At 35.1% G+C, this 57,671-nt stretch carries 62 protein-coding genes (1 of these 62 only partly in view); 54 read left to right on the top strand and 8 right to left on the bottom strand.

The genetic code is table 11. From position 1 onward, the window contains the following. The 13 genes from EZV73_RS00860 to EZV73_RS00800 all read left to right on the top strand — a co-directional run. Positions 1–279 carry the 3' portion of an AraC family transcriptional regulator gene (locus tag EZV73_RS00860; protein ID WP_240837398.1) on the top strand. The gene continues 558 nt to the left of window position 1, outside the view, so the window shows 279 of its 837 coding nt (coding positions 559–837); its start codon lies off the left edge, out of view; its stop codon occupies positions 277–279. Positions 280–411: 132 nt separating this feature from the next. Further along, on the top strand, positions 412–648 hold the full coding sequence (locus EZV73_RS00855) for a hypothetical protein (RefSeq protein WP_240837396.1): 237 nt from the start codon (positions 412–414) through the stop codon (positions 646–648). After that, on the top strand, positions 629–1,129 hold the full coding sequence (locus EZV73_RS00850; RefSeq protein WP_240837395.1) for a hypothetical protein: 501 nt from the start codon (positions 629–631) through the stop codon (positions 1,127–1,129). The genes EZV73_RS00855 and EZV73_RS00850 overlap by 20 nt, the downstream gene beginning before the upstream one ends. A gap of 61 nt (positions 1,130–1,190) precedes the next feature. Then, positions 1,191–1,547, top strand: a complete 357-nt coding sequence (locus EZV73_RS00845; RefSeq protein WP_240837393.1) for a CidA/LrgA family protein — start codon at positions 1,191–1,193, stop codon at positions 1,545–1,547. Then, complete coding sequence (locus EZV73_RS00840; RefSeq protein ID WP_240837391.1) at positions 1,544–2,209, top strand: LrgB family protein; 666 nt, start codon at positions 1,544–1,546, stop codon at positions 2,207–2,209. Before EZV73_RS00845 ends, EZV73_RS00840 begins: the two co-directional genes overlap by 4 nt. Before the next feature lie 108 nt (positions 2,210–2,317). Continuing rightward, positions 2,318–2,503 carry a hypothetical protein gene (locus EZV73_RS00835; RefSeq protein ID WP_240837389.1) on the top strand — a complete coding sequence of 62 codons (186 nt, stop codon included), beginning with the start codon at positions 2,318–2,320 and terminating at the stop codon, positions 2,501–2,503. After that, complete coding sequence (locus EZV73_RS00830; protein WP_240837387.1) at positions 2,496–2,906, top strand: GNAT family N-acetyltransferase; 411 nt, start codon at positions 2,496–2,498, stop codon at positions 2,904–2,906. Before EZV73_RS00835 ends, EZV73_RS00830 begins: the two co-directional genes overlap by 8 nt. 9 nt (positions 2,907–2,915) lie before the next feature. Then, positions 2,916–3,359: a VanZ family protein gene (locus EZV73_RS00825; protein WP_240837386.1), complete on the top strand. Its 444-nt coding sequence runs from the start codon at positions 2,916–2,918 to the stop codon at positions 3,357–3,359. A 130-nt stretch (positions 3,360–3,489) separates the two neighbouring features. Further along, positions 3,490–4,374, top strand: coding sequence for a hypothetical protein (locus EZV73_RS00820; RefSeq protein WP_240837384.1), 885 nt, complete (start codon positions 3,490–3,492; stop codon positions 4,372–4,374). 277 nt (positions 4,375–4,651) lie between these two features. Further along, positions 4,652–6,475, top strand: coding sequence for a WG repeat-containing protein (locus EZV73_RS00815; RefSeq protein ID WP_240837382.1), 1,824 nt, complete (start codon positions 4,652–4,654; stop codon positions 6,473–6,475). A 93-nt stretch (positions 6,476–6,568) separates the two neighbouring features. Further along, entirely contained in the window at positions 6,569–6,925 is a 357-nt protein-coding gene (locus tag EZV73_RS00810) for a hypothetical protein (RefSeq protein ID WP_240837380.1), read from the top strand. Position 6,926: 1 nt separating this feature from the next. After that, entirely contained in the window at positions 6,927–7,475 is a 549-nt protein-coding gene (locus EZV73_RS00805; RefSeq protein ID WP_240837378.1) for a hypothetical protein, read from the top strand. A 66-nt stretch (positions 7,476–7,541) separates the two neighbouring features. Further along, positions 7,542–7,889 (top strand): DUF1667 domain-containing protein, encoded by a 348-nt coding sequence (locus EZV73_RS00800; protein WP_255812569.1) that lies wholly within the window; start codon positions 7,542–7,544, stop codon positions 7,887–7,889. Here the strand turns inward: EZV73_RS00800 and EZV73_RS00795 are convergent. Then, complete coding sequence (locus EZV73_RS00795; protein WP_240837376.1) at positions 7,884–8,417, bottom strand: GNAT family N-acetyltransferase; 534 nt, start codon at positions 8,415–8,417, stop codon at positions 7,884–7,886. The genes EZV73_RS00800 and EZV73_RS00795 overlap by 6 nt on opposite strands. Before the next feature lie 148 nt (positions 8,418–8,565). Here EZV73_RS00795 and EZV73_RS00790 point away from each other — a divergent pair, with 148 nt between their 5' ends. The 4 genes from EZV73_RS00790 (at position 8,566) to EZV73_RS00775 (ending at position 13,317) form a co-directional block, all read left to right on the top strand. Then, the gene (locus tag EZV73_RS00790; RefSeq protein ID WP_240837374.1) at positions 8,566–9,246 is read left to right on the top strand and encodes a methyltransferase domain-containing protein; all 681 of its coding nucleotides are present in this window, start codon (positions 8,566–8,568) and stop codon (positions 9,244–9,246) included. Between the two features lie 24 nt (positions 9,247–9,270). Then, complete coding sequence (locus EZV73_RS00785) at positions 9,271–11,901, top strand: hypothetical protein (protein WP_240837372.1); 2,631 nt, start codon at positions 9,271–9,273, stop codon at positions 11,899–11,901. 123 nt (positions 11,902–12,024) lie between these two features. Continuing rightward, positions 12,025–12,873, top strand: a complete 849-nt coding sequence (locus EZV73_RS00780) for a CPBP family intramembrane glutamic endopeptidase (protein WP_240837371.1) — start codon at positions 12,025–12,027, stop codon at positions 12,871–12,873. 42 nt (positions 12,874–12,915) lie between these two features. Next, complete coding sequence (locus tag EZV73_RS00775) at positions 12,916–13,317, top strand: VOC family protein (protein ID WP_240837369.1); 402 nt, start codon at positions 12,916–12,918, stop codon at positions 13,315–13,317. Between the two features lie 48 nt (positions 13,318–13,365). On the opposite strand, the gene EZV73_RS00770 is transcribed toward EZV73_RS00775, so the two are convergent. After that, a complete protein-coding gene (locus EZV73_RS00770) occupies positions 13,366–13,851 on the bottom strand; it encodes a helix-turn-helix domain-containing protein (RefSeq protein ID WP_240837367.1) in 486 nt (161 codons plus the stop codon). 303 nt (positions 13,852–14,154) lie between these two features. Here EZV73_RS00770 and EZV73_RS00765 point away from each other — a divergent pair, with 303 nt between their 5' ends. The 8 genes from EZV73_RS00765 (at position 14,155) to EZV73_RS00730 (ending at position 23,080) form a co-directional block, all read left to right on the top strand. Beyond that, entirely contained in the window at positions 14,155–15,492 is a 1,338-nt protein-coding gene (locus EZV73_RS00765; protein ID WP_240837365.1) for a serpin family protein, read from the top strand. Positions 15,493–15,640: 148 nt separating this feature from the next. Continuing rightward, positions 15,641–17,416: an indolepyruvate ferredoxin oxidoreductase subunit alpha gene (gene iorA / locus EZV73_RS00760; protein WP_240837363.1), complete on the top strand. Its 1,776-nt coding sequence runs from the start codon at positions 15,641–15,643 to the stop codon at positions 17,414–17,416. Further along, on the top strand, positions 17,416–17,994 hold the full coding sequence (locus EZV73_RS00755; protein WP_240837362.1) for an indolepyruvate oxidoreductase subunit beta: 579 nt from the start codon (positions 17,416–17,418) through the stop codon (positions 17,992–17,994). The genes iorA and EZV73_RS00755 overlap by 1 nt, the downstream gene beginning before the upstream one ends. Continuing rightward, positions 17,991–18,869: a phosphate acyltransferase gene (locus EZV73_RS00750; protein WP_240837360.1), complete on the top strand. Its 879-nt coding sequence runs from the start codon at positions 17,991–17,993 to the stop codon at positions 18,867–18,869. The genes EZV73_RS00755 and EZV73_RS00750 overlap by 4 nt, the downstream gene beginning before the upstream one ends. Further along, positions 18,862–19,932 (top strand): butyrate kinase, encoded by a 1,071-nt coding sequence (gene buk / locus EZV73_RS00745; protein WP_330636923.1) that lies wholly within the window; start codon positions 18,862–18,864, stop codon positions 19,930–19,932. The genes EZV73_RS00750 and buk overlap by 8 nt, the downstream gene beginning before the upstream one ends. Before the next feature lie 4 nt (positions 19,933–19,936). Beyond that, positions 19,937–21,154, top strand: coding sequence for an MFS transporter (locus EZV73_RS00740; RefSeq protein WP_240837358.1), 1,218 nt, complete (start codon positions 19,937–19,939; stop codon positions 21,152–21,154). Continuing rightward, entirely contained in the window at positions 21,154–22,242 is a 1,089-nt protein-coding gene (gene hisC / locus EZV73_RS00735; RefSeq protein WP_240837356.1) for a histidinol-phosphate transaminase, read from the top strand. Before EZV73_RS00740 ends, hisC begins: the two co-directional genes overlap by 1 nt. 22 nt (positions 22,243–22,264) lie before the next feature. Then, positions 22,265–23,080 carry a MerR family transcriptional regulator gene (locus EZV73_RS00730; protein ID WP_240837355.1) on the top strand — a complete coding sequence of 272 codons (816 nt, stop codon included), beginning with the start codon at positions 22,265–22,267 and terminating at the stop codon, positions 23,078–23,080. Between the two features lies 1 nt (position 23,081). On the opposite strand, the gene EZV73_RS00725 is transcribed toward EZV73_RS00730, so the two are convergent. Continuing rightward, positions 23,082–23,711: a transcriptional regulator gene (locus EZV73_RS00725; RefSeq protein WP_240837354.1), complete on the bottom strand. Its 630-nt coding sequence runs from the start codon at positions 23,709–23,711 to the stop codon at positions 23,082–23,084. 158 nt (positions 23,712–23,869) lie between these two features. On the opposite strand from EZV73_RS00725, the gene EZV73_RS00720 reads away from it, so the two are divergent. The 21 genes from EZV73_RS00720 to EZV73_RS00620 all read left to right on the top strand — a co-directional run bounded on the left by EZV73_RS00720 (position 23,870) and on the right by EZV73_RS00620 (position 43,931). Continuing rightward, the gene (locus EZV73_RS00720) at positions 23,870–25,303 is read left to right on the top strand and encodes an MFS transporter (RefSeq protein WP_240837353.1); all 1,434 of its coding nucleotides are present in this window, start codon (positions 23,870–23,872) and stop codon (positions 25,301–25,303) included. Then, the gene (locus tag EZV73_RS00715; protein ID WP_240837352.1) at positions 25,303–26,745 is read left to right on the top strand and encodes an amidohydrolase; all 1,443 of its coding nucleotides are present in this window, start codon (positions 25,303–25,305) and stop codon (positions 26,743–26,745) included. Before EZV73_RS00720 ends, EZV73_RS00715 begins: the two co-directional genes overlap by 1 nt. Positions 26,746–26,747: 2 nt before the next feature. Beyond that, positions 26,748–27,218 (top strand): RidA family protein, encoded by a 471-nt coding sequence (locus EZV73_RS00710; protein WP_240837351.1) that lies wholly within the window; start codon positions 26,748–26,750, stop codon positions 27,216–27,218. Continuing rightward, complete coding sequence (locus EZV73_RS00705; RefSeq protein WP_240837350.1) at positions 27,205–28,173, top strand: dipeptidase; 969 nt, start codon at positions 27,205–27,207, stop codon at positions 28,171–28,173. Before EZV73_RS00710 ends, EZV73_RS00705 begins: the two co-directional genes overlap by 14 nt. Further along, the gene (locus EZV73_RS00700) at positions 28,157–28,510 is read left to right on the top strand and encodes a nuclear transport factor 2 family protein (protein WP_240837349.1); all 354 of its coding nucleotides are present in this window, start codon (positions 28,157–28,159) and stop codon (positions 28,508–28,510) included. Before EZV73_RS00705 ends, EZV73_RS00700 begins: the two co-directional genes overlap by 17 nt. Then, on the top strand, positions 28,507–29,595 hold the full coding sequence (locus tag EZV73_RS00695; RefSeq protein WP_240837347.1) for an iron-containing alcohol dehydrogenase family protein: 1,089 nt from the start codon (positions 28,507–28,509) through the stop codon (positions 29,593–29,595). The genes EZV73_RS00700 and EZV73_RS00695 overlap by 4 nt, the downstream gene beginning before the upstream one ends. 83 nt (positions 29,596–29,678) lie before the next feature. After that, positions 29,679–30,119, top strand: a complete 441-nt coding sequence (locus tag EZV73_RS00690; RefSeq protein WP_240837345.1) for a UPF0158 family protein — start codon at positions 29,679–29,681, stop codon at positions 30,117–30,119. 142 nt (positions 30,120–30,261) lie between these two features. Next, positions 30,262–30,909, top strand: a complete 648-nt coding sequence (locus EZV73_RS00685; protein ID WP_240837343.1) for a cyclic nucleotide-binding domain-containing protein — start codon at positions 30,262–30,264, stop codon at positions 30,907–30,909. Continuing rightward, positions 30,906–31,985 carry an ABC transporter substrate-binding protein gene (locus EZV73_RS00680; protein WP_240837341.1) on the top strand — a complete coding sequence of 360 codons (1,080 nt, stop codon included), beginning with the start codon at positions 30,906–30,908 and terminating at the stop codon, positions 31,983–31,985. The genes EZV73_RS00685 and EZV73_RS00680 overlap by 4 nt, the downstream gene beginning before the upstream one ends. Beyond that, positions 31,972–32,727: an ABC transporter permease gene (locus tag EZV73_RS00675; protein ID WP_240837339.1), complete on the top strand. Its 756-nt coding sequence runs from the start codon at positions 31,972–31,974 to the stop codon at positions 32,725–32,727. Before EZV73_RS00680 ends, EZV73_RS00675 begins: the two co-directional genes overlap by 14 nt. Further along, positions 32,727–33,362: an ABC transporter ATP-binding protein gene (locus EZV73_RS00670; protein WP_240837338.1), complete on the top strand. Its 636-nt coding sequence runs from the start codon at positions 32,727–32,729 to the stop codon at positions 33,360–33,362. Before EZV73_RS00675 ends, EZV73_RS00670 begins: the two co-directional genes overlap by 1 nt. A gap of 73 nt (positions 33,363–33,435) precedes the next feature. Next, complete coding sequence (locus EZV73_RS00665; RefSeq protein ID WP_240837336.1) at positions 33,436–34,176, top strand: GNAT family N-acetyltransferase; 741 nt, start codon at positions 33,436–33,438, stop codon at positions 34,174–34,176. Positions 34,177–34,345: 169 nt separating this feature from the next. Continuing rightward, positions 34,346–35,956, top strand: a complete 1,611-nt coding sequence (locus EZV73_RS00660; RefSeq protein ID WP_240837334.1) for a methyl-accepting chemotaxis protein — start codon at positions 34,346–34,348, stop codon at positions 35,954–35,956. Between the two features lie 178 nt (positions 35,957–36,134). Then, positions 36,135–37,088, top strand: a complete 954-nt coding sequence (locus EZV73_RS00655) for a MoxR family ATPase (RefSeq protein ID WP_240837332.1) — start codon at positions 36,135–36,137, stop codon at positions 37,086–37,088. A 14-nt stretch (positions 37,089–37,102) separates the two neighbouring features. Continuing rightward, positions 37,103–37,924 carry a DUF58 domain-containing protein gene (locus tag EZV73_RS00650; protein WP_240837330.1) on the top strand — a complete coding sequence of 274 codons (822 nt, stop codon included), beginning with the start codon at positions 37,103–37,105 and terminating at the stop codon, positions 37,922–37,924. Then, positions 37,921–38,724, top strand: coding sequence for a hypothetical protein (locus EZV73_RS00645; RefSeq protein WP_240837328.1), 804 nt, complete (start codon positions 37,921–37,923; stop codon positions 38,722–38,724). The genes EZV73_RS00650 and EZV73_RS00645 overlap by 4 nt, the downstream gene beginning before the upstream one ends. Then, entirely contained in the window at positions 38,721–39,683 is a 963-nt protein-coding gene (locus tag EZV73_RS00640; protein ID WP_240837326.1) for a VWA domain-containing protein, read from the top strand. The genes EZV73_RS00645 and EZV73_RS00640 overlap by 4 nt, the downstream gene beginning before the upstream one ends. A gap of 10 nt (positions 39,684–39,693) precedes the next feature. After that, a complete protein-coding gene (locus tag EZV73_RS00635; protein WP_240837324.1) occupies positions 39,694–40,716 on the top strand; it encodes a VWA domain-containing protein in 1,023 nt (340 codons plus the stop codon). After that, complete coding sequence (locus tag EZV73_RS00630) at positions 40,709–41,584, top strand: hypothetical protein (RefSeq protein WP_240837322.1); 876 nt, start codon at positions 40,709–40,711, stop codon at positions 41,582–41,584. The genes EZV73_RS00635 and EZV73_RS00630 overlap by 8 nt, the downstream gene beginning before the upstream one ends. Then, positions 41,574–43,208, top strand: a complete 1,635-nt coding sequence (locus EZV73_RS00625) for a BatD family protein (protein WP_240837320.1) — start codon at positions 41,574–41,576, stop codon at positions 43,206–43,208. Before EZV73_RS00630 ends, EZV73_RS00625 begins: the two co-directional genes overlap by 11 nt. 210 nt (positions 43,209–43,418) lie before the next feature. Then, on the top strand, positions 43,419–43,931 hold the full coding sequence (locus tag EZV73_RS00620) for a GNAT family N-acetyltransferase (RefSeq protein WP_240837318.1): 513 nt from the start codon (positions 43,419–43,421) through the stop codon (positions 43,929–43,931). Between the two features lie 31 nt (positions 43,932–43,962). Here the strand turns inward: EZV73_RS00620 and EZV73_RS00615 are convergent, their stop codons facing one another. From EZV73_RS00615 to EZV73_RS00605, 3 genes are all read right to left on the bottom strand, one after another. Then, entirely contained in the window at positions 43,963–45,813 is a 1,851-nt protein-coding gene (locus EZV73_RS00615) for an ATP-binding protein (RefSeq protein ID WP_240837316.1), read from the bottom strand. Between the two features lie 7 nt (positions 45,814–45,820). Continuing rightward, a complete protein-coding gene (locus EZV73_RS00610) occupies positions 45,821–46,909 on the bottom strand; it encodes an ABC transporter substrate-binding protein (protein ID WP_240837315.1) in 1,089 nt (362 codons plus the stop codon). Positions 46,910–47,023: 114 nt separating this feature from the next. Continuing rightward, positions 47,024–47,278: a YkuS family protein gene (locus tag EZV73_RS00605; RefSeq protein ID WP_240837313.1), complete on the bottom strand. Its 255-nt coding sequence runs from the start codon at positions 47,276–47,278 to the stop codon at positions 47,024–47,026. 256 nt (positions 47,279–47,534) lie between these two features. Here EZV73_RS00605 and EZV73_RS00600 point away from each other — a divergent pair, with 256 nt between their 5' ends. The 7 genes from EZV73_RS00600 (at position 47,535) to EZV73_RS00570 (ending at position 54,765) form a co-directional block, all read left to right on the top strand. Next, a complete protein-coding gene (locus tag EZV73_RS00600) occupies positions 47,535–48,146 on the top strand; it encodes an HD domain-containing protein (protein ID WP_240837311.1) in 612 nt (203 codons plus the stop codon). An 8-nt stretch (positions 48,147–48,154) separates the two neighbouring features. Next, the gene (locus tag EZV73_RS00595) at positions 48,155–48,679 is read left to right on the top strand and encodes a hypothetical protein (protein WP_240837309.1); all 525 of its coding nucleotides are present in this window, start codon (positions 48,155–48,157) and stop codon (positions 48,677–48,679) included. After that, complete coding sequence (locus tag EZV73_RS00590) at positions 48,657–49,010, top strand: SH3 domain-containing protein (protein WP_240837308.1); 354 nt, start codon at positions 48,657–48,659, stop codon at positions 49,008–49,010. The genes EZV73_RS00595 and EZV73_RS00590 overlap by 23 nt, the downstream gene beginning before the upstream one ends. Positions 49,011–49,060: 50 nt before the next feature. Then, positions 49,061–49,879: a hypothetical protein gene (locus tag EZV73_RS00585; RefSeq protein WP_240837306.1), complete on the top strand. Its 819-nt coding sequence runs from the start codon at positions 49,061–49,063 to the stop codon at positions 49,877–49,879. Positions 49,880–50,021: 142 nt separating this feature from the next. Continuing rightward, positions 50,022–51,125, top strand: coding sequence for an HD-GYP domain-containing protein (locus EZV73_RS00580; protein ID WP_240837304.1), 1,104 nt, complete (start codon positions 50,022–50,024; stop codon positions 51,123–51,125). Beyond that, positions 51,112–53,901, top strand: a complete 2,790-nt coding sequence (locus EZV73_RS00575; protein WP_240837302.1) for a transporter substrate-binding domain-containing protein — start codon at positions 51,112–51,114, stop codon at positions 53,899–53,901. The genes EZV73_RS00580 and EZV73_RS00575 overlap by 14 nt, the downstream gene beginning before the upstream one ends. Before the next feature lie 96 nt (positions 53,902–53,997). Continuing rightward, positions 53,998–54,765, top strand: coding sequence for a methyltransferase domain-containing protein (locus tag EZV73_RS00570; RefSeq protein WP_240837300.1), 768 nt, complete (start codon positions 53,998–54,000; stop codon positions 54,763–54,765). Between the two features lie 10 nt (positions 54,766–54,775). Here EZV73_RS00570 and EZV73_RS00565 read toward each other — a convergent pair whose 3' ends face one another. Continuing rightward, positions 54,776–55,423, bottom strand: coding sequence for a YitT family protein (locus tag EZV73_RS00565; RefSeq protein WP_240837298.1), 648 nt, complete (start codon positions 55,421–55,423; stop codon positions 54,776–54,778). A gap of 108 nt (positions 55,424–55,531) precedes the next feature. Here EZV73_RS00565 and EZV73_RS00560 point away from each other — a divergent pair, with 108 nt between their 5' ends. Next, positions 55,532–57,115 carry a M20/M25/M40 family metallo-hydrolase gene (locus tag EZV73_RS00560; protein ID WP_240837296.1) on the top strand — a complete coding sequence of 528 codons (1,584 nt, stop codon included), beginning with the start codon at positions 55,532–55,534 and terminating at the stop codon, positions 57,113–57,115. A gap of 20 nt (positions 57,116–57,135) precedes the next feature. On the opposite strand, the gene EZV73_RS00555 is transcribed toward EZV73_RS00560, so the two are convergent. Beyond that, positions 57,136–57,546, bottom strand: coding sequence for a VOC family protein (locus EZV73_RS00555; RefSeq protein ID WP_240837294.1), 411 nt, complete (start codon positions 57,544–57,546; stop codon positions 57,136–57,138). Positions 57,547–57,671: the final 125 nt, after the last annotated feature.

Raw genomic sequence — 57,671 nt, 5'->3', positions numbered from 1 at the left:
GACTTGTCACTCAATTATGATTATCTTAGAAAAGATATTCAACAGAGATATGGACGGACTTACAATTATATGAAAGATTATGTACGTGTCAGCAAGTCGGTTAAGTACTTAACAGAAACCGATGTCTGTATCACCAAAATTTCAACATTGGTTGGCTTTTCGGATCATAAGTATATGGTTGACCGCTTTAAAAAATGGTTTGGCATGACGCCTTCAGAATTGAGAAAGACTTTTACAGAAAAAACACAAGCTCAGCTTAGCTGTCATAGCATCGTATAAAAACCTGCAATTTGCAGGTTTTTCACATTTAGAACACAGTTTGGACATAAAAAATTTGTACAATACCATTAAATCACACAATTAGTCGAAATTTTTCAGATAATAAAGATGTATGATTGAGAGGACAAGAAGATGAATAGTGATCTTTATAAGGAGTTGACAAGTAATATGAAACATTCAGCAAGTAGATTTATAGATTCTAAGTCATTGCAAAACATGATGAGCCAGCATGATATAGAGTATCTAGGTAGCCTTCTAGAAGAGGCTGGTCTTTATTATGATATGGGGATGAAAACCAAGGGTGATGCCATCTGGTGTGAAATTACAGATATGATTGAGGCAAGCAAACATGAAACTAGGTGTTTTTAGTCGTTTAATAGGTTATTTGGTAGGTGATAAGAGGTATATGCTTTCTAAGGTAAAAGGTATAAAAAGAAACTTTTCTAGTTTTGCAAAAACCATGCATTTGGATGAACTGGAGATGACAAAGTCAGAATACAAAGAAATTGAAGTTGTGTTTAATGAGATTAAGTCCTATGAGGTCAATGGAGAATACAGTAAGTGTAATCATCTATGGGATATGTTAATTGCCATGATTGACTTAAAGGTGACTGAAAAGAATTACAGACATTTCTATGAATCAATCTCAGAATATGCTTCAATTAATGAAAAGCAGCTTTCTGATATTAAGAGATTGTATTTCTTAACAGACTACTATGCACTTAATGGTCGAACTGTGGAAGCAAAGGCATCTTGGAAAATGCTGATGATGATATTAAAAAATGAGGTCAAGGATTTTGTTCCAAAGTCATTGAATGACTTTGATGGCGCCATACCCAAATTTTCGTAACTACCAACGGTAGTTTTTTTCTTTGTATTCATGTATAATCTTAGGATAGAAAGAAGGTATTATGATAAATGTAATAGTAACCCTAATCATGGTTGTCTCAATTTACCTTGTAGGAGGCATCATCAGCGATTTAATCAGTAGTTTTATAGTTATCCCTGGAAATCTAATAGGTATGGGCATCTTGTATATCCTTTTATCACTTAAAATTGTAACAGTAGACTATATAAAGACTGCAGGAGATTATCTTCTGAAACATATGAGTTTGTTCTTTATTCCATTTGGTGTATCTATTCTACTCTATTTTGAATTAATCAAGGATGAGATTATAGCCATATCTGTCATAACACTTGTTTCGACAGCTTTTTCAATGTGGTTGGCTGCTAAAGTAGTTGATAAGTTTGTTGGGAGGTCTAAATGATTGGTTTGATTTTAACGCTTGTATATTATGTAATAGCATTACAGCTAAAAAAGAGATTTAAGTCGCCTTTACTGAATCCTGTCTTGGTAGCTGTTGCTTTTTTAATCATGACCATTATATGGACACCACTTGATTATGACACTTATATAAAGGGTGGCAAGCTCATTGGAGATGCTTTAGGTCCTGTTGTGGTCCTTTTAGCCTTACCACTTTACAGACATAGAGATGCTATTAAGACATACTTTGCTCCCATTGTAATTGGGATACTTGTCAGCATATCATCCTCAGTTTTAGTCATCATAGGTCTTGGCACCTTGTTTGGCTTGGATCTTCAACTTATAAAAACATTGATTCCAAAGTCTATCACAACCCCAATGGCCATGGAAGTCAGCAGCATGTTAGGTGGTTTATCAGACATCACGGTTATTGTTGTAATTATTACGGGTATCTTAGGTGCAACGATTGCGCCAATTATTATGAAACTGGCTAAGACCAAGTCGGATATAGCCAAAGGCATCGCAATTGGTTCTGCCTCACATGGTATTGGTACTTCAAAGGCCATGGAAATGAGTGGCCAAGCAGGCGCTATGAGTGGTCTTGCCATGGGACTTACGGGTGTTATATTTGTGTTATTAACAAGTCTTTATGTCTTGTTTATATAAGTAGTTGTTTTACCGAAAGACAATTACCCATAGCTCGAACCTAGACTGATCATCTAGGTTCTTTGCTTTTTATAGCCTTAAAAGGTATAATTCTAAGAGGAGGTTGTTATGGAGAATTCATTAAGAAAATCTATTGGATTAATTGTTCTTTATATTTGTGCCATGATCATGTTGTTTATCTATGGACTCAATACAAATAACAGACTAATAATGTTCATCATACCAATGGTTATGACATATACATTAATTAGATTTTACAAGAATTATAAAGAGGTGATGAAAGACAATGAGTAATATTTCAATTCAAGTTTACAAAACATTCGAAGCAGACGTATCTAAAGGTTTAGTACCTTCGACTATATATGATATTTTTTTAGATGAGACCGTCATCGGCAAGTTATCACTTAGAATTGGTGACAATGAAAACATTTATTATGGTGGTCATCTTGGTTACACCATAGATGAGCCTTATAGGGGCAACAATTATGCTTATCAAGCTTGTATGGCCTTAAAAGAGATTGCTATAGAAAAAGGATTAACACATATAATTATCACTTGTAATCCTGACAATATGGCTTCTAAACGTGTATGTGAAAAGCTTGGTGCTCAACTTATTGAAGAAGTGGATGTGCCTGAGTATAATGATATGTACCAAAGAGGCGAAAAGAAAAAGATTAGATACAGATGGACACTTTAAGGGGTAGGTATGTCAAAAAACTCTAAACCATTATTTTGGTTACTCTTTGTCATTTATATTATTTTGCTACTGAAGGTGATTTTCTTTAGTATGTCCTTAGATGCTGTAAAGGCTGGTGTGACCAGTGCAAGTATCGATAGGGTTGCAAGCAATTTGAAGTCAGCCAATTTTATACCTTTAAGGCATATTAGCGGTTATATGGAGATGTATTTTAAGCCAGCCATGAAGATCATGGGCTTAAAGATTCTTTGGTTTGTACCTCTGGGTTATTTTATACCATCACTTACCAAACGCAAGCGTTTTAAACATGTACTCATTATTGGTTTATCTACAATACTATTTTTCGAAATCATGCAGTTGATTCTATCTTTAGGACAGTTTGATGTAGATGATATTATTTTAAATGGCATAGGCCTGGTATTAGGTTATATGTTTTATAAAGCCTTTAAATAAGACGGAAGTCTTATTTTTTTTCTTACTATTGTTAGAATCTTCACAAACAGTCTTTTAAAAAGATGGGTTTTAATGTAAAATAATCTTGAAATGATTAAATGAGCCTGAGAAACTCAAAAGGAGACATTAGATGTACAAAGACTTAAACGATGTATTTAAGGATCGTGAAATCGTCCGAGACTCTGTTGTGAAGTATCAAATGCTAAGAAATTCTGTAGGTAATGACCAAAAAGAATTACAAGCTTATGAAGCTTATATGAAGATGATACAGACTTTTCATAGGGGCCTTAGTGGGACAACTTATCAAGCCATTACAGAACTTGAAAGACCCAAAGAACCTGAGCAGAATAGAAAACATGAAAACCTTCATAGAAAGCAGATCAAAGACTTTAAACCGTCCTTATATGAAAGAGTATTTAAAAAAGATAGTGATAAGCTTAAACAGTTAAAAGACAATCTTTACTTTGCTAAGGAAAAAGATAAGAGAGACTATCATGATGCCTATCAATCTTATAATGAAAGAAGTAAGGATTATGAAGAGCTTTTAACTTGTCAGAGACTCATGGAAAAAAAAGATGAAACAGCTTTAAGATACTGGCTTGAGACTCATAGACCTTATGCTGAAATAGAAAAGATGGGCATAGACATTGATTATACAGTATCGGAAGATACTTTAGAACTTTCGGTCAGACATAAGGATAAGAAGCTGATTCCTATGTATGAAAAACTTATGGTAGACAATCAAGTTGTGACAAGAAAAATGTCAGACAAGGCTAAGCTGGAAGTATTTAAGAACATTATGGTCAGTGTATCTGTAAGGCTTGCAAGAGAATCCTTTGAATCAATACCAGTAAAAAAAGTCATAGTTAAGTCTTACTATAAAAAAATCGACCAAGCAGTGATGGCAGTAGCCTATAAGAAAGAGATATTTGAGCGATTGGAGTTCTCTCATGATGAGGCCAATAAAATAGTTGAACTTTTTAACTTTAGAAGTCACTTTGATTTAATAGAATAGTTTTATTAGAATAAGTAAAAGACCTGTGAGAACAGGTCTTTTGTCTTTAGTGAAATTATGGTTTGAGTTCCATATAGCTGTTCGGGATATTAGCAGTTGGTTGAACTGAAAATTCAGCTTATTTACACTAAAGCAGGATTTCTCCTATTTCCAATATACAACAAAAAAGGGGATTATCCAATAGCTTGACTATAGTATTATAAATCTCTTAAAAATAAATGAGTTTCTACAAAGTAAGGAGAACTTCGGGTATCATATAAGAGAAAGGTAGGTTATTATGCATAAAAAATTAATTATACTAGGTCTTGCCTTATGCTTGATGTCGTGTCAACAAAATGCTCAAGTAAAGACCAATAATACAATAGAAGCAGTTAACGAAGAAACAGTAGAAGAAGTCACTGAAAGTAATGATCTTGAAACAGAAACTGAGGTCATCTCTGTAGAAGCACACAGCTTACTGCCAATGTCAAAGATGGTTGATGACAAAGAAATGTGGGGCTATGTTTATGCTTCAGATTTAAACCGGGTTATTGTAGACTATCAGTTTGATGAAGCTTCTTATTTTGAAAATGATTACGCCGTGGTTTCCTTAGATGGCCTAGCGGGTGTTATTGATACTGAGGGACAAATGATTATTCCCTTTGAAGCATATAAGACACTTCACCAGGCAAATAAGGGCTTGTTGTATGGGATGACTCTTAATGACGAACCGGTTATATTAGATGAAAGTGGACAAGTTTTTTTACAACTTAAGCAAGGTGATTATATCTATAATCAAGGGAATGTTCTGAGTATTTACAAGGATGGAGAAGATTATTATTTTGATCCAATTACCAAACAGGCCATACTCTTAGAGGGTATTTACAACGATGTTCATGAAAAGGCATTCTATTCTGCTATAGATAAGCCTATAGAGATTACATATGATAGCATCAATGATGATTACTATTTATCGAGAGGTGGCAAACAGGTAACCGATCAAGCCTTTGATTATGTTTTACCAGTAGATGATTTTGTGGTTGTTGGTAATAAGGATGAAATCATTGAAAAACAAACCGGACAGCCTTATGCATTTGGCTTATTAGATGAAAAAGGCAATATCATTATTGATCCTCTTTATTATGACATCAAGCCTTTATCTGGGGACTATTTCGCAGTTGCTGAAGCCTATGATTTTTATGGCTTAGACTATAAAAGATACTCAGAAGATGTTTATAAGAAGGCTATCTTTGACAGGACAAAAGCTGTTACAGGTTTTGACTATTATATCATAGAGCATATCAAAGACTCTATATTCTATGTTTATGATGGTAACTCATATTACTTCCTTGATGTAGAAACTGGCGAGCAGATGATGGTCGAAGATGTGGAAGGACCATTTGATTTTAGGATGGTTGATGATCTGATTGTTGCAGAACATTCGAGCTATGATGGGTCAATGGTGCTTTATATAAAGGACTGGCAAGTTATTAAGAAGTCTACAAAAATCATTAAGTTAACAGAAGGTCGTGTTTTGACCAAATACAAGTCTGCGGGGATTAATCCTGTATTTTATCCAAAACTTGCCTATAAAGATGGTGATGTTGAAGACAAGATCAATGAAGACCTGGCTCAGAAGTTTGATACCAGCCTAGGCGAACTCGATGAATCAGGTGTTTACTCAACAATATCCAACCTAGGATTTAGAGCTGAAGAAGTAGATGGTAAACTCCAGATAGATCAAACATGGTATTGGTACGGTCTAGGTGCTGCCCATGGTAATTATGGTGAGGCAACTTATATTTATGATCTTTCAAGTGGTGAAAGTGTGAGTTTAAAAGATCTGTTTAAAGAAGAACTTGATTATCATAAGGTACTTGCTTTGGCTATGGCTGAAGTATCAGAAAATGACAATAGATTATATGTAGACTTATCGACTATGTCTGAAGAAGAGATCATCAATTACTTTAAAAGAGATGACTATAATTTTAGGTTCTATGATGGTGGCATTAGCATTTACTACAACCCTTATGATATAGGTCCATATGCTGCGGGTATCATAGACTTTAAAATAAACTACGAAGATATCAAGGACGCATTAAAGGATGATATGACACTATAATGTTTAATTCTAGCATTTTGTTATGTCATACATCAAAAGGTGCATAAACTGAGAAATTATGGTATAATCGTAACAATAGAGAAAGGAAGAGCTATGCGTAAAATGGATTATTTTATTGACATGTATGTTCAGACTTTTCCTGATCAGAAAAGAAAAATCGATGAGCATATTCAATTGAACGGTATGTTTCTTGGACACATTTTCTTTGATGAAGAGATATGTGGCCCCTTGTGTCAAAAGCTAAGAGATGCCCGAACAACTGAAGAAGTCAAGAAACTGGTAACAATCGTTGAAGCCATGTTACTTGAAGGTGATGATTACGTGCGGTCAATTGTCACCATGAATGTCCTAAAGATGCTTAAGCAAGATAGGGGCATTGTAGAAAAAGCGAAGGTTCATTTTTCAGACCAAATAATAGAGAAAATCGAAGCAGAAATGAAAGTAGGATAAAATGACATCTGAGTTGAGAAAAGTCTTGGTGCGCCTGGCAAAAGTTTTGAATAAAGAGAATATTACTTGGGCTTTAGGCGCATCTTCACTACTCAATTATCATGGATTGGTTGATACGGTAAATGATCTGGATTTACTGGTCATCCCAAGTGATATTGAAAGATTTGAAGAGATACTGTTAAGATTTGGAGAAAAAGAGTTTTCTCCACCAAGTGATGTTTATGGTACAGAGTATTTTGGTGAGTTTGTTATTGATGGTGTCAATGTTGATGTGATGAGTCGTATGAAAATCACCAACCACGATGTGACCTATGTTTATCCCTTTGATGAAACTTCTATCGTAGAAAAGTGGATGATAGATAATGAAGCCATACCTATGACATCATTAGAAGAATGGTATATTTTGTACAATATGATTCCGAATAGGGAAAAGAAGGTTAAGATCATAGAGGCTTATTTTAAGGACCATCCTGTTAAGTATCCTCATTTGTTAAAGCGAACAGAAAACTTACCACTATGGCTAATTGAGAAGCTTGAAGCTTTGTTGTAGTCTTTTGTGATATAATTAAGAAAGAGTATCCTATATGGTATACTCTTTTTTTGCTAGGAGGTAATTATGCGTAAAATGATTTGTATAGCTTGTCCTATCGGCTGTCATTTAGAAGTCAGTGATGATTTAATCGTTACTGGCAATCAATGTCCAAAAGGTGAGACTTATGCCATAAATGAACTTAAAAATCCTATGAGAATCGTGACATCTACAGTGGTCATAGAAGGGGCTATTCATAAGAGACTTCCTGTTAGAACGGCATCTGAAATACCCAAGAATCTCATTATGGATTGCATGAAGCAAATTAACCATGTTGTTGTAAAGGCCCCTGTAAAAATGGGGGATGTTATTATAAAAAATGTTTTGAATACAGGGGTTGATATCATTGCCTCCAGAAGCATGAAGAAGTTATGATGACTTCTTTTTTTTGTATAAACTCATAATCTGATTATTAGAATATGGGTCTGGTTCAGACTTGATGTAATCAAAGTTACAATCTTCTAGAAACTTAGTAGAAGGTATATTCACAGGGCTTGTGTATGCTTCAATAAGATCGAGTTCCATGACATCAAAGGCATAATCTATAACCCTTAGTAAGGCTTCTTTCATGTAGCCATGACGGCGGTAAGCTGGGAAAATCCCATAGCCGACTTCTGCCTTGTTTTCTTCGTGGTTTAAGTTCCAGATAGAAACGGTACCTATGATATCATCATCTAGACAAATGGCCCAGTTGATCCATTTTTCCTGATCAAGACCAGACTTCATCTTAATGATATAGTTCTTAGCCTCATCAATGGATTTGTATATGGGCATATCTACATAAGGAAAATTTTCTTTGTTGGATTGATAATCAAATAATGCACCTTCGTGTTTGAAAGAAAGCGATGTTAATGTTAATCGTTCTGTCTTTAAGACAGGAAATGGGTCAAATTTTATATTCATGTAAGTCACCTCCTTATATTTTTACCACAATTTTGTCTTTTCATTCAAGTTAACTTTAGATAAATGTTAATGCTTATTTAATGTCGACAGAGGACTTTTCGTTGTACAATTATTATGGAGAAATGAAATGCATTATTAGGAGGAATTATTGAATAAGTGTCAAGAATGGTACAACAAAATTGCTATAAGAAATAAGGGCTATAAAAGCCATGCAAACTACATAAAAGAAGGCATATCTGGTGAAGATATCTTTGAAGAAAGACTGATTGAGCTTTTACCCAATTACTCAAATGTGTTAGATATAGGTTGTGGGCATGGTGAGTTCACCTTAAGCATGTCTAAATACGCTCAGAAAATCACTGGTGGGGACAGTGCACTTGAACTGATAAAGATTGCCAAAGCTCTAAAAGAACAAAATCAAGTTGACAATGTAGACTTTATCTACTTTCACACACATGAAATAGATGAAAAACATCCAGTCTATGACCTAATATACAACAGAAGGGGACCAACTTCTATTTATGACCATAAAGAGCTTTTAGAAGAAGGTGGCAGACTCTTAGCGATTCATCCCTTATTTGCTATGGAAAAGGTCATAACAAGACTTAAAGAAGGTGGCTTTATGGACATTCAAGTAGATGTCTTTGATGAGTGCTTGCTGGTATTTGATTCAAAATCTGATTTTGCTGAACATCTATCATCTATGCATATGTCTTTAGATAACACCTTAGATGAACATCGAGAGGCCCTCGAAAAACTGATTCAAGAACATACACTTGACGGTAGATTGGTTCTCAAAGAAGAACGTTTTATTGTAAGTGCTTGTTAAAGTAGAGAGATTGAAGAGGAGTGTATGAAGAGACTTATTATTGTATTACTATGTTTAATTGTACTTATTGGATGCAGTGAGGAAAATGAAGTAAAAGATAAAGAAATCGATCAGTCAATTATTCAAGTTGAAGAGACCGATTATAAAGAAGCTTATTCTGGTATATGGACATCTGGTGATGAGAACATCAGTGTTTTATACCTATTTAATGATGGCAAGGTTTATTCAAATGACCCAGTTTTATTCGGTGATGAGAGTGCTTATCTAGGTCAAGGCATTAACGGCACGTGGACAGTCCATGATGGTTTTGCAAGTATGACAATGAATGGTAAGGATTTTCAGATATCACTTGAAGATGAATCCTTTGATATTGAAGATAAGTCATTTATCAAACTAAATAGTGATATAACGACTTCAACTCTTAATCTAGATGGTGAGTGGGCTAGGACAAAGGTTCATAAAGCTGATGGAGCTTTTATTAATATAGAAAGTAATGAGAGCTATCTGGTTTTTAATGCAGAACTTTATTCTGGTGGTCATACAGGTGGTTTATCAGGCATAGCACATTACATATCAGACAATGAAGCGTTTTATATACATCATAGGAAATCGGATAAACTAGAAACTGTAAGTTTTAATTTTTCAGATGATAATCTTGAAGTTACTTGTACGGGTGGCATCCAAAAGGAATTTGGTATGGGTGTCTACATGGAGGGCATGTATACTTTAGAAGAACCGGTATATACCAATGCAAGCATTATGCTTGAGACCTTTGAAACAAAGGATAGAATGGCTGTCATGAAAACACTTATTGGAGAAGAGAATCTCTCTTTCTTAGAGTTTGTGATGGCTTATGGTTTTGAAAGTGAAAATGAGTCGTTAACATATAGCGGTTTTGTAAGAGGCCTAGGTCAAGGCGTTAACTTCATCATGACTGAAGAAGACTACATCTACTACCTTTCATTTGGTCAAAAAGAAAATGAAATTTATTATACCAATGATCCCAATAGCAAGGGCTTAATGCATCCAGACTTAATGAAACAAGTTAAAGATCTTTCAAGAGTAGAATTTAATTACAATGATGGTTTTGAAGTCAAGCACATCAATGATTATGTTTATATTAAAGGGTCTTATATGCCACCAGCTTCTTGGTTGGGAGATACGCCTAGGTGGGAAAGAGGTATGAGTGAGTATGTAGAAGTTATTGTCAATGGTCAAATCAAGAATTTTAGAGTTGTGTCATTGGATTGTGATGACGATTTCAATTTGATTACAGGTGAAAGTCTCTATGAACTAGATGGTCTTAGTCATGAAAGATTTGTTATGGACACCTATCATCCAGAGGGGATTCCTGCAGAGGCAATCATGTTTGACGACATTTATGATCATACCTATACCTACGTCATCAGTGAGGGAACCTTAAGAGGCTATACATTCGATTTAAATGAAAGCCTGATTGCTCTAGATTACCATGATCACTATAGGCTGATAAGATCTTATGATGAGGAACTTTTAAAAGTACCTTATCTTAAATCATTTGCTAAGTCTCTAGAATCATTTGTACCAGAGGGGTGGTCACTTCTTGATCAAGTTCAGCTTGATTTTAACTCAGATGGTTTAAAGGATATAGTAGGCGTTATAGAAAAGACTTATATTGATGAAGAAATATCTGAATATCCAAGAATATTATTTGCACTTAAAGCCAGCCCACAAGGTTATATATTAGACTTTCAAGATATCAATCTTGTCAGACACGCTGGAGAAGGTGGTGTATTTGGTGATCCTTATATTCCTTTATCTTCAGACGGGAAGGACTTTGAAATCAACTCATTTGGTGGTAATGCCTGGAAGTGGTCTGAACGTTCTAAGTTTTCATTTATAGATGGTACTTGGTATCTTAAAGAAAAAGAAGATACATATGGTTATGGTCCGCATGTTACAGATTATACCTTTGAAAACTATGACAAGGGTTATAGTATCAGAAAGCATAATAATGAAGATTTTGAAAGTATTGAAAACTCTGATCCAGATCAAGTAGATGTAGCTTTTGAAATCAAGCTTAACGATATGCCCAGTCTTGAAGCATATAGTCAGTCATGGTGGTTAGCGCCGGATAGACTTGGTCAAATTCACTTTAGTGAGGTCTATACCCTAGAAGACATCAGCGACTTAAGTCGTTCTGAGATTCAGTCGGTTGTCAATGAAAGCAGCAACATCATTGAAATGACAAAGGACTTCTTGGTCTTCAAATCAAGAAACGCAGATGCTACAAAAGAACATTTTCTACTCTATGATAGAAGATTTAGAGATATTACTGTCTTTATGGAAGTGGATCTAATTGGTGATCAGTACAGTGTGATTGATGATATCAGGCTTGATGGAGATATCATGTATTACGTAAAAAATAACATTGAAAAAGATGGCGATAACACCTATATCAAAGAGGCTGGTATCTATCAGTATATGTTGGGTAAAGAGTCAGAAAAACTTGTTTCGTTTGAGAATAAAGAGATAGATGGAGACTATCCATATTTTTCTCTTTACATAGAACCAATTAATGGTGAAATGATATGTAGACTGTTTAATAACAATGTAGTTAAATACTACAAGATTATAAACTCAACTGCAGAATACCTCGGTGAAACAACTTATTAATCAAAGGTTTAAAATTGATAAAGCTAGATGTAATCAGAAATACTTATGTCATTTAGACCTAGTGATTTAGGATAATACAACAAAAATCAAAATCAAAATTAGTGAAGGAGTTCTAAAAATAGAATGAAAGTTTTAAAAATGCTAGGAAAAATGATTTTGGTATTGGCAATACCCTATGTGATGCAATTGTTATGTTTCTTTTTTGCAGGCATGGCCATCGCTATTGTTGCTGATCCAAGTGAGTTAGAAGTGACACAACTGACTGAAAGACTCTTGTCTTTTACGCCACTTATCCTCTTGTTGGCAAATATAATTGTTATAGCCTTGTTTTTCTTGGTGCATACAAGTAAAAGACGTCATAAGATGACTGTGGCATATAGGTTTAATCCTATTACAGTTCAAGAAGGCCTATTGGCAACGCTTATTGGTTTAAGTTCTTTTATGGTTTCGACAGGCTTTGCTGCTCTTACAAATATCCAAAGTTTAGATGTAGAGACAACGGAATCATTAAGTAATCTTATTATCAATGACAACTTTCTGATTACTTTTCTTGGGGTAGGGATTATTGCACCAATAGCAGAGGAAATTGTTTTTAGAGGCTCACTGTTTAAAAATCTTAGCGAGCATCTTAATATAAAATGGGTGATTGGTATCCAAGCTCTTGTATTTAGCTTATATCATATGAATATAGTACAAGCTTTTCCAACACTCTTGATAGGTATTGCACTGGGTTTGATGGTTTACTACACTAATAGTATTTGGCCAGCTATCATTATGCATATATTGAATAACTCTATGGCTGTTATACTAAGTAATGTTTTGCCATCGGATTTCTTGATACCATGGATAGGTTATCTGCTCATGATGCTTATTGGATTAGTTGCTTATGTGGTTTTATTGATGTATGCTAGAAAAAATAAAAGAGTATTCAGTGACTTGCCATCATTTGAGGTAGAAGAGATATTAGCATAGAGATGTAAAGACTTAATAAGGCGATTAATGAAGGAGAGTAAAATGAGAGAATTGCATCATTTATGTATACAGACAGATTCATATAAAGAATCTTTAGATTTCTATTGCAGAATATTTGACTTTGAAGTTGTAAAGGAAACGCAGAACTTCCATAAAAGAGCCTACAATACGTGGCTTAAATATGGTACTTTGATGATAGAACTTCAGACAGGTAAAGAAGGGGAAAGCCTTAGAGATTATTCAGGAATAAATAAAGGTTTGGTTCATTTTTCTTTTAGCGTGGATGATGTTGAAAAGGAATATGAAAGAATCAAAGCTTTAGGCTATGATAACTTTAAGCTAAAGAATGGCAAACATGTATATGTTGTTGAAGGCGGCAAGTTACTTAAGGTAATTTCTCCTGAAGGCACCATTATAGAGATACGGGACAGACAAGAAATCTAATACATATGGCATTAGATTTTTTTATGGAATGTGATTGTTGAGGCAGTCCTAAAACGACGGATTAAATCTGTGTTTTCTTAACTGAAAATTTACTTCTTTAATAATCTTATTTTGCTTAACTTCTACTTCAGTAATTTTAACGAATCCTTGTTTCTCACGCTCTTTCTTATAGTCTATATCAGGATATAGGTTTTTTATGAGTTCATTAACCGATGGAGAAGCACCCATTAAAGCTATTACTACATCTTCAGGAGGTATAGAAGATACAACTTTTGTTATTATGTTACTTTCTATAAGGCAGATGTCTTCGAAGTTTTTTAAGGAATCAGACTGAGATTCCAAGATTTCATTTATCGTAACATTATAGATTTTTGATAGTTCTAATAAAGTTTCTATATTGGGTAGAGAGATACCTCTTTCCCATTTTGAAATAGCTTGTCGAGAGACGTTTAGTATTTTAGATAAATCATCTTGTGTTATGTTTTTAGTTTGTCTTAGAATGACCAAGTTTTTTGAAATAGTGTTTAAGTTCATATAGCCCCCTTGTATAAATTTTACATGACAATAAATGTTAAGACAAGAAACAATCGGTTCCATCTTGCAACAGTTGGTTGCGCTGAATGGGAGATGTGTGGTTTAATGTTTTGATAATGTTATTATTTAACATTATATTGTAAGATTAGGTAGAGAGGATAATTTATCCTTTGCTGATAGCTATGATGCTGGAGCTTCGAAGTTTATCGTTCAAGGTAAATCTGGATAATGATAAAGAATCTCATAGCCAATCTCATCAATGATATTGGTAAAAGATTAGATGCTAAAGGGGAGAAGTTTCTTATGAAAAAGATATTAGTATTGATGATAGTTTTATCAATGTTAACTATAGGATGTGAAAGCCAGGCTAAGCTTGAAAGTGCTAATGAAACAATTTATTATGAGTTATTTGATTATTCTAATGACCTTATTTATGAAGCAGAGTCATTAAAAGCTATTGGGTTTGATGATCGTGATGCACAAAGGGAACGATGGGACAATAATCCAGTATCAGAAGAAACATATGGTAATATCAATCATTTTAATGGTTTGGCCATTGAATCGATGATGACTACTTATGATCCATCAGAAAATCTTGTATTCTCACCTCTGAACTTATACTTCGCTTTGGGGTTGATTCAAGAAGGGGCTGAAGGGGAAACAAAAGATCAAATAACAAAGTTAATCAATATAAATGAATTAGATTCAAGCTTGTTTAACAATGAGTTAGGTAATCTCTACAGGCAACTTTCTATGGATAATGAAATTGGTAAGTTGCATATATCAAATAGTTTGTGGTTGGATAAAGACTTTTCTTTTAAAGATGATTTTATTTCTAAACTGGGCTCTTATTATGCTGATTTGTTTACAGCAGATTTTAAATCAGACAAACTCAAAGGAAAAATTAATTATTGGATTGAAGATCATACAAATGGACTTTTACATTATGATAATGACATAAGAGAAGACGAAATCTTAAAGGTCATATCAACCTTGTATTTTTATGATGAATGGGTAGACCGTTTTGATGAAAGTCTGACAGCTAAAGACCGATTCTATTTATCTAAAAAAGAGTATGTGGAAGTAGATTTTATGAACATGACTTATGGCGCGAAAAGCTTTAGAAGAAATGAGTATTTTCAAAGTACCCACTTAAGTATGAAAAACCACTTTGGTATGGATCTATATCTGCCTAATGAGGGGATTATTGTTGAAGAAATGCTTACAGATTCTGAAATACTAGCTTCGATTTTAGACAAGTCTTCTGCAATGAACAGTGAAGACAGGTATTACGGTGAAGTGATTATTAAACTTCCTAAATTCAGTTTTGGGAGTGATTTAGGACTAAAGGAAAGTCTTAAGCATATGGGTGTAGAAAATATATTTAAATCTGAAGCTGATTTTTCTGGTATAAGTGATTCTGACTTGCTATTTGTAGGTGATGTTGTTCAAAACTCCCATATTGCTATTGATGAAGTTGGAGTAGAAGCAGCTTCCTTTACACAGATTTTATACTTTGGAAGTGGGCTTCCAGAGGATAAGTGTGAGTTGATTTTAGATAGACCGTTTGTTTTCACAATTTCTAATGGTCGTGGCGTCTGTTTATATGTTGGTATTGTAAATAATCCATTGATAGAATAGTTAAATTGAATAGTAGCATCATATGTTTTACTTAAAGTTCTACCTTGATAAGAGAGGTAGAATTTTTTTTTTAGTTGATTTAAAATACCTCCTTGACTTAACACTAACTGTAACCTTTATGCTAAAAACAATAGAAAAAGGAGGAAGTATGAAAAAGCTATTAACAGGAAATGAAGCAATGGCGAGGGGAGCATTTGAAGCAGGCGTACATTACGCAGTCGCTTACCCTGGAACACCAAGTACAGAGATTTTAGAGAATATGGCATTGTATGAGGATATTTATTCTGAATGGGCACCGAATGAAAAGGTGGCCTTAGAGACTGCTATTGGAGCGTCATTAGCAGGTGCAAGAGCCTTAGCATCTATGAAGCATGTTGGTGTTAATGTGGCAGCGGATCCTTTGTTTACATTTTCATATATGGGTGTCAATGGTGGTATGGTTTTAATCACAGCAGATGAACCAGGTATGCATTCGTCTCAAAATGAACAAGATAATAGAAACTATGCTAGATTTGCAAAGATTCCTATGTTGGAGCCATCTAATAGCCAAGAGGCTAAAGAATATATGAAAGTGGCTTATGAGATTAGTGAAAAATATGATACACCAGTTTTATATAGGGTAACAACTAGGGTTTGTCATTCAAAGGGAATCGTCACTTGTGAAGATAGAAATCAAGTGTCATACCGTGATTATGAAAAGAACATACCCAAAAACAGTCCTACGCCAATCCACAGTAGACAAATGCGTCATAAGGTTGAAAGTAGAATGTTAGAGCTTGCTGATTTATCTGAAAAGTCAGAACTAAACCAAGTTATTGATAATAAATCATCTGTAGGCATTATTGCATCTGGATGTTCTTATGTGTTTGCAAGAGAAGTATTTGGTAATGATGCATCTTACTTTAAATTAGGCTTTTCATATCCACTGCCAATAAAAGCTTTAGTGGATTTCAGTAAGTCTGTAGAAAAAGTAATTGTTATTGAAGAAAATGATCCGCTAATAGAAAACGCATTAAAACAAGAAGGTATTGAAGTGATTGGAAAAGATGTATTCCCATACTATGGTGAAATGACGCCAGATGTTATAAGAAAGTCTTATTTCGGAAAAACACTTGAAAGCATTGAATACGATGAAAGTAAAGTTGTTCCTAGACCACCGACATTATGTGCTGGATGTCCTCACAGAGGTTTCTTTTATGAGTTAGGTAAGAGAAAAAATACTATGATTTCAGGTGATATTGGCTGTTATGGTCTGGCATTTGCTGAACCATATAATGCCATGGATATGTCTTTATGTATGGGTGCGTCACTCAGTATGGGGCATGGTGCTCAGAAGATATTTAACATGAAAAACTCTGACATGCGTGTAGTATCTGTATTAGGAGATTCAACTTTCTTCCATACTGGCATCAACTCCTTATTGACAGTTGCTTATAACAATTCCAATACCATCAATGTTGTATTAGATAATAGAATCACGGGTATGACAGGCCACCAAGAGAATCCTGGTACAGGTTATACATTAAATGGTGATCCTGCAAAGGAAGCAGACATTGAAGCTCTAGTAAGAGCGACTGGGATTGAACATGTGATGACCATTGATCCTAATAATCTTGAGCAAGTGAAAAAGTCTCTAGACTGGGCATACGCTCAAACTGAACCTTGTGTCATCATTACCAGATTCCCATGTGTTCTAAAGAAGTTTTCTGACGAGGATAAGGTTGAGTTTAAAGGTGCCTTTACTGAAAAGTGCCATGTGCTTGATTCTTGTATAGGTTGTAAGAAATGTTTAAAAACAGGTTGCCCAGCACTTTCGTTCATACCAGAAACAAAGAAAGTTGTTATTGATAGAAATCAATGTGTTGCATGTGAAGTCTGTGCTCAAGTATGTCCAGTTGATGCAATCGAGAAGGAGGTTAAGTAATGAATAAGAGTATTTTATTAGTAGGTGTAGGTGGACAGGGAACATTACTTGCCAGCAAACTCCTTATTCATGGTTTAATGGACGCTGGTTATGATGTGAAAATGAGTGAAATACATGGTATGTCTCAAAGGGGCGGTTCTGTTTCATCTCATGTGAGATTTGGTGATGAAGTCTATTCGCCTGTTATTGAAAAAGGAGGCGCTGATATCTTAGTGGCCTTTGAAAAGATGGAAGGTTTAAGATGGTTAAGCCATTTAAACCCAAAAGGTCAAGCGGTTATCAATGACTTTGAAATTGAATCGATGCCTATTAAGACTGGCAAGTTTACCTATCCTGCAGATGTTTTAGACATCCTAAAGGAAAAGGCTCAAGTGAATGTTGTCAATGCAGCTGATGAGGCTCTTAAGTTGGGAAACGAAAAAGTTATGAATGTTATTTTATTAGGAACCCTTGTTAAATCAATGAAGCTCGATCACATAGACTGGGAGTCTATCATCGAAGAGCTTGTGAAACCAAAGTTTGTTGATCTGAATAAGATGGCCTTTAAAAAAGGTTTATCAATGGCGGAGGTATCATGATTAAGACGTTTAAGGATTTAGAAAGTTTAAACCTTTCGGGTACAAAACTTGCTGTTGTTTGTCCCGAAGATAAACAAACATTAAAGGCAGTTTTTACTGCTAAAAGAAATAACCAAGTTACACCGATCTTAATTGGTGATATGGATAAGATTAAGAGCCTGATAGATGGTGACAGTTATAAAACTGTCATCATCCATCACACCTCTACACCTGAAGAAGCCTCTGAAGTAGCAGTTAAGATGGCACAAAAGGGTGATGTTCAAAGCATAATGAAGGGCAAAGTGGATACCAAAGTCCTTTTAAAGTCAGTTGTAAAACATATTAAGGCAGGTAAGCTTATGAGTCACTTTGTGGTTCATGAATTAGAAGGCTATCATAAGCTCTTAGCCATGAGTGACGGTGGTATGAATTTGTATCCAGACTATGAAGCAAAAATGAGTATACTAGAAAACAGTGTTCAGGCTCTACATAAACTAGGGATTTCATCACCAAAAGTTGCAGCACTATGTGCAGTAGAAAAAGTAAATCCTAAGATGCCTGAAACGTTGGATGCTGAAAGACTCAAAAAAGAACATGAACTGGATTGCATTTTAGAAGGTCCAATTTCATATGACTTAACTATGAGCAAAAAATCAGCAGAAATAAAAGGTTTTGAAAGCCCAGTTTGTGGGGATGCCGACTTGTTACTTGTACCAAACATAACAGTTGGAAATATTTTAGGCAAGTCCCTGGTCTATTCAGCAGGTGCAAAAATGGCTGGTGTGGTCTTAGGTGGAAAAGTACCTGTTATTTTGACATCTAGAGGCTCGAGTTTTGAAGAGAAATACTATTCGATTCTATTATCAGGACAACTAGAAAGGGGGTCTCGTGATTAAGTTTGTATTAGCTATAAACCCAGGATCTACTTCTACCAAGGTAGCGCTTTATGAAGACGAAATTTTGTTACATGAAAAATCATTGAATCACGAGACTAATGAGTTAGAAAAGTACGAAACGATCGCATCTCAATATGATTTTAGATATTCAGCTGTATTAGATTTTCTTGATGAAGTAGACTTTGATGTTACTAACTTATCTGCAGTCGTAGGAAGAGGTGGTCTTTTACCGCCAGTGAAGTCTGGTGCTTATGAAGTCAATGAAGCCATGGTGGATAGACTTATGAATAGACCTGTTGTAGAGCATGCATCTAATCTAGGTGGTATCATTGCATTTAAAATAGCATCTTCAATTGATAAAAAAGCTTATATTTATGATTCGGTAGCCGTTGATGAACTAGATGATATAGCTAGAATTTCGGGTATGGCTTCTATTGAAAGAAAGAGTTTTTCACACTGTCTGAATATGAGAGCTGTTGCACATGAAGTTTCTGAACAATTAAACAAACCTTATGAAGAGTCTAATTTTGTAGTTGCACATTTAGGTGGCGGTATTTCTGTAAGTGCCCATAAAAATGGAAAGATGATAGATATCGTTTCAGATGATGAAGGTCCATTTTCTCCAGAAAGGTCAGGTAGAGTACCCTGTAAGGACTTAGTTAAAGCGTGTTTTGAAAAGGGTGCTGATAAGTCTGATATGATGAAAAAACTGAGAGGTAAAGGTGGACTGATTTCATATCTAGGTACAAATGATGCCAGACAAGTTGAAAAGATGATTCGAGAAGGTGATGAAAAAGCTGGCCTAGTTTATGAGGCTATGGCTTACCAAATCTCTAAGGGAATTGGTGAAATGGCTGTCGTATTAGATGGACAAATAGATGGCATTATTTTAACTGGTGGTATGGCTTATTCAGATATGCTTATGAAATGGATTCAAAAGAAAGTATCATTTTTAAGTAGGGTCTTTATACTTCCAGGTGAAAATGAGATGGCTTCTCTTGCAAAAGGCACTTTAAGGGTCTTAAATGGACAAGAAAAGGCTAGAGAATACAAGTTAGGATAATTTTATGAAAAAGAATTTAAAATGGATTATATGGGGCGTCTTGGCTCTTGCTTATGTTGTGGTCTTTTTTCATAGACTGGCAGCTGGGGTTGTAAAAGAAGATCTGATGCAGACTTTTTCAATATCGTCAACGACATTTGGTTTAATAGGGTCGCTTTATTTTTATGCCTATATGTTTATGCAAATACCATCAGGTATTCTTGCTGATACTCTGGGTGCTAAAAGAACGGTTACCTACGGGACTTTAGTAGCAGGTATTGGCTCTCTAGTATTTGGCTTTGCATCTAATGTGGTTATGATTTTTATAGGCAGGATATTAGTAGGACTTGGTGTTTCAGTCATCTTTATTTCCTTGTTAAAAATACTTGCTGATTGGTTTGAACCAGAAAATTTCGGGAGAATGTCAGGGATTACATCTTTTGTCGGTAATATGGGGGGCATACTTGCTCAAACACCACTTGCACTTGTTGTTGCTGCATTCTCGTGGCGTCATGCCTTTATAGGTATGGGTCTTGTTACCTTAGTTATATGTTTGATGTGTAAGTTGATTATAGTAGATAAGAAAAAAGAAGTATCAGAAAAAGTAGATATTAAAAAGGGTTTGTTAATTGTTATAAAAAACAAGCATACTTGGCCAGGCTTTGTAGTATTTGCAGGTTTATTTGGCGCTTTTGCATCCATGACCGGCACTTGGGGAAGAGCCTATATGTCAGACGTCTATGGTTTGACAAAAGTCTCTTCAGCCAATTATATGGCCATCATGGTTCTAGGGATGGCCCTTGGTTCCATTGTCACAGGTATGGTTTCTGATAAGGTCAAATTAAAGAAGATGCCTATGGTTGTTTTAGCGTCAATTAATGTCATCTCTTGGGGCTTCTTTGTTCTTGTAAATCTACCGCTTCAAATGATTGGTCCACTCTTGTTTGTTATGGGATGGACAACCAGTGCATTTGTCCTATCTTGGGGCGCTGCAAAGGAAGTCAATCCTAAAGAGATTACAGGTATTTCAACGTCAGTTGTAAACATGGGAGGCTTCTTTGGTGCAGCAATAGTACCTGTTATCATGGGAAGAATATTTGATTCATATGCATTTATTGATGCAGGTGCATATAAAACGGCATTTTTAGTCTGTCTCTTCTCAAGCCTTTTTGGTCTTGTGGGCACTTTCTTTATAAAGGAGACCCACTGTGAAAATATATATGATAAAAGAGAGGTGGCTTAATGTTTAGAAAAGAGATGTCAAAATTAAAACCCTACATACCTGGGAAATCAATTGAAGAAGTGATGAAGGCATATCAAGTGGTCGATATCGTTAAACTGGCTTCTAATGAAAATCCATTAGGTCCTTCTGAACTTGCCATCAAGTCTATTCAAGAAAGAGCACCTTATGTGCATTTGTATCCAGATGGTTCAGCGCTTGAACTTAGAAACAAACTTGCCTATAAATACAGTGTAGATCCAAATCAAATCCTAATCGGGTCTGGTGGTGAACAGATTATCAAGCTTGTTGCTCAAACCTTTATCGATGGTGGTGATGAGGTTATCTTTGCTAATCCATCATTTACTATGTATGAGATTATGTCTACACATATTGGGGCTAAGTGTTTATCTTTGGATTTAACAGATGACTTTAAACATGATTTTGATGGCTTTAAGAAGGCTATCACTGATAGGACTAAGCTTATTTATATCTGTAATCCTAATAACCCTACGGGTAATATTATGACAAATCATGAGTTGAACAGCTTTTTAAAGGATATACCGGAACATATTATTGTCATGTTAGATGAAGCTTATTATGAATATGCATGTCATGATGCGACTTATCCAAACGGCATAGAAATTTTAAAGACAAGGCCAAATACCATTGTCTTAAGAACCTTCTCTAAAATATCTGGTTTGGCAGGGATGAGGATTGCCTATTGTTTTTCATCGGCTGAAATTACTCAGGAAATGAATAAGATTAGGGGTGTATTTAATGCCAATAAGCTTGCTCAACATGCAGCTGTGGCTTCTATGGATGATGAGGACCATTTGGATAAAACACTAAAACTTAACAAAGCATCCATGAAGAGAATGATGGATTACTTTGATGAGAAAGACTTGGATTATGTTGAGAGTCATACTAACTTTATTTTTGTTAATGTAAAGAAAAATTCTAAAGAAGTTTATGAAGCACTAATGAAAAAAGGAGTTATCGTAAGACCTGGTTTTCTCTGGGGATATGATGACTACTTAAGAGTCTCGACAGGCACAGTTGAACAAACCAATAAATTTATACAAGCACTTGATGAAACTCTTTATTTGTAAGACAATGATATAGAGGTGACTTATGGGTTTAGTATTTTCGGTAAGTGAATTGTCAAAAATAACAAATGTGAGTGCAAGGAACATAAGATATTATGATTCTATTGGACTCTTCGAACCTAGCGGTATTTCTGAAAATGGATACCGCTATTATGCTATAGAAAAAATTGAGGAATTAAGACTAATAAGTTATCTGAGGCATTCTGGTATTTCGATAAAAGAGATCAAAAGACACTTAGATAATAGAAACATTGATGACTATGCAGAAATTATTGAAAAGCAAATTGATAAGCTTAACGAAGAACTTGAAAAGATAGAAGCAACCAAGGCAAGGCTTACTAATCGATTGGCTTCCCTTGATTACATAAGAAAGTTGCCACCTCTGGATGACATACTTATAGAAAAGCATCCAAGGACACCTATCATAAAAATAATGAAGAAGATTATGACCCCTTATGACTGGGAGTGTGCCATGGCTGAGTTTGAAGCGGAGCTGCCGCCGAGTTTGATGATTGGTGAAAATGGTTTCTTTGCAAATATAAGATTGGATAGACAGGCTACTGAGTTTGAGGGGATGTTTATGCTTGCAAATGATCCCTTTACTCTGAAGTTAGACCATTTAAGCTACATTGAGGAAGGCTACTTCTTGACCATTTACGTTAAAGGTGACCATAAAGCAGCCTTTGAGAAGTATCCAGACTTAATCAATTATGCAAAAAAACATCACCTAAAGTTAGGTGATTTAGCATTAGAAAGGACCTTGATTGACCACTTTATTTCAAGTGATGAGGACCTGTATATTACACAAATAAGAATTCCTATTATAGAAAGTGATCATTAGATCACTTTCTTATTTCGTCTAGGTAATTGTATAAAGTGAATTTAGATATACCAAGCAACTCGCATATTCTAAGACCTGATTTTTGGATTAAGAATACACCTTTGTGATCTAAAAATCTTAGGAACTTCATTTTAGACTCCTTGTTCATATCTGTAACTGGTACACCAACTTGAGAGATGCCTTCAGCAATAAAGCTTTCAAGCATTTCTGATATAGAACTTGAGAACATTTCATTCTTTTCATTAGATTTTTCGAAGTAATTGTTTTTAGACATATTGTTAAAAACACGTTCTAATGCAATCATATCGGTAATATCTTGATTGATGCATATAGAACCTGTAAGCTTTTTATCTTCATAGAAATTTACTGTAGATGAGCGAAGTGTTTTACCGTCAGGTGTATGTGTGATGTATCTGAAATTCTTTTCTACATGTTCATTTCTTTTGAGCTCTTCTAAGAATAATGTTGTTGGGCAACCGCCCATTTCTCTACCGGTTACATGACCGTTTTCAATGTGAACAATGGTCTTATCAAAACCATTTCTAAAGTCGTGAATAACAACTTCTGTGTTGTTTCCAAATTGGGCAGATATGCATTCTGCTATATTTTTAAGTGTTTCAATTGAGTTCATGACCTATACCTCCAATATGTATTATAACATATTTTCATACTAAAAGTTAGAAAATCAAAAAAAAAGTTGACCAAGCTGAAAATATCTTGTATGATTTTATATGACGAAAGGTTATATTTTCATACAAAAAGTTTGAAATGTAGATTAGGGGGGAAACAATGGCAGAGAAGGCTATAAAAATGGAACATCAAAAAACCAAGAAATTAAGTGTCTTAACCAAGTTAGGATACGGTATAGGTACGCTTTGTGATTCAACTGCAGCAAACTTATACAACATCTTTTTCCTGGTGTTTGCAATTAATTTTGTTGGACTTAATCCTGCGTTTGCAGGTATGATTTCAGCGATTGCAGTTTTATGGGATGCAATTACAGATCCTATTGTTGGATATTTATCTGACAGACTTAAGAAAAAAGGCAAGCTCAACAGAAGGGGATTCTTGATTAGAGCGATTGGACCTTTTACGGTGTCTTTTTATTTCTTGTATAAGATCATTGAAGCAAGTGCATCGGTTCAAAATATCTATTACCTGGTATTGGCACTTTTATTTTGGACATCTTATACCTTGTTTATGATTCCATACTCAGCTTTAGGTGCTGAAATGACCAATGACTATGAAGAAAGAACATCATTAAGACTTTATGCACATATATTTACCATGTTAGGTCTTATTGTGGCAAGTTCACTCACAATGGTTATTGTTGAAGGCGTTTTACAAACTGGTGGTACACCTGCTGCAGCATGGGGCAAGGTAGCCCTTATATATGCAGCCATTATATTTACAGCTGGCCTTATTACTGTTGTAGCTACAGCAAAGTCTGAAGTAGAAACTGTTTCAGAAGAGGCTCAAGTGAAGAATATCTTTAAGTCTATGTTTGAATTGCTTAAAGTTAAGAGTTTAAGAATTATTGCACTGTCACTTGTACTTTACGCAATTGGTTTTACGATTGCACAGGGAACGGTAGTCTTCTTAATGGAACATGTAACAGGACTAGATGGTGCAGGTATCGGTATGTACTTCCTCTTAACTGCGGTTATTGGTATTGTCTGCATACCACTCGTTAATTTCTTTTCTAAAAAATTAGGTAAAAGACAAGCATACACGGCTATGATAACTTTTGCAGCTTTTGGTCAGATCGCATTTAACTTTATTGGTGTACCGACATTTGGTTTGCTTTTGATATTTGGTGTTATTCAAGGTATTGGACATAATGTATTTTTCCCATTGGGATATGCGCTTACTTATGACTGCTGTGATATTTCTGCTTATATTTACAATGACAGAAAAGATGCGACGATCTTATCATTAACAGGTTTATGTCAAAAGGGTGGTTATGCAATTGGTACATCCATTGCCGGTTTCTTATTAGGCGCATATGGTTACAATGCAGCTGAACATGTGCAGAGTGCTCAGACCATTTCAGGTATCCAAACGACCATGTTTATTATCGCACCAATATTCTTTTTAGCAGGCGGCCTAGTGATGAGTCGATTTAAGATCAACCAGAAAAGATACGATGCACTTCAGGAAGCACTTGAAGCTCAAAACAACAATAAACCACATAATTCAGAAGGATTTAAGGAGCTATTATAGTGAAAACATTATATACAAACGGAAACTTTATAACCATGACCGATCAATCTATTGATTGGTTGTTGGTTGAAAACAAAATGATTAGTGACTTAGGAAAAGGTGATAGACCTGTTTCTGACCACATTATTGACTTAGAAGGCAAGACTTTGATGCCTGGCTTTATTAACGCTCATATGCATCCACTGCCTGCAGGCATGGAGGGTACAACGATTCCGTTATTTGAGTGTGATACCCTTGAAAAAGTCACTGATATGATTAAAAGACATGTCAAAACAAATGATGAAACGTTTTTATTAGCAGAAGGTTATTTGTCTATGCTTATTGACTTTGATAACAAAGCTTTTAAGATTTTCAATGACATAAGTCATGACCATCCAATCGCCATTAAATACATCACAGGTCATGGTATGATTGTTAATCAAAATGTTATGGATAGACTAGGTCTTAATCACTATTTTATAACAGGTGAAAAGATGTCAGAGGCCAATAATCTTTTTTCTGACCAAGCAGTTGATGGCTTTATACACAAGGTTTCAAATGAAGCGGTATCCAAGGGGTTTACAACACTTCATACCTTGGTTCATGGTGAGCTTTCTGATAACAGAGACGTTGCTACATGGGTAGCAGAAGAAAAGGACAGGCAAGCTTTAAAAGTCCAAGTTCTTAACTTTGTTCAGACCATGGATGTGGACTTGGTTATGAATTATGATTTGCCTAGAATCGGTGGTTGTGTTTGTCTCGACGGCACACCAATAGAAGGTAGTGCAGCTTTTACAGAACCTTATGAAGATGGCCATGAAGCGGAACTTTATATCAAAGATTCTGACCTCTTTGAAATGGTTGCCAAAGCACATAGAAATGATATGCAGTGTGCATTTCATGCAGTGGGGGATAAGGCTGTGCACCAGTTGATTGACTGTTATCAAAAGGTATCAGACATTTATGGTAAGAAAGATTTAAGACACCGAATTGAGCATGTGGATTTGATCAGTGATGAAAAATTAAGGCAAGCAGCTGAACTTGGCTTGGTATTTTCTGTGCAACCAGGCATTGGCTATCTATATGGCAAAGGCTTTGACAAGATTCTTGGTAAAGAAAGAGAAAAACTTTTAAACAGTCTAAGAAGATATAAAGAAGCGGGTGTTACTTTGGCTGGTGGTACCGATTCACCTGTGACACCACTTGATGCCTTGTTAGGTATACATGCAGCAGTGCATGCAAGCTCTGATTTGAGAAAATTGTCCATTAAAGAAGCACTTGAAATGTTTACTTTAGGTGGTGCTTACGCAGGACACGAAGAAGACTTGAAAGGTTCTTTAGAAATCGGTAAACAAGCAGATTTAGTTGTTCTTTCAGATGATCCATATGAAGCTGAGTCCATTAAAGACATATCTGTAGAAATGACTGTTGTAGCTGGAGAACTTGTTTTTAAAAAGGAGTAAAGATGACAATTGAAGATAGACTTAAAGATTTAAAGATAAACTTACCTGAACCTCTAGAACCAATAGGATCCTACATTCCTTTTAAGCGAGTTGGTAACTTGATCTATTTTTCTGGCCAAGGTCCCATGTGGGATAAAGTACCCAAGTATCATGGTAAGGTAGGACGAGAGTTAAATAAAGAACAAGGTTATGAAGCTGCTAAACTCACTGCATTGAATATGATTTCTCAAATAAAAAATGCGATTGGTGATTTAGATAAGGTCAAGCAATTTGTTGATGTGACTGGTTTTATCAACTGTACGGATGATTTTATAGACCAGCCTTATGTCCTCAATGGCTTTTCAGAGATGATTATTGAGGTGTTTGGAGAAAAAGGATATCACAGTAGGTGTGCTGTTCCAAGTGGCACCCTACCCATGGATACACCCGTTGAAATAAAAATGATTGTTGAGGTTTATGATGAAAATTGTTGATACACATTATGATTTAGGGCCAATCCTTTACAACCGGTATGCTAAGGGTGAAAGTGATGTTATTAAAAATGTATTATTACCAGAGTGGCGTGATAACCAGGTTCAGTTAATTGTCGCAGCAGTATTTGTTAGTGATCACTTTGTTTATGATTCACCTCTAAGACATGCACTTGATCAAATTGCCTTAATCAAGAATGAAATAAAAGGCTTAGAAGAGCTTATGCTGGTTCTTGATAGAGCGAGTTTAGACAAAGCTCTTAATGAGAATAAAATAGGCATAATCTTGTCTTTAGAAGGACTAGAACCTATAGGAAGTGATTTAAATCTTCTAGATATTTTTTACGATTTAGGTATTAGGGCGGCTGGATTGACTTGGTCTAGACAAAATGCTGTTGCTGATGGTTCTAGATTTGAAGGAGAAAATACAGACAATGGTTTAACACATTTCGGAAAGAAGGCTGTAAAGAAGATGCGTGAGTTAGGCATGCTTGTGGATGTATCTCACCTTAATGACGCTGGACTAGATGAACTATCAGGTAAGCTCTTTGCATCACACTCAAATGCTAGAGAAATCAACAAAATCACAAGAAACTTATCTACCGAACACCTAAGAAAGATAAAGGCAAGTAGTGGCATCATCGGTATCAACGGTATTAAGCCCATTGTAGGTGGTGGTATAGATACCTTGTGCGATCATATTGATTATATGAGAGATCTATTAGGTTCAGAGCATATCTGTTTTGGTCTTGATAAATGCAATGATTTAGAAGTCAATGGTTTAAGATATGGCAATGAAGAAATCGAGGAAATTGATGTCATTGCAGATTATAAGGACCTTGAAGAAGTAAGGAAGATTTTAAGAAAAAGAAGTTATACAGAAGAGGAAATTGAGGGGATTTTTTATAAGAACTTCATCTCTTTTTTGAAAGGATGTTTTAATGAGAACAATCAATGAAACAATTGAAATGTACGTTGAAGGTACACGAACAGGAGATGTTAATTTATTAAGAAAGGTCTTTCATGAAAAGGCTGTTATGTCTGGAGAACTATTTGGTATGAAAATGATAGTCGATTCTCCTGAACATTTCTTTAAGGACATAGCTGGCGAAAAGGCAGCAAGTAATTATGAATATGGTTATGAAATTCTAAAAGAAGTCAAAGATATAGCTGTTGTGGAGCTGAATGAAAGAAATCTTAAATCAGCTAATTTTTCCAATCTCTTTCAATTGCAAAAGATAGAAGATGACTGGTATATAACTTCCAAATTGTTTACAAGTTTGGAGGTATTATGATCTATACAATACCCAGTCAAGTGATTTATGGTCAAGATAAATATGATCAAGTTAATCAAATTATTGAGACTCTAGCCTTAGAAAATGTTCTAGTAATTACCGATAAAGGACTTTTGGACTTGGGCTTGGTTAAAAGCGTTATGGATAAGCTTAGGATTTCAAATTACTTTGTAGAAGATGGTGTCATGCCAAATCCCAAAGATACTTATGTCAATGAAGTGGCAAAGTTATATAAAGACAAAGCAATTGATGGTCTAGTGGCAATTGGTGGTGGTTCTGTTATGGATGCAGCTAAAGCCATTAATGTATTACTTTGTAACAATCATGACATCGCTTACTACGAGAAACATCCTGTTTTAAATCCTGGACACAAGCTCTTTGCCTTTCCAACTACTTCAGGAACCGCAAGTGAGGTGACAGGTGTTTCAGTGGTGACCAATTCTTTGGAACACAGAAAAATGGTTATATTAGGAGACCATGTAAAAGCTGATTATGCAGTCCTTGACCCAAGCTTAACTTATGGACTACCTAGGCATATTACAGCTTCTACAGGTATGGACGCTCTTACACATGCAATAGAAGCCTATGTATCAACTTTGGCAACATCATTTACAGATGCTCACGCTTTGGTTGCCATTAAAGAAATCACAGAACATATTAATAAATATGATTCGGAGGAATCAAGAGAAAAACTTATGTATGCATCTACCATGGCAGGCTTTGCCTTTAACAATGCCATTTTGGGACTGGTTCATGCAATTGCCCATCCATTAGGCGCGCATTTTGATATACCTCATGGTGTCGCAAATGCTATTATGTTACCAGAAGTGGTTAGGTATAACTATGATTCGAGTGAAAAGTTTAGAGTAATTGAAAATATTTTAGAGACTAATAATTTATATGAGTTTTTAAAGACTTTAAATACTCAGTTAGGCATACCAGCTTTAAGTGATTTCATAAGTCCAGAAAACTTCGAAATTATTGCAAATAGTACACTTCTAGAACCGTCACTCCATATGAATCCTAAAGCAGTAAACAAAAAAGATGTCATTAGTATTCTTAGTCAAACATATGGAGTTATATGATTATTTGCTAAACGCTATTATTACATAAGTAAAGTGTTTATCTCCTTATTAATAGGGAAAATAGTTAATAAGGAGATGATGGTATGCTTAGTTTTAAAACAATCATGGAAGCATTTGAGAATCAAGAAAGTCATGGACTTACCCTACTTTATGATCAAGATTTTTATTACTTAAGACCTGAATTGGTAAAATATTTAGATGAAGTCTTTGATTATGAGGATATATCTAATGATGAAAAAGTCTTACTTACAAGGGTGCGACAAATTCAGAAGAAGAAGCACTATTATTTGCCTTCTACTAATGAGTTTGATGAGTTTAAGCTGGCAGTTGATTTTCTATATACTTTAGATAAGAAAGATTATGATTACTTAAATGGTATGGTTCACGATCATGGAAGCTTTAAACACTTTAAGGAAGGCTGTATGCATCTTGGTATATACGAGACATGGCTAATTTATAAAGAAGAAAAACTAATATCATTTTTAATAGATTGGTGTGAAGACAAGGGTATTAGTTACTTATAAACATCTCATATGAGGTGTTTTTACTTTTGTAAATTAAGATATGTTTATCTAGTCAAATAAAGGTGAATCTCCTGTATTGACATTGTTAAATTATTATTATAGAATTCAAGTATAAATGTACCATATGGGACACGGAGGTGGTGTGTTGAAGGTTTTACTGAATAACCCAATTTTTAAAGATTGTGATTTGAAGACCATTGAAACATATCTAGGTCAGATTCCAATTGTTCATAGGACATTTGATAAAAACGAAACAGCTTACGATGACAAACATTATGAGAAGAATATGATGATTTTGATGTCTGGAAGTGCCCGTGTTGAGCTTATTCAGGATGGAGAGTGTTCGTTTTTAAAGAGGTTAAATCCTGGTGATATGTTTGGGGTTCTGTCCTTGTTCACAGAGGATAATTATTACCCGACTAAAATCATCTTTGAGAAAAAAAGCCAGGTGATATCCTTATCAGAAGCTGCTTTGATAGAGCTCTTACATAAGGATCCTAGATTGTTAAAAAATTATCTAGTGTTTTTTAATGGTCAGGTACAGTATTTATTGAATCGTATAGCTTTGTTTTCTATTTCAAATGGAGAAGACAGAGTAATTGGATATTTATCAAGACTTAAATCCAATACACAATCTAATAGGCTTGAGTTACCAATGTCAAAGGTAGAACTTGCAGAGTATTTAGGTATAGCAAGATCAACCTTGTATCGTGTTTTTGATAAACTCATTGAAAATAAGATGATAGAGATGGAGGGCAATTCATTGCATATTATAGGAGGCATAAAATGAAGAAGAGTCTAGCGTTAATAGGGATTATGCTCTTAGCATTAATGGTGTTTGTAGGATGCCAGGCTAACGAGGCTAACAATGTAGTAGAAAATGAAGTTGTTGAAAATTCAAATGATCAAGTGGAAGCTACAGAAGAAGCGACTGAGGAAGTTGAAGAAGCAACAGAAGTTGAAGAACCAGTTGAGAAGCCAGTATTAAAGATTGCTACTTTAAAAGGACCAACAGGTATGGGTATGGTTCAACTGATGGAAAATGATGAGATGATGATCAGCGAGATTGATTATGAGTTTGATATCGTAGGTGCTCCAGATCAAATCATTGGTCAAATCGTACAAGGTAATGTAGATATTGCTGCAGTACCATCAAATATGGGTGCCATCTTAGACGTTAAGACAGAAGGCAAAATTCAAGTACTAGCTGTAAATACTTTAGGTGTTCTTTATATTGTTGAAAACGGTGATACTGTAAACAGCCTTGAAGATTTAAAAGGTAAAACAGTATTAGGTTCTGGTAAAGGTGCTTCTCCAGAATATATCATCAACTATCTTTTAGCTGAAAATGGTTTAACTGAAGATGTAACAGTTGAGTATGCTGTAGAGCATTCAGAAGTTGCAGCTAAAGTTACAACTGGTGATGCACCAATTGTTTTATTACCTCAACCATTTGTTACTTCAGTAACTTTAGGCAGTGAAACAAATAGAATTGCAGTTGATTTAACTGCAGAATGGGAAAAAGCGACTGATGGCTTGATGTTACCTATGGGTGCTATCGTTGTGAACAAGGCTTACGCTGAAGAAAACCCACAAGTGATTGAAAAGTTCATGGAAGAGTATAAGGCTTCAGTTGACTTTGTGAATGCTAACCCTGCAGATGCTGGTGTATTAGTTGAGAAGTTTGGTATTATTCCAAAAGCTGCACTTGCAACAAAGGCAATTCCTAATTGTAACATTACATTAATTCCTGCTCAGGAAGCTAAAGAATCTTTACAAGCTTTCTATGAAATCTTACATGGATTTAATCCTAAAGCTGTAGGTGGTAAATTACCAGAGGATGCATTCTACTATGAAAAAAAATAAAATATTAGAAGGATCTTTGATCCTTCTTTTTTGGATGTTTGTATGGTGGCTTATATCCAGTCTTTCAAATGATTGGATCATACCATCACCTATAACAACCTTTCAACATGTCATCAACCTTTTATTTGAGGGGCAAACCTATATCATCATTGCCTCTAGCTTGATGCGTGTTTTTATTGCCTTAATAGTCGGTATTGTATTAGGCGTGGGTTTCGGTTTACTTTCTGGCATGAATGAGCTTATCAGAAGAACCATCCATCCTCTTATATTAGTGATTAAGTCTACACCAGTTGTTTCCTTTATCATCATTTTGATACTTTATGCCCCTAAGGGTGTGGTGCCGATTATATGTGGTATTCTTCTATGTTTTCCGATCATTCATATGAATGTCTATGAAGGTTACAGGATGGTTGATAAACAACTAATTAGCATGTCTAATGTTTATAAGGTGCCTTTTAAAAGAAGACTGAGAATGCTTTATTTACCGTCTGCTCTTCCATACTTGTTTGCTGGCGTTTTAACCAGTATAGGTATCTGTTGGAAGGCTACTATTGCAGCTGAAGTTATCGGTGTTCTTGATAAGTCCATTGGTCTTCAAATGTACAATGGTAAAGTTTATTTGGACTTCGAATCGGTGTTTGCTTGGACAGTTATCATTGTTATTTGTTCTTTATTGATAGAAATGTTTGCAAAACAGTTGATTAAACGTATACAGTTTTATGAAAGGTTTAAGGAAGTATAATGATTAAACTAGAAAACATATCTAAAACATTTGATAAACATCAAGTGATTGAGAATTTCAGTATGGACATTGAAGATGGACAAGTCATTTGTTTATTAGGACCTTCTGGTTCTGGGAAAACGACTATTTTAAAAATGTTATCGGGTCTTGATACACATTTTAAAGGTAGCATAAAAGGTCTAGAAGACAAATCTGTATCTTATGTATTCCAGGAAAGTAGACTACTGCCTTGGTTAACAGTTAAGGAAAATCTTCTCTATGTATTGGAAGACAAGTTACCCATTGATAAAATTCATGATCATATTCAATACTTTTTAGATCAAGTTGGTTTATCGTCATTTATCAATGCCTATCCAAATACACTAAGTGGTGGTATGAAGCAGAGAGTTTCACTAGCAAGAGCCTTTGCATGTCCTCATGACATTTTACTACTGGATGAACCTTTTCAGGGACTGGACTCAGACCTAAAAGAACAGCTTATGTCTTTACTTGAAAGATTGATAGGTCAAGATGAGTCGACAGTTATAATGGTAACCCATGACTTGTCAGAAGCCTTTAGATTAGGAGATAAGGTTTTTCGTCTGATTGGCCAACCTATTACAGAATATGAAGAAATCATAGAGAGTCTGTCATGACTTTCTTTTTTTATGGACTCTACATAGTCATAACCACCATTATATGATACAGTTTATATAAATGGGGGATTAAATGAAAATAAACGATTTTAGAGATATAAAAGAAAAACTGAAGGACTTTAAATATACATCCATGACTTACATGGATTTTGATGAAATGAAAGCCTATGATATTATAAAAAACACTGGTGAAATAATTCTTGCTAAGCATGGTCACAAATACCATTATGCATGTCATGACTTAGAGGCCTTAATGACTGTGATAGATAAGAAGGCTTTTATTCCATTTGTACATGGGTCATGGGTAGAGAGATTAAAGGCATGTGGCTTTGAAATTGTAGCACATTATCAAGACTACTTTTCAAGTTTGGAAGTGGATTATACGCCATATACACTTGCAAAGTTAAGTGATGCTAAAAGACTGTCTGACATCACTAAGGCATGTTACAAACAGTCACGAGGCTTTATGGGAGAAGAAGTGGCCTGGATTGAAAACTGGCTTCAAACGGACCATCACAATATTGTGCTCACTAAAGAGGATGATGAAATAGTTGGTCTGGCTATTGTTGCCTTGTATGGTTTTGATAAGGGCCCCACTCTATGGCTCAGAGAGTTGGCTGTTCATCCTGACTATCAACAAAAGGGGTACGGTAGGCAGTTGATGGCTAAAGCTATGACTTATGGTTATGACAGGGGAGCCAGAAAAGCTTTCTTAGCTGCTGATAAACTGAATATACATGCAATTAAGCTCTATGAAGACTTTGGATTTAAGGCTTCGGGAGATAGTCAAATTGATATGGAAAGAAATAAGTGATTATTTCTTTTTTTTGTTTGCTGTAAAATCATTTGATCAAATTGGTTTAACGTCTAATTAATAGGGTAGAAGATAGTATCTAATCATGATTAAAGAATTCTGAATAGTTTGTTATAAAATAATTGTATTGCTGAGAAAATTTGGTATAATTACTCGTAAGGGGGATCATATGAAGGATATAATAAATAGGCTAATACTTGTAGTAGCAACACTTGCGATATTGTTTACAACTACTTATGTACTTAATAATCTGATTTCTAATAAGATTGTTTTTGCACTCCTTGTTGCATTGATATCAACCGGTGTTGCCTATTTCGTTTCTAAATACTTTGTAAGAGTTCAGTCGGCTTTATTGTCAAAATATTTAGACGAAATCATTACTGGAAATGTAACAGCAAAAGCAGACGAGAGAATCAGTGTTTCTAACAGACATATAGTTAAGGGAATAGACCACTTAAATAAAGATGTTAAAAAAGTTATAGGCAAAATGCTTGTGGCTACAGAAAAGTTAACAGATTACATAGAAGAAATAAAAAGAAACTCTGATGTGATTTCAGAATCAAGCGATAATGTTGCAACCAATATTTCTGAGATAGCAGTTTCAATGGATGCTATTTCAGGAGAAGCCACTCACACCATGGAAAGTGCTGAGAAAATGGTTACTGACATCCTAGAGTTTACAGATGTGTCAGGTAGCAATTATGAAATATCTAAACGCATGAGAAGCAACTTAGATGAAAATGTGGAGCACACAAGCAAGTTGATTGAGTCGACCAATAAATCTTTTAAGGCTAATGAAGAGATTTCAAAGAAGATGAATGAGCTCAATGACGATATGAGAGAAATTGAGTCAATTATTGGATTGATCAATGGTATCAGTGAACAAACCAACCTACTTGCCTTAAATGCATCCATAGAAGCTGCCAGAGCTGGTGAAGCTGGTAGAGGATTTGCTGTTGTAGCAGAAGAGGTTAGGAAGCTTGCTGAAGAATCAGCTTCTTCTACGGAGAAAATAAAAAGTATTATTGGTAGTTTGATGAGGTTATCAGAAGATATCAATAAGTTGGTTAATGAAAGCTCTAGTATATTGGAAGGCAGTTTAGATTTAGCAGATATTTCTTCTAAATCCAATGATCAAATCACAGATGATGTTCAAGAAACGATGGCATCTATTGAAAGAATCAATGAATTGTGTTCTCTACAAAAGCAAACGACAGAATCTGTATTTGATTTGATTCATGGTATATCTGAAAAAGCAGGTAATGTGACAGCTAATTCACAAGAAGCTGCTGCTTTAACAGAAGAGCAGACAGCAAGTATTTCAGAGGTCGCTGGTGCCATCGATGCGCTTTATATGACATCGAATGAATTAAAAGAAATAGTAACGGATTATAAAGAATCATTATTTATGGAGGAAGATTCAAAGAAGCTTGTTAATGAATCAACCAGTCTAGTAGAACAGGAAGTTAAAAAACTGAAAGTATCTTATATAAAGGATTATACAAAAGACATATTAAAGAGGTTGGTTTCATGTCATCCTAACGTGACTTTTGCAGGTATCTCCGATACGTCAGGTAATGCTTTTGAGTTTTCAGAGCATGTGGGTAAATCCATAGATATTAGTTTTAGACATCACTTTAAAGAAGCCCTAAAAGGGGTTACTTATGTAACAGAGCCGTATGTTTCTATGATAAACAATGAGTATTGTGTAAGTGTTGCAGTGCCGGTTATGATTGACAATCAAGTTGGCGGCGTTTTAATAGCAGATATTAGTTTATAAGATTCCTGCGTGATCAAATAGGATTTGGTTACGCAGGTTTTCTTTTGTTTTCTTTCAATTTGTCACTGCTTTGTCACAAAGTTAACACATTTGTTTGTTATAATAGCATTTGAAGTAAAAAAGTAAATTTGAAAGGAGAGCACACGCTTAACTGATTAGATAAGTGTGCAAGGAGAAGATGGAAGTATTAGAGAAAAATGATGCGTTATTAAAAATTGAGAGATTGAAGAAAGAAGTTGGAAAAGTAATTATTGGTCAAGAATATATGGTCGATCGAATACTCATAGGCTTGTTAACAGGTGGCCATATTTTATTAGAAGGTATTCCTGGATTGGCAAAAACATTAACGGCGTCTACAACGGCTGATGTACTTGGAATAGATTTTAGTCGTATTCAGTTTACACCGGATCTATTACCGGCGGATATTATTGGCACTGAAATCTATCATCAGAAAACAGGTGATTTTCTAGTGAAAAAAGGCGCTATTTTTTCAAATATTGTACTTGCAGATGAAATTAATAGAGCACCTGCAAAAGTTCAGTCGGCTCTACTGGAGGCTATGCAGGAAAAACAAGTAACCATAGGTGATGAGACGCATATGTTAAACAAACCTTTTGTAGTTATAGCTACTCAAAATCCTTTAGAACAACAAGGGACTTATCCTTTACCAGAAGCACAGCAAGATCGTTTTATGTTAAAGCTAAAAGTAGAATATCCGACGAAGGAAGAAGAACGAGCAATTATTGATCGTTTTACTGATAATGGTTATGAAACACCTAGTTTAGAGACTATATTAAGTGGTGAGGAAATTATTGAACTTAGAAGCCAAATTGATCAGATTTATGTAGATGATGTGATTAAAGATTATATACTAGATATTATTTTTCAGACTAGACAGGCATCTACTTATATTGCATGTGGTGCATCTCCAAGGGCATCACTCAACTTAATCAAAGCTTCTAAAGCACGTGCTTTTCTTATGGGAAGAGACCATGTAAGACCTGACGATGTTAAAGCCATGGTTTATGATGTCTTAAGGCATAGGATATCTTTAACTTATGAAGCTGAGGCGGATGATATGACGGTAGAGCAGATTATCAGTCATACTTTGGATTCGGTTAAATTACCATAACGGGACGTGATTTTATGTTATCAAAAGAAATGTTAAGTAAAATAAGACATATTGAAATTAAGTCTAATCGTATGGTAGATGAGATTTTCGCTGGTGATTACAAGGCAAGCTTTCGTGGAAAAGGTATGGAGTTTGCTGATATAAGAGAATATTATCCAGGAGATGATGTAAGAAATATTGATTGGAATGTAACAGCGCGTCATAACAAAGCCTATGTCAAACAGTTTATGGAAGAGCGAGAGTTAAATCTTTTCATACTTGTTGATATGTCTTTATCTAATAGCTTTGGCGACAAAAAAGAAAAGATTGCTGAGATTGCAGCAACTTTGTCTTTTTCTGCAATTAGAAATAATGATCGAGTAGGGGCTATGTTATTTACAGATCGGGTTGAAAAACTTATTCCTTCTAAAAAAGGCAAGAAACATGTGCTTTCAGTTATAGATGAGTTATTAAGTCATGAATCTGAGGGGAAAGGTACGGATATTGATGGTGCTTTGAAGTATTTTTTAAAAGTGATGAAAAGACCGAGTATTCTATTTATTATTTCTGATTTTATGGATATGGACTACGAGGATACATTAAATAGATTAAGTCGCAAACATGATGTGGTACTGATACAGGTTATTGACCCAAAGGAAGAAGCCTTACCTAAAGGTGCTATTTTCAGATTTGAAGATTTAGAAACGGGTGAAGTTGTAGAAGTAGATAATCGTAAAGGCTTGATTAAAGGCAATCCAATCCAACAAATGCCAAAGAAAAATCTAATATCTGTTCGGACGGATGAGGATTATATTAGAAAGTTAAAGGCCTTCTTTGCAAGGAGGATTGCACGATGAAACAAAACTTAAAAAGAAGAAGTATTCTTTTATTATGTACGCTACTACTTTTTATAAATTCGTCTTATATAGCATATGCAGAAGAGAGACCGATTTATGTAGGAGATATTATAAACCTTGAAATTGAAAACTCTGGCTTGGATTTAAGTGAAGTTGAAGCGGCCTTTAAAGACTTTGAAGTAATGAGCATTTATGAGAATGATGAGTCTATTACTCTAAAAATAAGAACCTTTGATGTAGGTGAAAAAGTTGTTCAGATTGGTAACCAGACAGTTTCCATTGTGGTTGTATCTACACTGGATGATCATGATAAAACAGACATTTACGACGAAATGAATCCTCTTGTTGTATCAAATAATGACGTGTATTTATTATTAGCTTGCGCTATTACAGGACTCTTGATTATTGTCTTAACGGCAGTTAAATGGGCCAAAAATAGAGAGAAAAAAGTAAAAGATAAGACTGGGTATGAAGAGTTTGTCGAGTCAGTAGAAGAGAATAGAATGAGTGATGGTCAGGTACTAACAAGATGGACTGTTACCTTAAAAGTATATATAGAATCAGTCTATGAAATTCGAGCTATTGGTAAGACAACAGAAGAATTGAGCAAAGAATTAGAGCAAGCATGTAGTAAGGACATTTATGAGTTACTTGTTCAGTGGTTGTATGATACTGATTCACATAAATATAAAATGTCTGCAGTATCAGCTGATGTAGAAGAGACTTTATACAAAAGGCTTCTTGAGATTGGTCAACGTCTTCATATGATTGAAGTTCAGAGGGAGGCGATAGCATCATGAAATTTGAAACTTTTTATGTGTTATTGATGATACCAGTCGTTCTTTATTTTTTCCTCAGAAAAAATAAACGCACTGCTATTGGCTATTCAAATGTAACATTGATTAAAGAACAAAATCCATTAAAAAAGTGGTACAAACTTGGTAAATATCTAGTTCTAGCAGGATGTATCGTCATGTTGATTGCCTTAGCAAGACCTAGAACACTTGAAAATAGTATACCTTTAAAAGATGAGGGCATTGCAATAGGTGTTTTATTGGACGTTTCAGGATCGATGGAGTCGGTAGACTTTCGACCAAATCGTTTAGAAGTAGCCAAAGATACTATTGAATCTTTTATCAAAGAAAGGTCATCGGATAAGATTGCATTGGTACCTTTTGCAGGTAATGCTTTTACCAATATCCCCTTAACATTAGATCATGAAGTCTTGTTAGCATCTCTTGACAAGTTAGATGTTGATTCTATTAACGAGCAAGGAACAGCAATAGGCATGTCGGTTTCTGTAGGTATAAACCGTTTGAAAAAAAGCGATGCCAAGTCTAAAGTACTTGTCTTAGTGACGGACGGGGATAATAATGCAGGTCAGATAGATCCGATTACTGCAAGTAAGTTAGCGAATGACTATGGTATTAAAATATACACCATTGGTGTAGGAACTGACAAAACTATTTTACCATACGAAGTATTCGGTGTTACTCAGTATCAAGAATATGAAGGCGGACTTAATGAACCTCTTTTAAAAGAAATTGCAGCAACTACTGGTGGCAAGTATTTTCGTGCTAAAGATGAGAAAACATTAGAGAATATTTTTGAAGAGATTAATACACTAGAAAAGTCAGAGGTGGAACAAAACACCTTTGATAATTATAAAGAGTGGGCATATCCGTTAATGTTTTTGGGGATTGTTATGATTCTTATTGGTCTGTTTGTGGATAAGTACTATTTCATTCAAATACCATAGGAGGAGTAACATGAGCTTTAGTGAGTTAAAATATATACCGATGATTATTCCTGTTGGTGCAGTTATTGTAGCATTAGTTGTGGGATATATAAAGAAAAACAAGATATTAGTGAGTTTGCAGATGAAGAGACAGTCCTTGGATATTGTTAAGAGAGGACTTATGGTTATTGGTCTATTAAGTATGCTTGTTGCATTACTAGGACCTATAAGCAATGGCAAACCTGTTGAAATAGAAGAAGATCATTTAGACATGTATATTTTATTAGATGTGTCTAAAAGTATGTTAGTTGAAGATATTGCCCCTGATAGATTAAGTCATGAAAAGAGAATTGTTGAGGAGTTATTAGATAACTTAAAAGGAGACCGGGTAGGATTTATTCCATTTGCTGCATCGGCTTATGTCCAGATGCCTTTAACAGATGACTATCAAATGGCAAGGATGTTTCTTGATGTTATAGATACAGATGTTATCGGTGGCGGTGGTACAGATATGGCAACTGCTATCCGACTAGCAGGTGAGTCTTTTGGCCGCGTTTCAGGTGGAGACAAAGTTGTCATCATTATTAGTGATGGAGAAGATCAAAAGGATTTTGATGCCTCAATACTAGACTATATAAAAAAGAATGATTTAATTGTTTATAGTATTGGTGTAGGTACAGAAGAAGGTGGATTAATACCTGAGTATGATTCGCTAAGTGATAAGCAAACTGGTTATAAAAAAGATAAGAATGGAAGTGCAGTTGTTTCTAAGTTGAATGATGACCTATTAAAACAAGTAGCAAAAGCAGGCCATGGAGATTACTATCAGGCATCACTTCAAGGTGGAGAAATAGAGAAATTGTTGCCTAACATTGCATTTTTGGAAAAATCGCAAGATGGTGTAAGAGAACGTAAGCAATTTAAACATTGGTACCAATATCCATTAGGCCTAGGTTTACTTTTGTTCTTGCTTGGATATATCGATTTTAGAAGACCTACTATTCATAGAAGTGTTAGACAGGCAAACAATAAGATAGGAGTAAACAATGATTAATAAGATGATTACAATATTATCAATGATTTTGTTAGCTTTGATTCTGTTTCTTGGTGTAGGATATTTGCCAGTATTCAGTGCAGAAGGTTTTCCCAATAATATGGAAGAGGAAGATATAGAGCAATATAACCAGGCAGTAGATTTATATAAGACTAGTCAGTACGCCAGGTCTTATGAAATATTTAATGAGTTAGGTAGACCTGGCGAAAGTGCCCACGCTTTATATAGAATGAGTAAACTAACTGAAAATCCACAAGAAAAAATGGATTTGCTGAATCAATGTGTTGATTTATATAAACAGGCCATTGAAAAAGATTCCGTAACTGTTGAGTTGAAGTTTAATTATGAGTTTGTAAAAAAACAGCTAGAAGAAATGAAAGAAGAATCTGAGCAAAACGAAGACCAACAGAAGCAAGATAATCAAGAAAACCAAGAAGGTCAAGATAATCAAGAAAAGCAAGAAGGTCAAGATAATCAAGAAAAGCAAGAAGGTCAAGATAATCAAGAGAACCAAGAAGGTCAAGATAATCAAGAGAACCAAGAAGGTCAAGATAATCAAGAAAACCAAGAAGGGCAAGATAATCAGGAAAACCAAGAAGGGCAAGATAATCAAGAAAACCAAGAAGGGCAAGATAATCAAGAAAACCAAGGTGGTCAAGATAATCAAGAAAACCAAGGTGGTCAAGAAAGCCAAGAAGGTGAAGACAATCAACAAGGTGTGGCGTCTGATGGTGAACTATCTGCTGATGAAAAGGCAATGCAAGAACTAGAGAGTATTTTGCAGATGTTGGAGTTACAGGAAAAAGACAGTCTGAAAAATAATCAGAATGTAATAATACCTAAAGAGGATGGAAGTAATGATTGGTAATAATAAAAAATTGAAAATGGCATTACTTTATATTTGTATATTTACATTGATGATATCAAGTAACTATAAAGTATTTGCAGAAGAAGAGAGTGTACAACTGGTTATTGAAGATACTGATATTGACTTAGGCACTGTATTTAATGCTTCAATTAACATTTATAACATGAATGGAGCTGAAATTAAAGGTGTTTATGGATTAGATGAGTTTGAAGTACTTAATACATCTCAATCGTCAAACACAAGCATTATTAATGGAAAGACGACAAAGTCTTCAAGTATTGGTTTTTCAGCAAGGCCTAAAAATGTTGGTAGTTATGATATACAAGCACTTGTTGAATACAAGGGTAAAGAGTATTTGTCGAACGTGGTAACTGTTGTTATACGAGAACAAGATGCTTCGTTAGCTGAAGAAGAAAGAGATGTTTTCATCAAAACAAAGGTGTCAAAGGAGTCGCTCTATTCAGGAGAGACAACTGTTGTAACCTATGAGTTGTATACTGCTAAGAATGTAAGTGAATATGGTTTTACTGAAACGCCAGCTTTTAAAGGGGTTATAAGTAAGCAGACAGATACTGACGATTTGGATAGGTCATTAACAACTATTAATGGACGACAGTACTTAAAATTTGAACTTATGAAAGTTGCTTTAACACCTACAAGTACAGAAACAGTTAAAATACCAGCATATGATGTCGTTGTGTTACTTGATTCTGGAGACTTTTTTTCACGAGGTGAACAAGTTTATGTTTCAACAGATGCGATTGATATTCCAGTAAAAGAACTGCCACTTGAAGGTAAGCCAGATGATTTTAGCGGTTTAGTTGGCAACCTTAGTGTGGAAACTCAATACGATAAAGACAGTGTAGCTTATGGCGAAGCTGTTACACTCAATGTTCATTTGGAAGGTGATATGTCTTTAGCTGGAATTGCTGAACTTGCTTTTCCAACCAATGAAGCTGCTGTGTATCAAAGTGAAAAAGATTTGAAGATTAATATTAAATCGGAGGCATACAGCGAAAGCAAGGTGCTTGAAGCAATTATTGTACCTAAGGCGGCTGGAGACCTATCAATAGAACCCAAAGGCATCAGTTATTTCAATACAGAGACAGAAACTTATGATGTCGTTGAGTTAAAAAGTAACACAATAAAAGTCACCGGACAAGGTCCTGCTATAAGTGAGACTGATGATGCAATGCATAGTGGTGGTGGAAATGTAAGCAATTCTGTTGTTATATCTACCATTGATCCTACTTCATTACAAGGCTATTATCTTATTTCAAAAGATAAAGTACAACTTTTAATCTATGGTCTGATTGTTGTAGTAGTGGTGATTTTAATGATTATTTTACTTCGTAGACAATCGAAAAAAGATAAGTTGAAGGCTGATTTTACTAGTAAAGTAAAGAATGCTAAGAGTAAAGAAGAGCTCAATCAAATATTATATGACCATGTTATGTATCATTATGGTTTTTCGATGACAGCATACTGTGAAGACGATATTCGTAAGAAAATTGGTGATGTTCTTGTTGCTGATAATGTTTTAAAAATGTATGAGTTGATAAAAGAGAAGACTGGAACATTAAAAGATGTTAAGAAAAAAATACTTGCATCTATAAACCTATAAGAAGTGAGACAAAAAAGAGGCTGCCTGTTTTAGTAAGTTTATTTAAATTAAGATATTTTAGATAAGATGTTACGTCAAAGCAGGAGCCTTTTGTATTACAAGCTAAGCATGACTGCCAAAATCAAACAGTAAGTAGCAGGATCAATCTCTCTCATAAAATATGAGTATTTATGACATATGTTGGGTATAAATGGTTTAGGAGGGGATTGAATGAGCATGGATTCTATAATATTTGAAGTTGTAACCAATAGAGATAGTATAACAAAAAAAATGGAAAATGCTGATGATGCTGCCAGACTATTATCGTGCGGATCGAAGGTCGCATATCAGCAAAATTTAGAGTTTCTAGAAAAATGGCATCGTGACGAAATTCCTGGCAAGAAATACACGATTTCATTATATGAAGACCAAGTAACTTCTGATAACATTGCCGGAGTCTTACGAATTTGGCAGTCGCCCTATTGTGATGATAAGTGGTTGTTAGAAGGCATAGAAGTGAGGTATGATAAGAGAAGAAAAGGCTATGGCAAAAAACTGGTGCAAAAGGCACTGGAGATTTTAAAGAATCTTTCTGTTGCAGAAGTTTACTTGAACGTAAACAACACCAATAACTCATCAAGAGCACTTGTTATGAGTTTGGGTTTTAAGCTTTGTTCTGAAGGGTGTAAGAACAGCTTTGGACATGAGTTAAAAACATCCAATCATTATGTTTATCAATTTTAAGAAAACTACCATTTAGGTAGTTTTCGTTAGTTTAATCAATCGGTAGTGTTATAATAAACTCAGTTCCATTTTGAGGCTCGCTGTTGACTTCAATGGTACCATTAAGTAGATTTGTAATCATATGATAGATAATGGTAAGGCCAAGTCCAACACCTTCTGACCTAGAAGTGGTAAAAAAGTGATGAAAAATCTTTTCAAGAACATCGTTATCCATACCTAGACCATCGTCTTTAACTTTGATTTGGACCTTGTCAGTGACAAGGCTTATGATAGTAATGTTTTTAGGTTGACCGTGTGTAATGGCGTTTTTAATCAAACCGTTGAGCACTTTTTCAAGTTCCAATGGATATGAGTTTAGGTGAACATCTCTAATAGATAGATTTAAGTTGATACCGCTTTCTTTGATTTTGTTTTCATTTTGAAGAAGCACATTGTTGATCAAGGATTCTAAGCTGAATTCTTTTTTTATTGCTGATGATTCATCGATAGACAATTGCTTGAAACTTGCTATCAGTTGCGTTGACTGGTGTAAACTATTCTCTAGAAGTAATAATGTTTTTAAAGTGCTTTCAATGTGATTGTCCAAATGACGTTTTGTAATGGTCTTATTAGAAATCTTTTCTTCTGTTATTTGAGTCAGTTCTTTTAAATAAGAGGTCATGGTAAATGCAACTCCGATTGGTGTGTTGATTTCATGGGCAACACCTGTGACCAATTGACCAAGGGAAGCTAGTTTCTCTGATTCAACGAGTTTTGCCTGGGTTTCTTTTAGAGTATTGAGTGAGGTTTTTAGATCTTCGTTAGCTTTAGAAAGTTCTAAGGTTCGATCCTTGACCTGCTTTTCTAAATTATTGGTAATGATGTCAAGATCACGAGACATCTTGTTAAAAGCCATAGACAACTGATTGAACTCGTAATACTGACTGTCTTTTACTTGATGTTGATAAGACCCACTAGAGATAATCTCTGAGGCCTCAGTTAAGTCATTGACTGTGACCATTAGTTTATTGACGCGTCTTTTGGATAAGAGATAAACCAAAACTAAGATTAATAGTGTTGTAATGATAGAAACTATCAGCATTTGGCTAATGGGCTTGTAAAAAGTTTGACTGGATTGAAGTACTGTGATGACCCAGTTTCTTTCTTCGATTGTTTCAACAATTGGAATATAATCTAAGCCCTTATAGGAAACGGTGTCTGGAATGTTGCCGGATGAATAGGTTTGATACATCTGGTCTACACCACGTAAAAAAACAGTGTCCATATCTGTATGAGCCACGTAATTGCCTTTGTCATCTGTAACGGTAATGATACTTTTGTCGCCTAGGTCCATATCGTAGATATGACTGGCAAATGACTGCATGTCGAGTATGGCAACCATAATTTCATCTTCTACCTTCATAGATATGCCGACTTGAGGATACTTGGACTCGAATGCAAAAAAGGCACTCGACCAATAAACCTTGCCAGCTTCTTTTACATTTAGAAAATAAGGATAGGATGAATGATCAATACCTATGATTTCCGGATTTTCTGGAGAGGAAAATAAAACTGTACCTGAATCATCTAAGATGAGGACCGATGAAAACTTTGAGATATTCTCTACAATACTGTCGACAAAGTCTTGTTTGTGATTGTCTGTAATATAGTCTGATAAATAGAGGGTTTCCTTTAACTCGTTTAACACATCGCTAGGTTGCATGAAATAAGAATCAAGCTGATAGGCAACAGCTCGACTAAGGGCAGAATTTTTCTTGTACTGCTCATTTTCTATGAAGTTAAATAAGACGAAGGTAACGATAATAGATACGATGACAATAGCCAGCATACCGTATATGACGGATTCCAACATCAGTTCAGTTTTAAGGGATTTCTTTTTCATATAGCCTCTAATCTATAGGTACAAATTTTCTGTTTTGAATTTGCATCTTATGAATGGTTCTGAAGGTGTCACCGTACTCATTGATCGTAAAGGTGCCTTGCAGACCATCGAAGGTGCTTATTTCTAAGATTCTTGATTTAAGATTTTCTGGTGAGATATCGTCTTGGTCTTTAAGTGCTTCAAATATCACCATCATGGTCTCGTAAGTGATGTAGGATGGTCTCGATACTTGTGAATTGTACTTAAAAGCAAAATCATCTAAGAATCTTTGGTATTTTTCATCCACACTGGTATCATCAAATATTCTGATACAGTAGACATCATTAATGACATCACCACCAAAGTCGAATAAACCAGGTGTAGCTGCCCAACCTGATATTAGAGTTGGTAATACTAGGTCATTTTTACTGAGCTGCTGTTGTATTTTAATAAAGGTATGTGATGGCACAATATAGAGTAGACCATCAGGGTTATGTTCGTGAATTAAAGAAATGATTGTATCTGGTTCCTTTGAGAAATCCTTAAATAGGATATCACCCTTATAGAGTTCTGAAAAGATAGAGATGAAAGGTTTTGTATATTTCTCGTTATCTGCATCATAAATAATCCCCATCGAGTCTAAGTCGAGAGTCTCATTAGCAATTTCTGCATGACCAACGATTTGAATTTCATCTGAGCTTGTGATTCTAATGAGATTGTCATCTATACCGGTTAGCTCAGAAGAGCTCATCGTTGCAGCAACAAATAACATGTCGTAATTTTCTTGAGCGTATTGAATGGCTGGATACATTTTTGATGTAGAAAAGCCTACAACAATATTGATGTTTTCACTTGCAAACTCATCAACAATCTCTTTTGCTTTTTCAATGTCATTTTGATCATCCCTGATTACAGGTACAATCTCCCTACCATCAATGCCACCTGATGCATTGATTTCATCTATAGCCATTAAATAACCATTTCTTATGGCTATACCATAATCTGATGAAACTTGGTCGTAAGTTTGTGTTATCGCCAAGCCGATTTTTATTTCCTTTGAACCAGAACATCCAACTAGAAGAAGGATGGGTAATATGACTAATAAAAGTTTTCGCATAATGTCCTCCATTTTTTATATACCCCTTGCAATCAGGCATACACATCCTTATATTGGGAAATGGATATGTATGGATTATGGCAATAAAAAAAGCAGCCTGGCTGCTTTTATGATCTAAAAGTATCTGTGTACTCTTTTTAAGATGTCCTCTTTACTGCGGTTTGTTGCATCAATTACCAACATTTTTTTCTTGCCATTGGCATGGAACTGAGCAGGTTGGATTTCTTCGTATGCTTCATCAATTCCTGTGACGATAGTGACGTCTGCATCTAAACCTGCTTGGCCATATTTGTATACGTCATAACCTTCTGCAGATAGTGTGTTCATAACATCTTCTAAGCCAGATTGTACTTCAATTTTAATTGTCATAATTATCCCTCCTCTTAGTAATATGATACCCGACAAATTGTCGGAATAGTCAGACGAAAGACCTATGCTATATAAGAGTTTCTTTTGGCAAAAGTTAGAAATTTCACAAGATGCATGTTGATAATACAGGTGCTTGTGGTATATGTTAAATAATAATGACATTTTTCTGTTCATTATTTAACGAACATTAAATATTGAGATAAAATCAAATAGGAAATATATTCAAATCCACTTGTCTTTGATGAAAGGAAAATCGATGATTAATGAAAACGTTTTAGTGAAAGCAAGACTTTATAGAAACAATTTAATAGAAAAAATGTCTTCTGAGGCCCGATTGTTCCCAGGTGAATCGAAATCTCAGTTAATCGATCATTGTAACAGGGTCGAGAAGTTAGTCATCGAAATTGGTGAAGCCGAACAAATCGATAACTTAGAAGTTGTTCAACTTGCAGCCATACTCCATGATGTTGGTAAGTTTGAAGGGCGTGATGATCATGCCAAAAGAGGAGCAGATATGGTCCAATCAGACTTTAGTGATGAACTTGAGGAGGATATATTAACTCAAGTTATAGAGCTTATAAGGGAGCATTCTAATAAAAGCGGTCATACACATGCTCAGATGGTATTAGATGATGCTGACTTACTAGATGAAACAGGAGCTATGGGGATTTTAATGCATGCCTGTAATGTTGAAAAGATGGATCATCAGTACTATGAGAAAGTCATTAACAGGTTGAACAGAGAAGAAAGTTACCATGACAAGCTTTATAAGAAGCTTAGAACCAGAACGGGCAAGAAACTACTTGGTGATAAAATAGACTTGTTAAAATCATTTAATTATCAACTAAAGAAAGAGCTAGGGCAATAGAGGTTGCGATGAAGTTATTACGTTCAGAGGGCTACATTAAAGTAAATGATTCGACTGAAACTATTAAAGAGAAACTTAAAGTACTTGCCTATCAACAGATGTTATCTGTAAATAAGTCGCCTTTAACTGACAAGCCTTTTTTAGGGCACTTTTCGGGTAATCAAGTTCACTTAGAGTTGCTTAAATCTGATATTCGTCTTTTAAGGCCTGAGTTTGATATCAGTATCAATGAATCCTATGATGAAAGCATTTTAAATATCAAGGCATATCCTAATAAGGGGATAGATAAGCTTATCAAGTCCTCCATAATAGCATGTGCAGTTTTGTTGATACTATCTATTATTCCAGTATTCTTCGAGGCCTTGATGGCACTTGTTTTAATCCCGGTCCTTATATTTTTAGTTCAGGCAATTGGTATATTGGTGGTTTTAATTTTTGTCTTTAAGAGTTATATTAATAAAGAGTATAAAAAAGCTTTTACACTGATAAGAAAAGCATTGGAGGTTGATGATGAGAAAATACAAAGTCATTAAAGCGAGACAGCCTGAAACATTGAATCCAATTAAATTAAAAGAAGGCGATAGTGTGATTGTTAAAAAAGAATCTAATCCTCAAGGGGATTGGGCTGGCTGGTTATACTGTGAATCAAGAGATAACGCAGGTTGGGTACCCAAACAACTGGTGAGAAGAAAAGCAGATTTGGGCTGTTTAGATTACGACTATGATGCTCATGAGTTTGAGTTAGAAATAGGTGAGGTCATCCAATCAGAGTATATCCTAAACGGATGGGTTTGGGGGTATAAGGTTGATGAACCAGGTATTCATGGGTGGACACCTCTTAATCATGTGGAGTCCTATAAATAAAACTGGTATTTTACAATATTTTCCTATAGAATAAGTATAGGAGGATAATCATGGATGTTGCATATAGTAAAGAATATGAAAAAGTCATAGACGCTGAAAAGGCATATGAGTTATTTTGGGAAGGTATCATAAAAGATTACCGTGGTTTTACCTGTCCTGGAGTTGGCTGTGATGCACAAGTTACTCTAGCCAATGCTAAAAGAGAAAGACATTCTATGAAGCAAAGGCCTAACTTTCGTTGTTATGGTGAACATATACCTTCTTGTGAACATAAGGGAAAAAAGAAAGTCAAGTGTTTAGATATTCTTGTCTTATCTTCTAAGAAGCGTTCGAAGAAAAAAGGCTTGTCTAAAATAGATTATCAAAAACAATCGTCTTCAGGTAGTCGTCAATCTGAATACAGAACCATTATGCCCATCGTCAATAAGTTTATTGACTACAAAAAAGCTAAGCTTTTAGATCAATATGAAATACTTAATCAAGGTAAGAGATTAACTTATTATGAGATGTTCCTTGACTTGTCTGGAGAGTTCGATTACTTTACTAAGTTCAATAGGATCTATTACGGACCTGCAAGGATCGTTAAGTCTAAAGATAAAGATGACTATATCATCTTCTTTAAGAAGAGTTTGACCTACAAAGGCGAGAAATATAAACCAACGGCCTATGTGTCTAAGAGAATCATTGATAACTCCTATAGGAACAAACTTTGGCTAAAAGAGTTAAGCCTTTTGGCAGAGGAAAAAGCACCTGTTCATGTCTTTATTTATGGAAAGGCTAAAGTACATACAAAGGATGAAAAATCCTATTTGAATATAGAGATCTGTCGTGCGAAATTAGATTTAGTAGATATTAGAAGAGACTGTTAAGGTCTCTTTTGTGTTATGTGAAAACACCTTTGTTTGTTATATAATTAAATTGCAAAAAAATGTCTCTTTTTATCTATAAAATCTCATATTTGGGGTAACTTAAATGTGACAGGTTTTGTAAGGACTTAAGAAGGAGGCAGACATGAATCACTCAAAGATTCTGGTAGTTGATGATTCAAAAGTTGATCAGTTGATTATCCAGGGGATACTAGATGGTCATGATTTGATTAGCGCATATAATGGATTAGAAGCAGTAGAAAAAATCGAAAGCGGCATTGATCTTGATATAGTAATTTTGGATTTGAACATGCCTAAAATGAATGGTTTTGAGGTACTGACATATATTAGAGACAATATACCGAGTTTTGATGTACCCATTGTCATTTTAACCAATTATGAGGAAATTGAAAATGAAATCAAGGGCTTAGAGCTGGGTGCTGTAGATTACATAAGAAAGCCCTTAAATGCAGCCTCGCTTGTAAAACGTATTGAAGTACATTTAAGCTTATCAAGGGCAAGACATGAAATCAAACTTCATAATGAAAAGCTAGAAGAAATGGTCGAAAAGCGTACCCATCAACTCTATCAATCTAGAGATATTACCATCAATGCTTTGGTAGGTCTTTTAGAAGTTAGGGACATTGAATCTTCAAATCATACCAAAAGAACTACCTATATGATGAAGGCTTTGTGCGAACATCTATCTAAAAAAGAAGATGTGGACTGCAAGTTTACTGAAGAAAGAATTAAAGCCATTTATAAGACAACCCCTCTTCATGATATCGGCAAAGTAGGTATTCCAGACAGGATACTATTAAAGCCTGGTAAATTATCTAATGATGAGTATGAAACCATGAAAGGTCATGTCAGATATGGTGTGGACGCCATATGCTCAGAAATCAATGATGATGATGTCGATAATTATTTGACAACTGCCATGAAGATCATAGGCTTTCACCACGAGAAGTTCGATGGTACTGGATATCCGAATCAATTAAGAGGTAAGGACATACCTATAGAAGGCCGTTTGATGGCTGTTGTAGATGTTTATGATGCCTTGGCAAGTGAAAGAATCTATAAGAATGCTTTTGGTCATGACAAGGCCATTGAAATGATTATTTCTGAAAAGAACAAGCATTTTGATCCTGAAATAGTAGATGCTTTTGTAGAAATTCAGGATCAGATACATGACATTGCAATGAAATATCAATCCAAACGAGGTGGTGAAGCCATTGAAGTGGTTTAAATGCATTATAATCTTATTGGTTGTCTTTATGCCAATAACATTTGCTGATGACCTTGAGTTCACAGATGAGGAACTTGATTTTATAGAAGGCCATGACACAATCACTTTGGCAGTAGACCCAGCTTTTGTTCCATTTGAGTTCGTCGATTCAGATGGGCAGTATAAAGGGATTGCGAATGACTATATTCAGTTAATAGAAGAAAATACAGGCCTTAAGATGGAAGTCGTTTATGGTCTAACTTGGCCTGAGGCATATCAAAAGGCTCTAAGTGGTGAAATTGACATCTTACCATGTGTGTCAAAAAATGCAGAGAGAGAAAAGGTCCTTGTTTTTTCTGAACCCTATTATAAGTTCCAAAGAGTACTGGTTTCAAATAATCATAATAAAGTTGATGATATTAGAGATCTATTTGGTAAAAGTGTGGCTGTCCAAAGAAACAGTTCTCACCAAGGTTTTATAAGTGATTATGACCAAATTCAGGTTAACTACTACAATACAGTAGATGAAGCCTTATTGGCTGTTTCAAATGGTTCTGAGGAGGCCTTTATAGGCAACCTAGCTTCCACATCTTATTTAACCTCTAGGCTTGGTATCTCTGAACTCAATTACTCTGTGATAGACAGTGATGGTGTCAATCAGCTTTATTTTGCAAGTGTAGCTGAGAATGAACTTTTAATAGCCATTATCAATAAAGGTATTTTAAGAATCACAGAAGAACAAAAGATAAAAATTCACCATGAGTGGATTGGCATACAAGGTGAAGTTGACTATTCAGGTGTCATTAGAGTAATTGTTGTATTGGTTGTTTTAGCTGGCATCATTTTTTCTGTATCGGCCTACTGGATTCTTAGACTTAGAAATGAAATAGAGAAACGTAAGATTATAGAAGAAGACTTAAAACAAGCTAAGAAGGATGCTGAAGATGCTTATGAATTTAAGTCGAGTTTTCTTACTAGAATATCTCATGAAATAAGAACACCTCTTAATGCCATTACAGGGCTGAGTTATCTTCTTAAAAATACACAACTTGATAAAATTCAACATTCTCATGTGGACAGGATCAATCATTCTTCGAAGATGATGCTCAGTATCATTAATGATATTCAAGACATCACCAAGCTTGAAACGGATAATATCACCCTTATTGAAGAATCTATTAAGATTGAAGATATAGTTAGAAACATATTAAATATTGTTTCTCTGAAAGTGGATGAAAAGAAATTACATTTTACGTTTGTTAAAGATCCTAAACTTCCTAATCATTTCATTGGTGATGGCAGAAGAATTGAGCAAGTGCTATTAAATATCGTAGATAATGCCATCAAGTTTACTGTTGAGGGCGATGTTTCAATGGCGGTTTCTCTTGTAGGCTATCAACATGATATGTATGATATACAGTTTGTCGTAAAAGACACCGGTATCGGTATGTCAGAAGAACAAATAGAAGACCTACTTGAGCCATTTAAACAAAAGGATGCTTCTATTACAAGAGCCTTTGGTGGTACAGGACTAGGTTTAACACTTGCCAAACACATACTTGAACTTATGGGTGGCAACTTAGAAGTTAAAAGTCATTTAGGTCAGGGGACTGAGATTAAGGTTAACTTTAAGCTGAAACTTGATGAAGACGCAGACTTTGAATCTAAGAAGAACTTTGAATATGTAAAAGGCATAAAGACCTTGGTATTAAATAAGGATTTAAATAGCCTTAGCTTGATCAGTGATTACTTAAGAAGCTTTAGCATTGATGCCGAGTTTACTTCTTCATCAGCTCAATTTGTTCAGTTAATAAAAAGCGCCTCTAGTAAGAGGGCGACGGCCTATCATTTGGTCATAGTTGACGAGGACAGCCATGAAGGTAATTGCCTGGAAATGATTGAAGAGCTTCAGCAGTACCATGTAAAGACCATTGTCATCAAGTCGGCATTAAAGGAATGGCAAGAAAGAGACAATATCAAGGTATTGGCAAAACCAATTTTACCTTCAGTACTTCATAATACCATTGTTGATTTGTTCCATTTAAACATGTTTATGAATCAAGAGGATGAAGACTATGACTTGGATAAACAGCATGTTTTGATTGTTGAGGACAATAAGACCAATCAGCTGATTGCCAAATCACTTTTGGATACCATAGGTGTTAAAAGTGACATAGCTGAAAATGGTGAGATCGCTGTGTCTAAGGCAAAAGAGAATTTTGATTTGATCTTAATGGATCTTCATATGCCAATCATGAATGGCTATGATGCCACTAAAAAAATTCTTGATTCAAATCCAAACCAAAGAATTATTGCTATGACGGCAGATGTTGTGGATGGTGTTCAGCAGAAATGTCTTGCATATGGTATGTTGGATTTTATCAGTAAGCCCTTTGAACCAGAGCAGTTTATAAAAAAAATTGTAAAGTTTCTAGGTGAGCATTCAGAAAAGAATGCGTCAGAGTTGATTGATTATCAAAAGGGGATTCAAATGTTAGGTGGTAATGAAGACATGTATCGTCAAGTCATTCATCTCTTTTTAGAAGAAAACATTGAAACCGTTAAACAGTTGACTGAGGCTGCTGAAAAAAATAACTATGAAGATATTATTAGCATCGCCCATAAAGTTAAAGGATCTTCGGGTTCTATAGGCGCAGAAGGGGTGAGACAGCTGGCCAGTGATCTACAAAAGGCTGCTGAACAAGAAGAAGAAAATGAAATCAACCTATTGAAAGACCACTTTGTCCTTCAATTTGAAGATTTAATGATTAAACTCCAAGAAGACTATGTATCATAGTCTTCTTTTAGAATATTCTAACAAATCTTTTGGACATATTGATGAACTTAGATTTGTTTTAGACGTTTTTCTGTTATAGTTATATTAGGTGATGATGTGTATAAGAATTTGTTAGAGATATTAAGATGTCCTATATGTAATGAAAAATTGGACATAGAAGGTCATATAGATAAAGAACTTGTGGAAGGTAATCTTGTGTGTACAAGAGGCCATACTTGGGTTGTAAAAGAAGGTATTGTCGACTTTAAAAGTAAAGAACAAGAGACTAGGAATAATTGGTCAATCATGTATGAGGCTTTTGACTATAAGACCTGGGATGATATCTTACTGAGTAAATTGTCTCCAAAGCAGCTAGAGGCTGGTGAAATAACCCATAATAAGATTGTAGAAACTTTAAGAAGCGAGGCCAGAGATTGGGTTCTAGATATTGGAACAGGACGTGGCATTCTATTAAAGGCCATGCTTGAAGCGGGTATAAAAAACATTGTTTGTCTAGACCTGAGTTATGAAGTCCTTAAATGTGACCGCATAAAGTTTTTAGAGCGTTTTCCTCATATTGAAGTTAATTACATTGCGTGTGATGCTAAAAGTTTACCGTTTGAAGATATGACCTTTGATATGGCTGTCAGTCTTGCTGGTTTTACCAACATGCATGAAGAAGTTCATCAGGCTTTAAAAGAGTCTGTTAGGGTTTCAAAGAAGGGCGTTCTATCTGCGGCCACTATCTCTGAATGTGAACACATTAAATCTGTAGAAGAAGAACGTTTTACTCTTATACATGATCTTGGTGAGAAAACTACCATTGACACTGTTATAAAAGAAGAGACCTTTAAAGTCCTCATGTGCCAAATAAAGCCTAGCTGATGCTAGGCTTTTATGATGCAGATCTTAAGTCGTTAAGGGTATCAATTGTATCTTTTATGGTTTGATGTTTAACATGGGTTGTATTAAAGTTGAGTACTTTGAAGGTTGTCTGAATGCAAAAGCCTATCGAAAAGGCTGCTATTAAAGTTCCAATACCCAATTGGCCACCTAGTCGCCAACCTACAAGTGTTGCTGCAAGTTCTACAATAACACGACTGACACCAACAGGCAGGCCTGTTTTTCTTCTGAGAACAACCATAAGATTATCCCTAGGACCAGCGCCGAAACCTGAGCCTATATAGAAATAAGAACCAACAGATAGGATAAAGAGTCCTAGAATCAGCATAATAAGACTGATAAGAAAGTTGTCCGCTTGAGGTATAATATTAAAACGTCTGATGATGTCAATGAATAAACCGATAAGTACCATATTTAAGATGGTGCCGACACCTAGTTTTTCTCCAAATAAAGAGACGATGATAACAATCAAAAGTCCTGCTACGATAGAAGCGAGTCCAATGGTTGTATTTAATAGATTTGCCAGCCCTGCATGAAAGACATCCCATGGTGCATAGCCGATATTGGCTTGGATGGTCATGGTGATACCTACAGAGCAAATAAAGAGACCTAAGATTAGGTTAAAAAGTCTTTTTTTCATGATGCCTCCTTGTGTTCATTAATTTATAGTTTAACATCATTTTGTAAAAAGATATAGAGAAAATATTGCCACAAGTGTTATAATCGACTTACATAAGGGGGGAAAGTCATGATATATACTAATTACCATAAAATGATGGCAGTACAAAGTGACACAGGGACAAGTTTAGAAGTGCCTATGGCCAATTGTGTTTATGACATACTGTCTGAAATAAGCTACTTTAAGAAGCATAAAGACTTACTTATGAAACAAGTAATTGAGGGAGATCCTTTTAAGAGAATAAATGTAGCAGGTCTTTATCTGGGAAAAAGTAAAAATACAAGTATTCTACTTCACCATCATGATGCAGTAGATATATTTGAATATGGATCTGATAAAGCACTTTCTAATGACATTAAGTCTGTTCTTAGGAAAATGAACTTGTCTGATGAAGTGAGAGCAGATCTAGAAAGTGAAGATTGGTGGTTTGGTAGAGGCTCTGCTGATATGAAGTCTGGAGCAGCCATTCAAATTGAAGTTCTAAAAAAGCTATCAGAAACGAATTTTGAAGGTTCCATACTCCTATTGTCTGTATGTGATGAAGAAAACCTATCTGCAGGCATGAGAGAGGCAACCAAACTCTTAAATGATTTACATGATAAATATGGCCTAGAATACAAGGTCGTTATCAACTCTGAACCGACAGATGAAAATTTGATTTATCAAGGGACTGTCGGCAAAATGATGCCAGTCTGTTATGTCAGAGGTAGAAAATCTCATATTGGTGATGTCTACAATGGATTTAATCCTATGAATATTTTATCTAGAATTCATGCTTGTGTTGAGTTAAATCCTATCTTTACTGACCATTATGATGGTGAGGTTTCTCCTGCACCGACTTGGGTTCATTATAGAGATAGAAAAATCATATATGATGCTTCTTTACCGGAATCTGCTGCTTCTTATTTCAGTATATTAAGTTTAGAGAAGTCGCCTCAAGAGGTGATTGCTGATTTAAAGGACTTGTCAATTGACAGCTTTCATCAAGCCATTGAATCCTATAAGTCTTGCATAGAAAATGTTAATTTGCATGCTAGTGAAAAGATTGGGGCTTTAGATGTAAAAGTAAATGTTATGACCTTTGAAGAATTAAAGGTCCATCTAAATAAAGGCAATGACCATTATCATGTATTAGCAGAAGATTATCTTCATGACTTGAATCAAGAAATCATAGAGGGCAGGCTTTCTTTACCAGATGCAACCCTAAAGTTTATTGAATACAGTGTAGGCTTATTAGATCATATAGATCCCATTGTTATAATTGGTCTTTCAGGTCCTTATTATCCAGCAGCTTCAAACCATCGTTTAGAAATGACCCATAATTTCTTAGATATAATCAACAGAGCTGGTAAACCATTTAATAGAAACTACAGGTCTAAACACTATTTTATGGGTATTTGTGACTTCTCCTATACCAATTTACAAATCAGTCATGGCTCTAAGAGGATGATAGAGAACAACTTAATTGGTTGGGGAACACTTTATGATATTCCATTTGATCAGATGTGTTTTAAGATCCCCATGATTAATATTGGACCTTTTGGTAAAGATCTTCATAAGATCACTGAAAGGGTACATCGATCATGTTTTGAGGAAACATCCATTATTATAGAAAACTTTATAAAAGATCTACACAATAAAAATACGCTCTAGTGAGCGTATTTTTATTCGGGTCAACTACAGTTAAACTGCCAGTAAATACCGAACTTGTCGATGAGGCTACCAAAGCCTTTTGCCCAGAAAGTTTCTGCAAAGGGCATTTCTATGGTAGCGCCATCACTGAATTTATCATAGAGGGCTTTTAAAGCTTTTTCGTCATCTAAATCAATCAGTAATCCTACAGCGTTACTTTGTTTATAGTCAACGTGTGGTAGCTGATCAGAAAACATAATGATTTGGTCATTATAGTTGATACTGCCATGCATAACCCAGTCTTTACATGCCTCAGGTACTGGAAAGTTTGGATCAGGTGGCAGGTCCTTATAATACATGATATTTGGTTCATTCGTTCCTAGGATTTCTGCATAAAAGGTTATGGCTTCTTTGGCTTGTCCTTGGAAATTTACATAAGTATGAATTTTCATATGAAACTCCTTTCATCATTTAACTACCCCCTAAATCCATAGGTAAACGATAAAAAGTGTCTAAATATATAGACACTTTGAATGAAATTTTTCTTCATTAAGTACATATTGTCTCAGTTCAAAGA

Source organism: Acidaminobacter sp. JC074, from assembly GCF_022496765.1.
In the GTDB taxonomy this organism is placed as follows: domain Bacteria; phylum Bacillota; class Clostridia; order Peptostreptococcales; family Acidaminobacteraceae; genus JABXKX01.
Note: the sequence above shows the minus strand (reverse complement) of the source record. Positions and strands in the feature narration are given on the sequence as shown.

Excerpts from the sequence above, each read along its gene's own strand:
- EZV73_RS00855 (WP_240837396.1), top strand. The coding sequence starts at position 412 with ATGAATAGTGATCTTTATAAGGAGTTGACAAGTAATATGAAACATTCA.
- EZV73_RS00850 (WP_240837395.1), top strand. The coding sequence starts at position 629 with ATGAAACTAGGTGTTTTTAGTCGTTTAATAGGTTATTTGGTAGGTGAT.
- EZV73_RS00845 (WP_240837393.1), top strand. The coding sequence starts at position 1,191 with ATGATAAATGTAATAGTAACCCTAATCATGGTTGTCTCAATTTACCTT.
- EZV73_RS00840 (WP_240837391.1), top strand. The coding sequence starts at position 1,544 with ATGATTGGTTTGATTTTAACGCTTGTATATTATGTAATAGCATTACAG.
- EZV73_RS00835 (WP_240837389.1), top strand. The coding sequence starts at position 2,318 with ATGGAGAATTCATTAAGAAAATCTATTGGATTAATTGTTCTTTATATT.
- EZV73_RS00830 (WP_240837387.1), top strand. The coding sequence starts at position 2,496 with ATGAGTAATATTTCAATTCAAGTTTACAAAACATTCGAAGCAGACGTA.
- EZV73_RS00825 (WP_240837386.1), top strand. The coding sequence starts at position 2,916 with ATGTCAAAAAACTCTAAACCATTATTTTGGTTACTCTTTGTCATTTAT.
- EZV73_RS00820 (WP_240837384.1), top strand. The coding sequence starts at position 3,490 with ATGTACAAAGACTTAAACGATGTATTTAAGGATCGTGAAATCGTCCGA.
- EZV73_RS00815 (WP_240837382.1), top strand. The coding sequence starts at position 4,652 with ATGCATAAAAAATTAATTATACTAGGTCTTGCCTTATGCTTGATGTCG.
- EZV73_RS00810 (WP_240837380.1), top strand. The coding sequence starts at position 6,569 with ATGCGTAAAATGGATTATTTTATTGACATGTATGTTCAGACTTTTCCT.
- EZV73_RS00805 (WP_240837378.1), top strand. The coding sequence starts at position 6,927 with ATGACATCTGAGTTGAGAAAAGTCTTGGTGCGCCTGGCAAAAGTTTTG.
- EZV73_RS00800 (WP_255812569.1), top strand. The coding sequence starts at position 7,542 with ATGCGTAAAATGATTTGTATAGCTTGTCCTATCGGCTGTCATTTAGAA.
- EZV73_RS00795 (WP_240837376.1), bottom strand. The coding sequence starts at position 8,417 with ATGAATATAAAATTTGACCCATTTCCTGTCTTAAAGACAGAACGATTA.
- EZV73_RS00785 (WP_240837372.1), top strand. The coding sequence starts at position 9,271 with ATGAAGAGACTTATTATTGTATTACTATGTTTAATTGTACTTATTGGA.
- EZV73_RS00780 (WP_240837371.1), top strand. The coding sequence starts at position 12,025 with ATGAAAGTTTTAAAAATGCTAGGAAAAATGATTTTGGTATTGGCAATA.
- EZV73_RS00775 (WP_240837369.1), top strand. The coding sequence starts at position 12,916 with ATGAGAGAATTGCATCATTTATGTATACAGACAGATTCATATAAAGAA.
- EZV73_RS00770 (WP_240837367.1), bottom strand. The coding sequence starts at position 13,851 with ATGAACTTAAACACTATTTCAAAAAACTTGGTCATTCTAAGACAAACT.
- EZV73_RS00765 (WP_240837365.1), top strand. The coding sequence starts at position 14,155 with ATGAAAAAGATATTAGTATTGATGATAGTTTTATCAATGTTAACTATA.
- iorA (WP_240837363.1), top strand. The coding sequence starts at position 15,641 with ATGAAAAAGCTATTAACAGGAAATGAAGCAATGGCGAGGGGAGCATTT.
- EZV73_RS00755 (WP_240837362.1), top strand. The coding sequence starts at position 17,416 with ATGAATAAGAGTATTTTATTAGTAGGTGTAGGTGGACAGGGAACATTA.
- EZV73_RS00750 (WP_240837360.1), top strand. The coding sequence starts at position 17,991 with ATGATTAAGACGTTTAAGGATTTAGAAAGTTTAAACCTTTCGGGTACA.
- EZV73_RS00740 (WP_240837358.1), top strand. The coding sequence starts at position 19,937 with ATGAAAAAGAATTTAAAATGGATTATATGGGGCGTCTTGGCTCTTGCT.
- hisC (WP_240837356.1), top strand. The coding sequence starts at position 21,154 with ATGTTTAGAAAAGAGATGTCAAAATTAAAACCCTACATACCTGGGAAA.
- EZV73_RS00730 (WP_240837355.1), top strand. The coding sequence starts at position 22,265 with ATGGGTTTAGTATTTTCGGTAAGTGAATTGTCAAAAATAACAAATGTG.
- EZV73_RS00725 (WP_240837354.1), bottom strand. The coding sequence starts at position 23,711 with ATGAACTCAATTGAAACACTTAAAAATATAGCAGAATGCATATCTGCC.
- EZV73_RS00720 (WP_240837353.1), top strand. The coding sequence starts at position 23,870 with ATGGCAGAGAAGGCTATAAAAATGGAACATCAAAAAACCAAGAAATTA.
- EZV73_RS00710 (WP_240837351.1), top strand. The coding sequence starts at position 26,748 with ATGACAATTGAAGATAGACTTAAAGATTTAAAGATAAACTTACCTGAA.
- EZV73_RS00705 (WP_240837350.1), top strand. The coding sequence starts at position 27,205 with ATGAAAATTGTTGATACACATTATGATTTAGGGCCAATCCTTTACAAC.
- EZV73_RS00700 (WP_240837349.1), top strand. The coding sequence starts at position 28,157 with ATGAGAACAATCAATGAAACAATTGAAATGTACGTTGAAGGTACACGA.
- EZV73_RS00695 (WP_240837347.1), top strand. The coding sequence starts at position 28,507 with ATGATCTATACAATACCCAGTCAAGTGATTTATGGTCAAGATAAATAT.
- EZV73_RS00690 (WP_240837345.1), top strand. The coding sequence starts at position 29,679 with ATGCTTAGTTTTAAAACAATCATGGAAGCATTTGAGAATCAAGAAAGT.
- EZV73_RS00680 (WP_240837341.1), top strand. The coding sequence starts at position 30,906 with ATGAAGAAGAGTCTAGCGTTAATAGGGATTATGCTCTTAGCATTAATG.
- EZV73_RS00675 (WP_240837339.1), top strand. The coding sequence starts at position 31,972 with ATGAAAAAAAATAAAATATTAGAAGGATCTTTGATCCTTCTTTTTTGG.
- EZV73_RS00670 (WP_240837338.1), top strand. The coding sequence starts at position 32,727 with ATGATTAAACTAGAAAACATATCTAAAACATTTGATAAACATCAAGTG.
- EZV73_RS00665 (WP_240837336.1), top strand. The coding sequence starts at position 33,436 with ATGAAAATAAACGATTTTAGAGATATAAAAGAAAAACTGAAGGACTTT.
- EZV73_RS00660 (WP_240837334.1), top strand. The coding sequence starts at position 34,346 with ATGAAGGATATAATAAATAGGCTAATACTTGTAGTAGCAACACTTGCG.
- EZV73_RS00655 (WP_240837332.1), top strand. The coding sequence starts at position 36,135 with ATGGAAGTATTAGAGAAAAATGATGCGTTATTAAAAATTGAGAGATTG.
- EZV73_RS00650 (WP_240837330.1), top strand. The coding sequence starts at position 37,103 with ATGTTATCAAAAGAAATGTTAAGTAAAATAAGACATATTGAAATTAAG.
- EZV73_RS00645 (WP_240837328.1), top strand. The coding sequence starts at position 37,921 with ATGAAACAAAACTTAAAAAGAAGAAGTATTCTTTTATTATGTACGCTA.
- EZV73_RS00640 (WP_240837326.1), top strand. The coding sequence starts at position 38,721 with ATGAAATTTGAAACTTTTTATGTGTTATTGATGATACCAGTCGTTCTT.
- EZV73_RS00635 (WP_240837324.1), top strand. The coding sequence starts at position 39,694 with ATGAGCTTTAGTGAGTTAAAATATATACCGATGATTATTCCTGTTGGT.
- EZV73_RS00630 (WP_240837322.1), top strand. The coding sequence starts at position 40,709 with ATGATTAATAAGATGATTACAATATTATCAATGATTTTGTTAGCTTTG.
- EZV73_RS00625 (WP_240837320.1), top strand. The coding sequence starts at position 41,574 with ATGATTGGTAATAATAAAAAATTGAAAATGGCATTACTTTATATTTGT.
- EZV73_RS00620 (WP_240837318.1), top strand. The coding sequence starts at position 43,419 with ATGAGCATGGATTCTATAATATTTGAAGTTGTAACCAATAGAGATAGT.
- EZV73_RS00615 (WP_240837316.1), bottom strand. The coding sequence starts at position 45,813 with ATGAAAAAGAAATCCCTTAAAACTGAACTGATGTTGGAATCCGTCATA.
- EZV73_RS00610 (WP_240837315.1), bottom strand. The coding sequence starts at position 46,909 with ATGCGAAAACTTTTATTAGTCATATTACCCATCCTTCTTCTAGTTGGA.
- EZV73_RS00605 (WP_240837313.1), bottom strand. The coding sequence starts at position 47,278 with ATGACAATTAAAATTGAAGTACAATCTGGCTTAGAAGATGTTATGAAC.
- EZV73_RS00600 (WP_240837311.1), top strand. The coding sequence starts at position 47,535 with ATGATTAATGAAAACGTTTTAGTGAAAGCAAGACTTTATAGAAACAAT.
- EZV73_RS00595 (WP_240837309.1), top strand. The coding sequence starts at position 48,155 with ATGAAGTTATTACGTTCAGAGGGCTACATTAAAGTAAATGATTCGACT.
- EZV73_RS00590 (WP_240837308.1), top strand. The coding sequence starts at position 48,657 with ATGAGAAAATACAAAGTCATTAAAGCGAGACAGCCTGAAACATTGAAT.
- EZV73_RS00585 (WP_240837306.1), top strand. The coding sequence starts at position 49,061 with ATGGATGTTGCATATAGTAAAGAATATGAAAAAGTCATAGACGCTGAA.
- EZV73_RS00580 (WP_240837304.1), top strand. The coding sequence starts at position 50,022 with ATGAATCACTCAAAGATTCTGGTAGTTGATGATTCAAAAGTTGATCAG.
- EZV73_RS00565 (WP_240837298.1), bottom strand. The coding sequence starts at position 55,423 with ATGAAAAAAAGACTTTTTAACCTAATCTTAGGTCTCTTTATTTGCTCT.
- EZV73_RS00560 (WP_240837296.1), top strand. The coding sequence starts at position 55,532 with ATGATATATACTAATTACCATAAAATGATGGCAGTACAAAGTGACACA.
- EZV73_RS00555 (WP_240837294.1), bottom strand. The coding sequence starts at position 57,546 with ATGAAAATTCATACTTATGTAAATTTCCAAGGACAAGCCAAAGAAGCC.